The following is a 57,671-nucleotide window of genomic DNA, read 5'->3' on the forward strand; positions in this document are numbered from 1 at the left end:
CGCGTCTTCGCCACGCCCCCACCGCAAGCGCCTTGAGCTTGGCCAACGCACATCGTGCCCTTCTTCCTGCAGGAACAAACCATAGCGCTACCGTCTGCTGACGGGTTGTGGGAAAGGGTAAGCTGCGGCATGGAGCACCGGCACAAACGCTTGCTCATTGCGTTGGAACATCTCGGTCGAGAACGCAGCTTCCCAAGTTTCGGCGTTTGCAGCGGCAACGACCGGACTGGCGTGTAGAGCGTCCGGGCACGGTAGCGGTGCCGGTAGCCCCGCCGATCCTCGCTCCGTTTGTTCCGTTGCGCTCCCCAATGCTTCGTTCACCTGCGCCGCCAAGATCTGGTTCAGCGCCGCTTCCACCAGCTTCGCCAGGCTGTCCTCACCCGCCAGGAATCTGTTAGCAACAAGGCTGTTGGCAACAAGGCTGGCAACAAATCCCTTCCTGCGCTAACATCATCTGCAGCCATCGCCTCACTCCTTCGGTCGGTCAGCACTTTGGCAACGTCATCTCACCGAACCGAAGCGGTGGCTGAATACACCGCCGAATTACAGCAGTCTACGGACTCAATCCACGATCGTCACTTTGGACTACGCCACCCTCTCTGCCTTGCGCGACCGCCACCCCGCCTGGCGGCTGTTGGCCTCGCCGCACGCGCCGCTGGTGGCGAGCTTCCTGCATCGAGTGTTCGTGGCGCCGAACGTGCGCGTGATGAGCGAGGCCGATCTCGCCGAGGCGCTGGAGGATGAGCTGTTTGCCCTGCGCGAGCAGTTGGGAGCGGAAGCCTACCCGAAGGCTGCGCTGGAGTACCTGAACGACTGGGCCGCGCCCGACAAAGGCTGGCTGCGCAAGTTCTACAAGCCGGGTACGGACGAGGCGCAGTTCGACCTGACGCCGGCCACCGAGAAGGCCATCGCCTGGCTGCGGTCGCTCACCGAGCGCCCGTTTGTCGGCACCGAATCGCGCCTGCTGACGCTGTTCGCGCTGCTCGAGCAGATCAGCGCCGGCACCGAGGCCGACCCGATCAAGCGCGTGGCCGACCTGCGCAAGAAGCGCGATGAGCTGGACGCCGAGATCGCTCGTGTGCTGAACGGCGACCTGCCCCTGCTCGACGACACGGCGGTCAAGGACCGCTTCCAGCAGTTCCAGCAACTGGCGCGCGAGCTGCTGGCCGACTTCCGCGAGGTGGAGCACAACTTCCGCCTGCTCGACCGCAAGGTGCGTGAGAAGATCGCACTTTGGGAGGGCGCCAAAGGTGCGCTGCTCGACGAGATCATGGGCGAGCGCGATGCCATCGGTGATTCCGATCAGGGCCGCAGCTTCCGCGCTTTCTGGGACTTTCTCATGTCCAGCCGACGACAGGAGCAGCTCTCCGCGCGGCTGGACCAGGTGCTGGCGCTGCCTGCTGTTGCAGCGCTCAAGCCCGAGCCGCGCACCCGCCGCGTGCACCACGACTGGCTGGAGGCAGGCGAGCACACGCAGCGCATGGTGGCGCAACTGTCGCAACAGTTGCGCCGTTTCCTCGACGACCGCGCTTTTCTCGAGAACCGTCGCATCCTGGACCTCCTGCGCGCCATCGAGAGCAAGGCGCTCGGCATTCGCGCGGCGACTCCCGCCGGAAGCGTGATGCACCTCGAGGCGATGGGGTCGGACATCGAATTGCCGCTGGAACGTCCCTTGTTCACGCCGAGCGTCAAGCCGCGCCTGGCCGATCTGGCGCTGGCCGCTGGCGAGGACGATATCGACACCGCGCGCTTGTTCGACCAGATCGTCGTGGACAAGGCGCGCCTGCGCTCAACCGTCCAGCGCGCACTGCGCCGCCAGCCGCAGATCACGCTGCGCGAACTGCTGGACGGCGAGCCGCTGCGCCAGGGGCTGGCCGAACTGGTGGCCTACCTCGAGCTGGCTCACGCCGGCGACGGCAGCGACGCCCTGGACACCTTGCGCGCCCTGGTCGACGAAGCCGTGGAAGAAGCGATCCGTTGGCAGGCCAGTAGCGCTGCGGGCGAAGCCGTGACGCGCGAGGCACGCTTGCCGCGCGTCATCTTCACGCGCTGACGGCGGCAAGTGATCGGGGAGAATTGAGCATGGACGACGCGCTGCACGAGGGCGGTTCGCTGGAGACGCCGCCCAGCGCGCTGCCGGCGGTACCCGAGTTGTCGCAACTGATGGTGCAGCTGCTCAAAGGGGTGCTCTACCGCGACGACGACGAGCGCCTGTGGGCCAGCCTGCTGCGCCTGCAGGCGCGGGTGCGGGAACAGGCGGCCGTGCTGTTGCTCGATCTGGTGCTGGACGAGGCCGAGGGCTACGCCTTCCTGAAGAGTCGTCCGGACCCGGACGAGTCGGAGGGGGCGCTGCGCCTGCCCAGGCTGGTCGCACGCCGGCCGCTTTCTTACCCGGTGAGCCTGATGTTGGCGCTGCTGCGCAAGCGCATGGCCGAGTTCGACGCGAGCGGCGACGACACGCGGCTGGTGCTGGCGCGTGACGATATCGTCGAGTTGTTGCGGGTTTTTCTGCCCGAAGGCACGAACGAGGCGCGGCTGATCGATCAGGTCGACGCGACGATCGGCAAGGTCGTCGATCTCGGCTTCCTGCGCCGACTCAAACCGGCCGCCGGCAGTGCACACGACCGCGGCCACTACGAGCTGCGGCGCATCCTGAAGGCTTTTGTCGACGCGCAGTGGCTGGCCGAGTTCGATGCGCGGCTGGAGGTCTATCGCACGGCGCTCTCTGCAAGCCCCGCCGAATCGGCTGGCAAGCCGGCGGTCAGCCAGGGAGTGCCTGATGTTTGAAGCACCGACGCTCGACCTGGACTTCGTCGCCGACGACAGCCGCGTGGGCTTTCGCCTGCAGCGGCTGCAGGTGCTGAACTGGGGCACCTTCGACAAACGCGTCTGGCGCTTCGAGCTCGACGGTCGCAACGGCCTGCTGACGGGCGACATCGGTTCGGGCAAGTCCACGCTGGTCGATGCGATCACCACCCTGCTGGTGCCGGCGCAGCGCGTCGCCTACAACAAGGCGGCCGGGGCGGATTCCCGCGAGCGCTCCTTGCGTTCCTACGTCCTCGGCCACTACAAGAGCGAACGCAACGAGGTGACGGGCAGCGCCCGGCCTGTCGCGTTGCGCGATGCGTCGAGCTACTCGGTCATCCTCGGCGTCTTTCGCAACGAGGGCTATGACCAGGCCGTGACGCTGGCGCAAGTCTTCTGGCTGAAGGACCCTCAGGGCCAACCCGTACGCCTGTTCGTCGCAGCCGAGCGCGCCCTCGCCATCGCGGATGACTTCAGCGGTTTTGGCAGCGACCTGACGGCCCTGCGCAAGAAGCTGCGCGGCGCAGGTTGCGAGCTCTTCGACAGCTTCCCGCCTTACGGGGCCTGGTTCCGCCGCCGCTTCGGCATCGAGCACGAGCAGGCCCTGGATCTCTTCCACCAGACTGTTTCGATGAAGTCAGTGGGCAACCTCACCGACTTCGTGCGCAGCCACATGCTCGAGCCCTTCGACGTGGGCAGCCGCATCGAGGCGCTGATCCGCCACTTCGATGATCTGGACCGCGCGCACCAGGCGGTGCTCAGGGCAAAGCGGCAGGTGGACCTGCTGACCCCGCTGGTCGCCGACGGCACGCGCCATCAGGCGCTGGTGATCGAGATCCAGAACTGGCGCGAGGCGCGCGATCAGCTTCGGGCGTACTTCGCCCGCCTCAAGGGTGAGCTGCTGGACCGCCGCCTGGCCCTGCTGGCGGACGATGCGGCCCGGCTCGACGCGCAGATCGCGCGCCTGGACGCGCAGCGCGAGTCCGAGCGCGTGGACCTCGCCCGCCTGGAGCGCGCCCTGCGCGACAACGGAGGTGATCGCCTGGAAGAGCTGGCGGCAGAGATTCGCCGCCTGGAGCAGGAGAAGGGACAACGCGAGAAGCGGTCAGACCGCTTTCAGGAACTGCTGGCCCGCATCGACGAAGCGGCGCCGGCCGATGAAGAGTCCTTCCTTGCCCAGCAGCAGAGCATCGCCAAGCGTACCGAAGGCTTGCGCGAGCGCATTGCCGATTTGGACAACCGCGAACGCGAAGAGGATTTTGCTTTCCGCAAAGGCCGTGAGGAGCACAGCGCCTTGTCCGACGAGATCGATAGTCTGCAGCGGCGCAAGAGCAACATCGACGTAGCCCAGGTTCGCATCCGCGAGGCGTTGTGTGCTGCCCTGCCGATCAGCGAGGACGAACTGCCCTTCGCCGGCGAGCTGATCGAGGTGCGTGACGGCGAGCGCGACTGGCTAGGCGCCGCCGAGCGGCTGCTGCGTGGCTTTGGTCTGGCACTGCTGGTCCCCGACGTGCACTACCAGGCGGTTGCGGACTGGGTGGACCGCCAGCATCTGGGCGCCCGGCTCGTGTACTTTCACGTGCGCCAGCGCAAGACAGTACCGGGCGCCAGCCTGCATCCGCAGTCGCTGGTGCGCAAGCTGCTCATCAAGCCGGACTCGCCGCACTCCGAGTGGTTGGAGCACGAGCTTCGCCAGCGCTTCGACGTGGCCTGCTGCGAGAGCGGCGAGCAGTTCCGGCGCGAGGCCCGCGCGATCACGCGCGCGGGCCAGATCAAGGACCCGAGCGGGCGCCATGAGAAGGACGACCGTAGTCGGATCGACGACCGCAGCCGCTACGTGCTCGGCTGGAGCAACGCCGACAAGCTGCGTGCCTTGCGCGATCGGCGGCAGCACCTGGAAGAAAAGCTGGCCGCCTTGGGGCAACGGATAGCCTCGCTTCAGCAGGCGCGCAATGAACTGCAAGGACAGTTGGAAACGCTCGCCCGGCTGGAAGAGTTCACGCGCTTTGCCGACATCGACTGGATGAGCCTGGCTCGCCAGATTGCCGCCCTCGGCGAGGAGCGTGCACGGCTGGAGGCGGCATCGGACACGCTGCAGGAGTTGGCGCGTCAGCTCAAGGCGGCGCAGGACCGGTTCGGCGAGCTGGAGCTCAGGCGCTCCGACGCGCTGGGCAAGCGGGGCGAGGTCAAGAGCAAACGTGAAACGGCGCAGGCGATGCGGGATCAGGCCGGCAGCGTGTGGGACGACGCGCCACTCAGCGAGGCTCAGATCGAGCGTCTGGATGGCTGGCGCGCGCAAGCGCTGGGCGAGCATCCGCTGTCGGTCGAGTCGTGCGACAACCGCGAGCAGGACGTGCGCAAATGGCTGCAGGAGCGCATCGACGCGGAGGACAAACGCTTGGCCCGACTGACCGAACGCATCGTCAACGCGATGCGCGGCTTCAAGGAGGAGTTCAAGGCCGAGACGGTCGAAGTGGACGTGAGCCTGGCGGCGCTGCCAGAGTATGCGCGGATGCTCATCGGCCTCAAGGGCGACGACCTGCCACGATTCGAGGCGCGCTTCAAAGAGCTGCTCAACGTCAACACGATCAACGAGATCGCCAACTTCAACGCGCAGCTGGCTCGTGAGCGGGCGATGATCAAGGAGCGCGTCGACTTCATCAACCAGTCGCTGCAAGCTATCGACTACAACCCCGGCCGGCACATCAAGCTGCTCGCGCTGCCCAGCCCGGATGCCGAGATCCGGGACTTTCAGCAGGATCTGCGCGCGTGCACCGAGGGCAGCACGGGCTCGCCCGACGAACAGTATTCGGAGGCCAAGTTCCTGCAGGTCAAGGCGATCATCGACCGCTTCCGCGGCCGTGAAGGGCTGTCGGACGGCGATCGCCGGTGGACCGCCAAGGTGACCGACGTGCGCAGCTGGTTCCTGTTCTCGGCCAGTGAGCGCTGGCGCGCCGACGGTGCCGAGTACGAGCACTACTCGGACTCGGGTGGCAAGTCGGGCGGTCAGAAGGAGAAGCTGGCCTACACCGTGCTCGCTGCCAGCCTGGCCTACCAGTTCGGGCTGGAGTGGGGCGCCGTGCGTTCGCGCTCGTTCCGCTTCGTCGTCATCGACGAAGCTTTCGGCCGCGGATCGGACGAGTCGGCGCAGTACGGGCTGCGCCTGTTCCAGCAGCTCAACCTGCAACTGTTGATCGTCACGCCCCTGCAGAAAATCCACATCATCGAGCCTTTCGTGGCCAGCGTCGGCTTCGTGCACAACGAGGGCGGGCGCGAGTCCCGGCTGCGCTGCCTGTCGATCGAGGAGTACCGGGCGCAGAAGGCGGAAGGAATGGCCGAAGCAAGGGCTGCCGGAGACGACGCGGCAAGATGAGCTGGACGACGCTGGCCGACCTGCGCGCGCAGGTCCAACGCTTGTGGGATCGTGGCGACTTGCTGCGGGCGGTGGTCAGCGACGCTATTTCGTGGCCGCTGCGCCTGAATCTGAAGACCCCGAGCGCTGCCGACCTGTCCGATCGCTTCGCGGCCGTGCGTGACTGGGTGCGCGCCGTCGCCGATGTCCCGCTGGTTCGCCTCGAGTGGCGCGAGCGGAACCACCGCGTCCAGGGGATGCAGCGGCTGCCGGCAGCGGTCTGGCTCGACACCCGGCAAGATGCTTTGGCCCTGATCGGCAAGGTTCGCCAAGCACAAGGATTCGATGCCCTGTGGCGGCAGACGGCAGCCACGCAGCCAGCGCTGCTTCCATGGTTATCCCGGCGGCCGATTCTGGCGCTGGAACTGGCTGGCCGCTGGCAGCATCTCTTGGCAGTCGTCGCATGGTTGCACGCACATCCTCGCCCGGGCGTGTACTTACGCCAGGTCGACGTCCCCGGTGTGGACAGCAAGTTCATCGAGGCCCACCGGGGCGTGTTGACCGAGTTGCTCGACCTCGTCTTACCGCCAGAGGCCGTCGAGAGCGCAGCGAGTGGCGTCGCGCAGTTCACGCGCCGATTCGGCTTCCTGGACAAGCCTGTCCGGATTCGCTTTCGCCTGCTCGACCCGACTTTACCCAGCCTGCCTGGCTGCCATGCCTGGCCACGTGTGCTGCCCGACATCACGCTGGACGCGACCAGTTTCGCGGCGCTCGCCTTGCCCGTCGAGCGAGTCTTCGTCACCGAGAACGAGACGAACTTCCTCGCCTTCCCGGAACTGGCGGAAGCCATCGTCGTCTTCGGCGCTGGCTATGGTTGGGAGGCGCTATCGCGCGCCGGGTGGCTGCATCGATGCCAGTTGCATTACTGGGGCGACATCGACACCCACGGATTCGCCATCCTCGACCAATTGCGTGGCCACTTCCCGACCGCCGCGTCGTTCCTGATGGACCGCGAGACGCTGCTTGCCCATCGTTCGCACTGGGGCGAGGAACCCGAGCCTGCACGCCACGCCTTGTCGCGTCTGGCGAAGGACGAGGCTACGGTCTATGACGACCTCAGATTCGATCGCCTTCAGCCCAGACTGCGACTGGAGCAGGAGCGCGTGGGCTTCGGCTGGCTGCGCGATCGACTGGCGGGTGTCCCCTCGGCTCGCTGTACCGGGTGAGCCTCTAGCTTCTGCTCCTGCCCTCACCACAACCCCATTTGTCAGAGCGCTTGCCGCCGCCGTACCTCGAATCCAGGGCCACTCGGGGGACAAGAAAAAGCTCGAGATTCAGAAACAACGAACGAAGCTTGGAAGACTGCTGGCGCTGGCGCCACAGCGCCCGAGAGACACATAGTCGATCCAACGCATCAGCGCCAGTTCTTCCGGAGCGACTTCACGTGGCTTGTCGGACGCGCTCCTACGCGCCAGACGAAGGACTTGGTGCTGCCTTCGGCGCCGTTCGCTCCGACACGCCGGCCACTCATCCCACGCTTCGCGATTCCGGGGCCCGCTCTCGGACGTGTTGTTCGATGAAACGTTTGACCACTTGCGCGTCGACGTCGACGACTTCGACCCTTTGCGGGAGGCTTTCCAAGCCCTGCAGAGCCGGCGGGCGGGGCGGCTCGCAACCCAGCGCCTCGCGGATGGTTTCTTCGAACTTGGCCGGCAAGGCGGTCTCGAGCACGATCATTGTCGTTTCCGCTGTGCGCAACTCGCGGGCGACCTTCAGGCCATCGGCCGTATGCGGATCGATCATCAGGCCATGGTCTTCGTAGGTCTGCCGGATCGTTGCCAGACGGTCGGCGTGCGTGCTCCGACCGGAGACAAAACCAAATTCGGGCAGACGCTCGAACCAGGGTGAGGACGACAGGTCGAAGGCGCCCCCAGCATCGACTTCCGCCCACAACCGACGAACCGTCGCCGGATCGCGGCCAACGAGATCGAAGACGAAGCGCTCGAAGTTGGACGCCTTCGAGATGTCCATCGACGGGCTTGACGTCCGGTAGGTTTCGCCGGTCGGTCGCGGGCGATAGACACCGGTGCGAAAGAACTCATCGAGAACATCGTTTTCATTGGTCGCCACGACCAGGCGGCGAATCGGCAATCCCATCATGCGGGCAATGTGGCCGGCACAAACGTTACCAAAGTTCCCCGACGGAACGGCGAAGTCAACCACCGGCACCGCGTCCGTCGCCGACTCGGCGGTGGCAGCCAGATAAGCTTTGAAGTAGTAGACCACCTGCGCAGCAACGCGCGCCCAATTGATCGAATTAACGGCGCCAATCTTGTACCGTGCTTTGAAGGGCAGATCGTTCGCAACCGCCTTGACGATATCCTGCGCGTCGTCGAATACGCCACGCACGGCGATGTTGAAGATGTTGGCGTCCTGCAGCGAGTACATCTGCGCGCGCTGAAAGGCGCTCATCCGCTCGTGCGGCGAGAGCATGAAGACGTGCACGCGCTGCTTGCCGCGCATCGCGTACTCGGCCGACGAGCCGGTGTCCCCGGAAGTAGCCGCCAGAATGTTGATCTCTTCGCCACGTTTGGCGAGAACGTACTCGAACAGGTGGCCGAGCAACTGCATGGCCATGTCCTTGAAAGCCAGGGTCGGACCATTCGACAGTTCGAGCACGGCCAGCCCTCCCGCTTGGCGCGCGGCGTCCGGCGGCACAAGCCAGCTGAGCGGGGCGATCTCGTGCGCGCGCTCGGCAACTCGACCGTTGCCATACACCTGTGCCGTATAGGCTCGCCGGGTGAGCAGCGTGAGGTCGACGGGCGGAATATCGTCGACAAACTTGGCCAGAATGGCGCCGGCAAGATCAGCGTAATTCAGCGCCCGCCACTGGCCCAACTCGGCGCGGCTGACCAGCGGATACGTTTCGGGGACATAGAGACCACCGTCGGGCGCCAAGCCGGCAAGCAGAATGTCGCTGAAGGTCGGGCCCGGCGAGGCCGGGCTGGACCAAGGATGACCACGAGTCGAGAGATAGTGCATGGCGGGGATGATCGTCGGTGTAGCCGCGCTGTTCCGGCAGATGGGCAGTCCGGACAGTCTACCATGGCCGCGGACGCGGATTGCACGGCAGCCGGTAAGCGCGAACTCAGCCGGCGATGATGCAGTTCTTGCCGGCGTCCTTGGCCGCGTAGGTCGCCTTGTCGGCGCGTCGCAAGGTCTTCTCCAGGACCTCGTCGAATCCGCGCACGACGACGCCGGCACTGAAGGTCAGCGCTGGGTGCTGATTGGCCATCCAGCCATCAGCGAGTTGCCGCTGAACCCGAGCGATCACCGCGGTCGCCTCGGCCAGTGCGGTGTCGGGGAGCAGGACGACAAACTCCTCGCCACCAAGACGTGCGACGATGTCCGACGGACGTAACGCCGCGCGCAAGGTGCTGACCAGATGAACCAGCGCCAGATCGCCGGCGTGGTGTCCCAAGGTGTCGTTCAAGCGCTTGAAATCGTCGAGATCGATCAAGGCCAGCGCCAGATCACGCCCATTGCGCTGCGCGCGTGCCGCTTCGCGGCGGTAGGCCGTATCGAAGCCGCGCCGATTGAGCGCACCGGTCAAAGCATCGGTATGAGCTGCCGCTCGCGCCTCTTGCAGCGCATTTTCGAGCTTGCGGATGCGTGCTTCGGCGGCCAGCAAATCGAGTACGACCGTTTCCGTCTTGGCCAAGCCGACACGCGCGGCATGCAGCAGATGCCGCTGACCGCGACGACCCACCGTATCGCTTCCAGGCGGACAAAGAGAGCTCGCAGCGGCAGCGTGACGCCAGTGAAGTCGGCGCGAAAGGCGCCTTGATGAATCAACCTGGGGAACCTCAGTGTGCTTGAACACTTTTCCTGCTCCGTTGGACGATCGGCTGTTGTCTGTCATGCATCCTCAAACGGTGATTTGTCGCTGTTCTTGAGACTTTTTTTGCGAAAAGCGGGTAGCCAACTGTTTACACTGGCAAAGAAGTGTGAACTTCGGATCTCGTCAGAGTCCGTCTGGAAGAACTCAAGGCAGTCGCCGGGGACAGGATGCTGCGCCGCAGGTGGCCGCGGGAGCTGCTCCAGCAGACCATGGATCGACACGCCCGCCGCTAAGTGCGCACAATTGCACGTCCACTGGGCAATTGTTGTCCGACAGCGCCTGATAGTCTGCCGAGCTAATATAAAATGTAATCGGATGTTGGCTACGACGCTTCTGCCTGCGTCGAGCGGGGGGTTGTCGATGGGAACGGCTGTCGGAACGGGAAAAATGCGGGTCACCGGGGTCCGACCGCTCGTGCGCCGGCGCTGACCCGTGCTGATGAACGGTGGTTTCTGATGTTGATGCTAAGACAAGTCCTCCAGGCAATCCTGGTCGCGCTGACGATCGCTCAATGCTCGACGGCTCTTGCCATCGAGCGGCGTGTGGCGCTCGTGATCGGCAACGCCAAATACAAGGAAGCTCCACTTTACAACCCGGTCAATGACGCGCGCGACATGGCCGCCGCTCTGCAACGGACAGGCTTCGAGGTGATCATCGCGCTCGACGCAACGCAGAAGGAAATGAACCGGGCGATCGCCAGGTTCGGCGAGCGGCTGACGCTGGATAGCGTGGCCCTGTTCTACTACGCCGGACACGGCATGCAGGTGCGCGGCAAGAACTACCTGATTCCAATCGACGCCGAGATCAAGACCGAGTCTTCCGTGCGCGTCGAGTCGGTCGACGTTGACGGCGTACTCGACCAACTGAGCACCAGCGAACTGAACGTCGTCATCCTCGACGCTTGTCGGAACAATCCCTTCGAACGGCGGGCAAACCGCAGCGTTGGCGCGGCCGGTCTGGCGCAAATGGAGGCACCGAAGGGCAGCCTGATCGCCTATGCGACCGCGCCGGGCCGCACTGCAGCCGACGGCGAAGGCCGCAACGGACTCTATACGCAGGAACTTCTGAAGCAGTTGCAAGTGCCCGGCCTGACCATCGAGCAGGTATTCAAGAACGTCCGGCGCGAAGTTGCAAAGGCAACGCGCGACGGCCAGATCCCCTGGGAATCGTCGTCGATGACGGGTGACTTCTACTTCATGCCGGTCGCCCGTCCGTCCGCGGCAAGTGTCCAGCCGATTGCCGTCCGCCCGCTGCCTGTGGCGACGGCTTCACCGGCGCAGGTACAGGACCTCAAGCAGGCGCCCGCCCCGACACGACAGAATGGCGGCGCGAGCAGCGGCGAGGCGGCTCCCGCGGCAAGCGCCCAGAAGCCAGCCGCGCTGACCGCGGAAAGCCCGCCGGCGACCGCACCTGCAGCGCCGGTCCCGCCCAGGGTGGAGACGCTGGCCGCGGTGACGCCGACCCCTGTCCCGCCCGAGGCGGCGCCGATCACCGCTGTCAGCAAGAGCGACCCGGTGCTTGAGGCCAAGGAGAGGGTCATCAAAACCGAGGCCTTCACCGCCACCGGTCGCCTGTCGCTCGATCGCTCGTCGGGCGCAATGAGCGGGGAAGGAACCATCGAGTGGGTCAATGGCGATCGCTACGAGGGAACGATGGCGTCCGGCCGGAAACACGGCAAGGGCATCTTCACCTGGAGCAACGGACAGCGGTATGAGGGAGAGTGGGCCGACGACATGATCAACGGCAAGGGCATCATGTACTACACGAACGGCGACCGCTATGAAGGGACCTTCAAGGACGGCGAACCGCACGGAACGGGAAGCTATACCGTGCGTAACGGCGATGTCTATACGGGCGCCTGGGTTAGCGGCAACCGCCACGGCTTTGGTCGCCTGACGTGGTCAACCGGCGACTATTGGGAAGGCGAGTTCCGTGACGGAAAACAAACCGACAACGGCCGCATGCATTCGACCCTGTCGGTCATCGACAAGAGCGCCGAGCCGGCCGCCGCGACGAGCGACAAGAGCGGCGCCCGGAAGAAGGGCAAGTAGGCGCCGCTGCTTCACATCAACCGGTGACACGACCGGTCAGGACAGGCAGTCGGCGAGGATCGCCGCCGCTGCGTCGGCACCGCCAGCCTGTGGAATCGGTGGCGCGGTCTGGCGAAACAAGTCATCGAGTGCACCGGCGATGCTTGACGCGCTCAGTTCGGATTCGTCGATTGCCCGGCAGCGAGCGTTCTTTTCCAGCCAGGCGATCAAGGGTTCCTGTTCGGGCCAATTGTCGCGCCGGAGGTAAAGCACGGGCGTGCCGTTGCACGCGGCCTCGGTGAACGTACCGTAGCCGGGTTTGGTCAGCACGGCATCGACCGAACAGATGAGGTCGGTGAACGCCAGACCGAGGCCTTCCAGAGCATGGGCGACAGGGCACGCGCTGTGCCAGGTCTGCGGCACCAGCCAGCGCAGCTTGCCGGCGAGCGGCCAGTCGGCAATCGACAAGCGCTTGTCGAACCCGCCAAAAGCCACCAACAGCAGGCGTTCATCGCGCGCGCAGCCGAGCTTCTCGCGCAGTTCGCGGCGGTGTGAGCGACCGATGGCAGCCACTGGACCTATGTTGCGCAGCCGGCGAAGATCGGCCATCGGCATTGCCGGTGTAAGGCGCAGGAAGAACTCCGTGCTGTTGTATGCAGCCAGCATCTCGTGGTGAATCGGCGCGGCCCAGGGTTCGCTGGCGAAGAAATGCGCGAACAGCTCAGCCCAGTTGAGCGAGCACATGGCGATCGACGGAATCCGCGCGCGTTGCGCGCCGGCCAGCGGCAGATAGGCAACATCGCTGAGCACCAGATCAGGCCCTAGCGCAGCCAGGAAAGCCGTTTCACGAGCCAGAAGCTGCTCCCAATCGGCATGCTGACGCTGATAGGCAAGCGCCGTCGCAGCGAGATCGACGCGCGTAGCATCGCGCATGACGTAGCCAAAATCGCTCGCCCCGGGCAGATGGGTAAAGGTGGTGACGATGCGCGCGCGCAGTTGACTGCTCGACAGGCCGCTGCGCAGCGAAATGCGCAGCTTCGGCAAGCGCGCGCCAAGCGCGTTCAGGACGGGCGCCACCTGCGCCAAGTGGCCCAGGCCATGCGCCGAAACATCAACCAGCAGATGCGTGGCGATCGTCGGCTTCATCGAGGTCATCGCAGGGATTTCAGGAACATACGGTCGCCGTTCCGGCAGAAGGGCGAAGCTTGCCTGCCCGGCAGGCGCTGAAGTGGCACAGGCGAAGCCCCGAACAGCCTGGCCGGCAGGGTAAAATGCGACACGCTCCCCATCTTACCTGCATTTTCCTGACTGTTTCGCCCATGCCCGAAGAGATCCTGATCAATTTTACGCCTCAGGAAACCCGCGTCGCCGTCATGCACCAAGGTGTCACGCAGGAACTGCACATTGAACGAAGTGCCAGCCGTGGCTTCGTCGGTAATGTCTACCTGGGACGGATCGCCCGGATTCTGCCAGGGATGCAGTCGGCCTTTATCGACATCGGCCTTGACCGGACTGCTTTCCTGCATGTCGCCGACATTCGCGAACCGCGCTCCGGCGACGAGCCGCTGCGCCCGATCGAACGCCTGCTCGCCGAGGGGCAGAGCATCGTCGTGCAGGTGATCAAGGATCCGATGGGCAGCAAGGGCGCGCGCCTATCGACACAGGTATCGATCGCCGGACGTATGCTGGTCTACCTGCCACAGGACAGACACATCGGAATTTCGCAGCGCATCGAAAAGGAATCCGAACGCGAAGCGCTGCGCCAGCGGCTTGGCCGCCTCGTTCCGGATGAAGAAACGGGGGGTTTCATCGTACGGACAATGGCCGAGAACGCGAGCGAGAACGAGCTGACCAAAGACATCGAGTTCTTGCGCAAGATTTGGCGCGATATCCAGTTGCAATCGGCGACCGCCGCACCGCCGGCGCTGCTGTACCAGGAACTGTCGCTGGCGCAGCGGGTCTTGCGCGACTTCGTCAATCCGGAGACGACGCGCATCGTCATCGACTCGCGCGAGAACTTCCAGCGGCTGAGATCGTTCGCCAGCGAGTACACGCCGACGGTAGCGCCCTTGCTACAGCATTACACTGGCGAACGGCCGCTCTTCGATCTGCACGGGGTCGAGGACGAAATCCAGAAAGCGCTGGCCCGACGCGTCGACCTCAAATCCGGCGGCTATCTGATCATCGATCAGACCGAAGCGATGACGACTATCGACGTCAACACCGGAGGATTCGTTGGCGTACGCAATTTCGACGACACGATCTTCAAGACGAATCTCGAAGCGGCGCAGACGATCGCGCGCCAGCTTCGCCTGCGTAATCTCGGCGGCATCATCATTATCGACTTCATCGACATGGAGAGTGAAGAGCATCGTACGGCGGTGCTTGCCGAGTTCAACCGGGCGCTCGCGCGCGACCACACTCGGCTGACGGTCAACGGCTTCACCGCGCTCGGCCTTGTCGAAATGACACGCAAACGCACGCGCGAATCGCTGGCGCACGTGCTGTGTGAGGAGTGCCCTACCTGCGGTGGGCGCGGCGAAGTGCGCACAGCACGTACCGTGTGCTACGAAATCCTGCGCGAACTGCTACGCGAAGCGCGTCAGTTCAATGCGCGCGAGTATCGCGTGCTGGGCAGCCAAGCCGTCATCGACCGCTTCCTTGACGAAGAATCGCAAGGCTTGGCGATGCTGTCCGATTTCATCGGCAAACCGATCTCGCTACAGGCCGAACCGAGCTACTCACAGGAACAGTACGACATCGTGCTGATGTAACGATGCGGCAACGGGGCTTGCCAGGCAGCCGCCAGGTGATCGGGCAGCCGGCCAGCGGCGCACCTGCCGGCGGTCACGCGACTGGTGTTCAATTTTCTTGCTGCGGCGACCCTGAGGGCGGAACCCGCCCTTGCTCAACCCACCCTGGAACGTGAATGAACCTGCTCAGAAGCCTTGCCACAGTCAGCAGCATGACGCTGTTGTCGCGCATCCTCGGTTTCGTGCGCGATTTTGTGATTGCCCGTAGCTTCGGCGCGGGAATACTGACGGACGCCTTCTTCGTCGCCTTCAAGCTACCCAATCTGCTGCGCCGGCTGTTCGCCGAGGGGGCTTTCTCGCAGGCTTTCGTTCCCGTCCTGGGCGAGTACAAGAACCGCTACGGTGCAAACGAAACCCGACAACTGGTCGACCGTGTGGTCAGCCTGCTGTTTCTCGTTGTCCTCGGCGTCACCGTGCTCGGCATGCTGGCCGCACCGATACTCGTCTATGTCTCGGCCCCCGGCTTTGCAGCCGACAGCGCCAAGTTCGCCTTGACCGTTGAACTGACGCGCATCACGTTTCCCTACATCCTCTTCATGTCGCTGGTTGCCGTCGCCGGCGGCATCCTCAATACCTGGAGCCGCTTCGCCGTTCCCGCCTTCACGCCGGTTCTGCTCAATCTGTCGCTGATCCTGATGGCGCTCTTCGCAACGCCGTACTTCGACCCGCCGATCGTCGCGCTCGCCTGGGCGGTCTTTCTCGGCGGCGCATTGCAGCTCATCTTCCAGATCCCCAGCCTCGTTCGCCTGGGCATGCTGCCACGCTTTTCGTTGAGTTTGCAGGATGCCGGCGTGCGGCGCATTTTCCGCTTGATGGCGCCGGCCGTGCTGGGAGTTTCGGTGGCCCAGGTCAGCCTGCTGCTGAACAGTATCTTTGCCTCCTTCCTGAATACCGGCAGTGTTTCCTGGCTCTATTACGCCGATCGCCTGATGGAATTTCCGGCCGGCCTGCTCGGCGCCGCATTGGGCACCATCCTCCTGCCCTCGCTGAGCAAGTCACACGCCACCGGCCGGCATGAGGAGTACTCGCAGCTCCTCGACTGGGGTCTGCGACTGACCTTCCTGCTCGCTGCGCCCGCGGCGCTGGCGCTCGCCATTCTTGCCGTCCCGCTGGTGACGACGCTTTTTCATCACGGTGCCTTCACGCCGAATGACGTGATGCGCACGCGCGAGGCGCTCGTCGCTTACAGCATCGGCCTGCTCGGAATGATTCTGGTCAAGGTTCTGGCGCCCGGTTTCTACGCGCGCCAGAACGTGCGCACACCCGTGCGTATCGCCTTGCTCTGCCTACTGGTCACTCAGCTTTTGAATCTGCTGCTGATCCCGTGGCTGCAGCATGCCGGCCTGGCGCTCGCCATCGGCCTCGCTGCGTGTTTGAATGCCGCACTCCTCTATCGGGGTCTGCGCCGGCAAGGCATCTACTCGCCGCTGTCCGGCTGGCTAGGCTTCTACGGCAAGCTGGCCGTCGGCCTGCTGGCGATGGCTGCGGCGCTCTGGTTTTCTGCTGGCGCCAACGACGCCTGGTTGAGCTGGGGTCTGGCGGCCCGTCTGTTGCGTCTTTCCCTCGTCGTGGGCTTCGGCGCGACGGTCTATTTCGCTACACTATGGGTCGCAGGTTTCCGCCTGAGCGATTTCAGACGCCGGGCGGCCGAGTGAAATCAGCATGACCAACCAGGAGGAACGACAATGAAACTGATCAGCAACAGCCTCACCGATGGCCAGCCGGTTCCCGGCGAGTTCGCTTTCTGCATCCCCGATCCCGAGCACCACGTCTGCCTTGGCCGCAACCTCAACCCTCATCTGGCTTGGCGCGAAGCGCCGGCGGGGACACGCTCCTTCGCGATCATCTGCCACGACCCGGATGTGCCGAGCAAGGGCGACGATGTCAATCAGGAAGGACGAACGGTCCCCGCTTCGCTGCCGCGCATCGACTTCTTCCATTGGATTCTGTTTGACCTACCGCCGACGCTTGGTGAGATCGCCGCGGGGAGCTTCTCGAGCGAAGTGACGCCACGGGGCAAGGCCGGCCCGCATTGTCTGTTCGACGCCCGTCAGGGAATCAACGACTATACCGCCTGGTTCGCGGGCGACAACGACATGCGCGGCGATTACTTCGGCTACGACGGCCCGTGCCCCCCGTGGAACGATGAAATCGTCCACCGCTATGTGTTTACCGTCTTTGCGCTTGACGTCGAGCAGCTCGACTGCGCAGCAAAGGCAAACGGACACCAGGTACGCGCGGCGATGCAAGGGCACATTCTCGCCGAAGCAAGCCTGGTTGCCACCTACACGCTCAATCCATCGCTCGCCGCCTAGCGCGGAAGAACACAGGACGCTGGTCGCGGTCAGCCCCTTAGAAACGGCTGCCGCGAGAGCTGGCGCGCCGCGTCGCTTGCCGACCAGAAAACGCTGAAGGCCGCGGCAAGCGGCCTTCAGTTCTCGGCTCGGGGCTGCTCGCGAGAGCAGCCCCGGTGCTACAGATGCGAGCAGTCTCGCCTCGCAGAAATCCTACTGGATGCTCACCTCGACGCGGCGTGCTTCGGCAGAATCGCCGGTCCCGGTGGTCACCTGTGGCTTCTTCAGCTCGATCCGGTCCTCAGCGATGCCAACGTTTTTCAGTCCTTCACGCACCGCCTTCGCCCGGTTCTTGGCGACTTCCTCGTTCACTGCCTGGCTGCCACTGGGATCGTGGAAACCGGAAATGGCGATCTTGGCGCCTGGGTTGGCCTTGGCATGCGTAACGACCGCCGCCAGCGTCGTCGCCGCATCAGCCGGCAAGTCGGCCGAACCCACGGCGAAATAGATCTTTGCGGCCGCCGGCGCGCTGGCAGCGGCCGCTGCCGGTGCTGCGTCGGCCGGTTTGCCCGACGTCGCCGGAACCATCAGTGGCACGATCATCAGGGCAACGATATTGATGATCTTGATCAGGGGGTTGACGGCCGGTCCTGCGGTGTCCTTGTAGGGATCGCCGACGGTATCGCCGGTAACCGCCGACTTGTGCGCATCCGAACCCTTGCCACCGAAATGGCCGTCCTCGATATACTTCTTGGCGTTGTCCCAGGCGCCACCACCCGTCGTCATCGAAATGGCGACGAACAGACCGGTGATGATCGTTCCCATCAACAAGCCACCCAGCGCCTTCGGGCCGAGCAGCAGGCCGACGAGAACGGGTACGAGCACCGGCAGCAAGGACGGAACGATCATTTCACGAATCGCCGCAACGGTCAGCATACCGACCGCGCGCGAATAGTCGGGCTTCGCCTTGCCTTCCATGATGCCCTTGATTTCCTTGAACTGGCGCCGGACCTCGATGACCACCGAGCCAGCCGCCCGGCCAACAGCCTCCATCGCCATGGCGGCGAACAGGTAAGGAATCAGACCGCCCAGGAAGAGGCCGATGATCACCATGTGATCGGACAGATCAAAACGCAGACCGCCACCGAAGTTCACTTCCAGGGCATGCGTGTAGTCCGCGAAAAGGACCAGCGCGGCCAGACCAGCGGAACCGATGGCATAACCTTTGGTGACCGCCTTGGTCGTATTGCCGACCGCATCGAGCGGGTCGGTCACGTCACGCACCGACTTCGGCAATCCCGACATTTCGGCGATGCCGCCGGCGTTGTCGGTAATCGGCCCGTAGGCGTCGAGGGCAACGATGATACCGGTCATCGACAGCATCGAAGTCGCCGCGATGGCAATGCCGAAGAGGCCGGCCAGCGCATAGGTCAGGTAGATCGACGCACAGACGGCGAGCACCGGCAGCGCGCAGGCTTTCATCGAAACCGCCAGACCGGCGATGATGTTCGTCCCGTGACCCGTGGTCGAGGCCTCGGCGACGCGCTTGACCGGGGAGAAGTCGGTCCCGGTGTAGTACTCGGTAATCCAGACGAGAAGCCCGGTCAGAACCAGACCGATCGCGGCTGACCAGAAGATGTTCATCGACGAGATCAGGCTGCCATCGGCCAAGGTCACGCCATTGCCGAGCAGCATCGTCGTGATCGGGTAGAAGGCGATCAGCGCCAGAATTCCGGCCACCGCCAGGCCGCGGTAGAGGGCGTTCATGATCTTGCCGCCGTCGCTCGCCTTGACGAAGAAGCAGCCGATGATCGAGGCCAGAATCGACACGCCACCAAGAACGAGCGGATAGACGACGAGGTTGTCGTTCGCTCCAGCAACGCCTTTCAGCATCATCGCGCCGAGCACCATCGTCGCGACGACGGTCACCGCATACGTCTCGAAGAGGTCGGCCGCCATGCCTGCACAGTCGCCGACGTTGTCGCCGACGTTGTCGGCAATCACCGCCGGGTTACGCGGATCGTCTTCCGGAATCCCCGCCTCGACCTTGCCAACCAGGTCGGCACCCACGTCGGCCCCCTTGGTGAAGATACCGCCGCCCAACCGGGCGAAGATCGAGATCAGCGAACCGCCGAAGGCCAGACCGACGAGCGGTTCGACGCTATGCTGCAGATCGCCACCAGCGCCCTTGAGCACGGCGTAATAGCCGGCGACGCCAAGCAGACCAAGTCCGACGACGAGCATGCCGGTAATCGCACCGCCTTTGAAAGCCACACCGAGCGCCGCGGAAATTCCGCTACGCGCCGCTTCTGCGGTGCGCACGTTGGCGCGCACCGAAACGTTCATCCCGATGAAGCCTGTCGCGCCCGACAACACGGCACCGATCAGGAAGCCAAAGGCCATCAGCTTGCCCAGGGCAAACCAGATGACCACGAAGAGCACAGCGCCGACCAGCGCAATCGTCGTATACTGCTTGGCGAGGTAGGCTGAAGCACCTTCCTGGATCGCCTTGGCGATTTCCTGCATGCGCGGGTTGCCGGCGGGCAACGAGAGAATCCATTTCGTCATGGCGGCGCCGTACAGGACCGCTATGACCGCGCAAACCAGCGCGAACATCAGAAACGACGACATAAGCAACCTCCCTCTGAAAAGTTACCCGAACCGAGCGGAAGCTCCCCACCGGTCGGTTTAACATCACACCCAAACTGCACAACCTGCCGCCTTCTGCCAGCAAACGCCGGCAACCTCCAGGGCGGCAACCGCCTATTGCAGGGCAGCGAAAGCCGCCACCCTGATCTCCTCCACACTGCCCACACCGGGAATTCGGCGGCATTTCGGCGCTCGGGGATCGCCGCTCGCCGCCCAGTTACGGTAGTACTCGAGCAGAGGCTTCGTCTGCGAGTGGTAGATTTCCAGCCGCTTCCTGACGGTCTCCTCCCGATCGTCATCGCGCTGAACAAGAGCTTCGCCGGTAATGTCGTCCTTGCCGTCGACCTGCGGTGGATTGAAGCGAATGTGATAGGTCCGCCCGGAAGCAAGATGCACCCGTCGGCCACTCATCCGGTCGATAATCTCCTGATCGGCGACATCGATCTCGAGGACATAGTCGAGTGCAACGCCGGCAAGCTTCATCGCTTCCGCCTGCGGCAAAGTCCGTGGGAAACCATCAAACAGGTAGCCGGCCTGACAGTCGTCGCGCTGCAGGCGATCGCTCACCAGTCGGATGATGATATCGTCGGAAACCAGCCCCCCCGCGTCCATCACTTTCTTTGCTTCAACCCCAAGCGGGGTGCCCTCCTTCACCGCCGCCCGCAGCATGTCGCCGGTGGAAATCTGCGGAATGCCAAATCTCTCGCGAATGAATTGTGCCTGGGTACCTTTTCCAGCCCCTGGCGCGCCCAGCAGAATAAGTCTCATGATTCGCCTTCGGAACAATCAGATCAAACAATTTATCATATTGTTCATGCAATTACGTTTGCACTCTTGGGCTCCGGCAGCACGTTGTCGTGCTCGACAGGCGGAAACTTACCCGCAAAAGCGCCGTCGGTCAAACCTTTTTGAAGCGATCCTGCATCAAACGTGCATCCTCCGGCGTGTCGACGCCGGCCGTTGGCAGGTGCTCGGCGAGGTGCACAGTGATCCGGAAGCCGTGCCAAAGGGCACGCAGTTGTTCGAGCGCTTCAAGGTTTTCGAGCGGTGATGGCGCCAGGTGGCAGTAGCTGCGCAGGAAGCGGGCGCGATACGCGTACAGCCCGACATGGCGGAGAGCGTGCATCCCGGGCGGAAATGTTGAGCGCCCCGCAGCGCTGGTAAAGTGGTCGCGAGCGTAGGGAATCGGTGCGCGCGAGAAGTACAGCGCATCACCGTTGGCGGCACAGACGACCTTGACCACGTTCGGGTTGAAGAAATCGCCCGCATCGCTCAGTGCGTGGGCAACCGTTGCCATGTCGGCGCCGGTCGCTGCGAGACGCGCGGCGGTCTGGTCGATCAGTTGCGGGTCGATCAGCGGTTCGTCACCCTGCACATTGACGACCATCGTCTCATCGTCCCAAGCGAAGCGTTCGACGACTTCGGCCAGACGATCGGTACCCGTGGCGTGCCCGGCAGCCGTCAGGATGGCGCGCATGCCGTACCGCTCGGCGGCCTCCCGCACTTCCGGGTGATCGGTCGCAATGATGACTTCGTCCGCCATCGACAGCAGCGCGCGCTCGGCGACCCGCACAACCATCGGCTTGCCGCCAAGGTCGAGCAATGGCTTGGCGGGCAGCCGCGTTGACCCGTAGCGCGCCGGGATGACAATTTTGAACGGCGCGGCCGCGGCTGGACTCATTCCGTCTCGCCCGACACCGGGCGCGCCTCATCCGGCAGCATGATCGGAATTCCGTCGCGGATCGGAAAAGCCACCTTGCAAGGCTTGCATACCAGTTCCGACTGCGCCTTGAGGTACTCGAGATTCGCCTTGCACACCGGGCAGACGAGGATATCAAGCAGACGAGCGTCCATGGAGTCTCTCCAGTATTGTCTCGAACAGGTCGGCGTGCTGTGAAACGCCGCTGATGACTGCCTCAACCGGCAGCACCCAGGCTTCTCCGGAGACGTATGCGGCGCATTTTACCGCATCTTTCTCGGTCATCAGCAGGACACCATCACGCGCGAAAAGGAGATCGGCAGCACTGTAGGGATGATGGTCAGCAAAGGCGCGAGCGTCCACCTGCAGGCCGAGCGCCGCCAGATGCTGGAAAAAGCGCTGCGGATTGCCGATACCGGCGAGTGCGTAGATCCTGCGCCCCGACCAGTCGGCGGCCGTGCAGCTGCGCGGCTCACCGCTCACGGCAAAGAAACGCTCGCCGACCAGCTTCATCGCGAAATTCGGCAGCGCCTGCGCCGCCTGCGGCAGGACCTCTGGCGGGCCGCCGTTCCAGACGACGGCGGTGGCCTGGCGCAGGCGCCGCAGCGGCTCACGCAGGGGCCCGGCCGGCAGTAGCCGGCGATTGCCCTGACCGCGCTCGTCGAATACGACCAGTTCGATCGAGCGCTGCAGGCGATAGTGCTGCAAGCCGTCGTCGGCGACGATCACGTCGCAGTCGGCGTGCGCAGCGAGCAGCGCCTGGCTGGCGGCCACGCGATCGCGGCCGATGAAGACCGGTACGCCACTGCGCCGAGCGAGCAACAGGGGCTCGTCGCCGACGAGCGCGCTCGGCGAGTCCGGCGCTACCGCCTGGACCTGCGCGCTGTTCCCGCCGTAACCGCGGCTGACGATCCCCGGGCGCCAGCCGCTGGCAAGCAGGCGCTGGACGAGCCAGAGGACGAGCGGCGTCTTGCCGCTACCGCCGACGGTCAGGTTGCCGACGACGATGACCGGCACCGGCAAACGGCAGGCACGCAGCCAGCCGCAACGGTAGGCGCTCCGCCGCAAGCCGGCGAGGCCGCCATAAAGCCAGGCAACGGGGAGCAGCAGATAAAGCGGCGCCCGCAAACGAGGTTCATACCACCAGCGCGCAAGACGCTGCGCGAGGTCGCCGAAAAGCATCAGGGCGGGGCTTGCGTGGCGAACGAAATCCGCACCAGGCCGGCGCTCTGCGCCGCCTGCATGATGTCTACGACGCTTTGATGCGTCGCCTTGGCGTCGGCATTGATGACGACGACCGGCTCGCGTGCTTCGCCAGCGGCGCGCCGCAAGGCTTCGCTGATTGTCGGCGGAGTTGCCACCGGCAGCGGCACCTTGTTGACCAGAACCTGCCCAGCCGCGGTAACTACCACGTTGATCTCGTTCGGTTGCTCGTTCTGTTTGCTGGCCTCGGCCGTCGGCAGATTGATTTCGAGGCCGGAGAACTTGGCATAGGTGGTGGTCAACATGAGGAAGATGATGATCACCAGAAGGACATCGATCAGCGGAATCAGATTGATCTCGGGCTCGTCGCCGCTGCGCCCACGTTGGAAGTTCATCGGCGGCCTCAGGACGAGCGTTCGCCGTGCAGAACCTCGACCAGGCGTACCGCCTGCTGCTGCATCTCGATGATAAAACCGTCGATCAGCGCGCGGAAATGGCGCCAGAAGATCATGCTCGGAATGGCGATCAGCAAACCAAAACCAGTGTTGTACAGAGCGACCGAGATTCCATGCGCCAACTGGATGGGGTTGCTCCCGCTCGGCGCCTGCGAGCCGAAGATCTCGATCATGCCGACGACCGTGCCGAACAGGCCCATCAATGGGCTGATCGAAGCGATCGTACCGAGTGTCGTCAGGTAACGCTGCAAATCGTGCGCAACGACACTGCCCACCTCCTCGATGGCGTCGCGCATGATGTCGCGCGAACTGCCGACATTGCGCAAACCCGCGGCGAGCACGCGGCCGAGCGGCGAATGCGCGTCGAGTTCGTCGGCCATCGCCATGCTCGCGCCGTTTTTCTTATATTCCGCGACCACCCTCTGCAGCAGGCCGACGGGAACCACCTTGGCGCGCCGCAAGGCCAGCGAGCGCTCAATGATCAAGGCAACGGCAATCACCGACGCCAACAGCAAAGGCCAGATCGGCCAGCCAGCAGCCTGTACGATGGCAAACACGGTTTTCCCCAGAGGATGTCAGCAAACGCAGCACTTTAGCCTGCGTCAGCGCCGGCAGCAAGTCCCGCGCGGTCGGCCAGACGGCCAGGCTATCCCGGGAAGTTGTGGACAAACGCTCGCTCAGGCTGTTGGTGAATCACCTAAGTAGCGATTCCACAAGCTTGTTCTGCGCTCTGCTCAAAGATCGGGCAAGGGCCGGCAGCGAAGCCTGCCGGATCGACAATGAAGCTCGCGCCAGCCGGTGTACAATGGGCCGATGTCCGACACCCCGCCAGACGCTGCCAGTCTCGCCCAGCCGATCACGGCCATCCCGATTTCGCTGCTCAATCGTCTGGCTCGCGAGCGACTCGAGGCAGCCTTCCCGCTCTGCTGGGTCGCTGGTGAAGTGTCGAATCTCAGCTACGCCGCGTCCGGACACGTCTACTTCTCGCTCAAGGACAGTTCGGCCCAGGCCCGCTGCGTCATGTTCCGCAGCCGGGCGCAGCTCCTTGGCTGGCGAATCGAGAACGGTCAGCACATCGAGGCGCGTGTCCTGGTCACGCTCTACGAAGCACGCGGCGATTTCCAGCTCAGCGTTGAGACGGCCCGCCAGGCGGGCGCCGGCAGCCTTTTCGAGCGCTTCTTGCGCCTCAGGGACAAGCTTGAGCGCGAGGGTTTGTTTTCGCCCGCAGCCAAGCGGCCGCTGCCCGCCTTCCCGCGCCGCGTCGGCATCGTTACCTCGCCGCAAGCAGCGGCTCTGCGCGATGTGTTGAGCACGCTCGAACGACGCGCGCCGCAGGTCGGTATCGTCCTCTACCCCAGCCCGGTACAGGGTGAAGGTGCCGCCACGCTGATCGCTCGCGCAATCGAGTCCGCGGGTCAGCGCGGCGAGTGCGATGTGCTGATCGTTTGCCGCGGCGGCGGCAGCATGGAAGACCTCTGGGCGTTCAACGACGAGGCGGTGGCGCGCGCCATCCGTTCCTGCCCGCTGCCAGTGGTCAGTGGAATCGGCCATGAAACCGACTTTACGATTGCCGATTTCGCTGCCGACCGACGCGCACCGACGCCAACCGCGGCGGCCGAACTGGCCGTTCCCGAAACACGCGCGCTACTCACCCGCCTGACGACCCTGCGGGCAAGCCTGCAGCGCGCGCTGGCCCGTCGGATCGAGGGGCTTGGTCAGCAGCTCGACTGGCTTGCCCGGCGCCTGCAGCACCCGCAAGAAATCATCGCACGTCGACGCCAGATCCTCCAGCAGCAGGACAAGGACTTGCGCCTCGGCATTCGACAGGCGCTGGCGCAAGCCGCGGGCGAGCTGGCCGACTGCAGCCGCCGCCTGTCGATCAACCGTCCCGATCCCGCCGGCCGGCGCGTTCTGCTGGAGAGACTTGCCGAACGCCTTGCGGCCGCCCGGCAAAACACTCTGCTCGACAAGCAAAACCAGCTTGCTCGCCTGGCCGCAGGACTCGCCCACCTGAACCCGACGGCGGTCCTCGCGCGCGGCTATGCCATGGTCGCCGACGAGCAGGGGCGCCTGGTGCGCGACAGCAAGACCTTGGAACCTAAGCAGCGCGTCGCTGTCTTCCTCGGGCAAGGACGCTTCGCAGCCCGCGTGCTGGCGCTACAGCACGACGACGGCCAAGCGCCTGATGGACGGACCATTGCCAGCAGTTGCCACCCCGACTAGAATCCCGCCGCCTGGCGAGAGCCGCGGCGGGTTAACATACGCCGGCCTGGTCGCCTATGCCCTGCGCCAAACGCTGTCCGGCTGCCCGATGGCCTACCTGTCTTGTGTTCTTGCACCAGCCGCTTTGCCGAATAACGAATGACCCTCACGGAGAACGTCAAATGGAACATCTGTTGCCGCAACTTCCCTTTGCCATCGATGCGCTCGCCCCGCACATGTCGCAGGAGACGCTTGAATTCCACCATGGCAAGCACCATCAGGCCTATGTCACCAATCTCAACAACCTGATCAAGGGGACCGAATACGAAGCGCTCGAGCTGGAAGCGATTGTCACCAAGGCGCCGGCCGGCGGCATCTACAACAACGCCGCGCAGATCTGGAACCACACGTTCTTCTGGAACTGCCTGAGCCCGACCGGCGGTGGCGCTCCGAGCGGTGCGCTGGCGGCGGCGATCGACGCCAAATGGGGCAGTTTCGCCGAGTTCGCCAAGGCGTTCCAGGCCTCGGCTGTCGGCAACTTCGGTTCAGCCTGGACTTGGCTGGTGAGAAAACCCGACGGATCGGTCGACATCGTCAATATGGGTGCGGCCGGAACACCCTTGACCACTAGCGACAAGGCGCTGCTCTGCATCGACGTCTGGGAACACGCCTACTACATTGATTACCGCAACCTGCGGCCGAAATTCGTCGAGACCTTCCTGGCCAAGCTGGCCAACTGGCGCTTTGCCGAAATGAACTACGGCGGCTAAACGGACAGGCGTCGCCTGACAGACTGCACGAACGGTCTGTCAGCGCGCACCGGCCCGCGCTGCGCCAAGGGCCGTCCGGCGCTCGGCTGCTCGCTTTCCCGCCGCACGTCGATCAGCATCCGCTGCGCGCTCAGGTTCGGAACTGAGCGACCGTCCCGCGCAAGCCGGCAGCCAGATCACTCAGCGTCAGTGCAGCGCCGGCCGTTCCCTTCGCCGCCACGTTGTTCTCCTCCGACGCCTGGGCCACCTGCTCGACGCGCTGAGCGATCTGCTGACTGGCGATCGATTGTTCCTCGATGGCGCTGTCGATCTCGTTCACGACGGCAAGCACCTGGTCGACACTGCCGCGAATGCTGCGAATTGCCGCGCCCGCCGCACCAGCCAACTCGACGCCGCGATCGACCTGGTGCACAGCGGTCTCCATCGAAGTGAGCGAGTTGCGCGTCTCGTCCTGGATCTGCACGACCATCGCGTTGATCTCGCTGGTCGCTTTACCCGTGCGCTCGGCAAGCTTGCGCACTTCGTCGGCGACGACGGCGAAGCCGCGGCCCGACTCGCCAGCGCGGGCCGCCTCGATCGCCGCGTTGAGGGCCAGCAGGTTGGTCTGATCGGCTACTTCCTTGATCACCTGAACAACCGTCGAGATCTTCGCCGAGCTTTCGTCGAGAACGCTGATCGCCCTGGAGGTCCGCCGCACGGTATCGGCAATCCGGTTGATTTCGCTCGTCGCTTCTTCGATGACCCCGCCACCGCTGTCGGACAACCTGGCCGCCTCGCTGGCTGTCTTCAAGGCGTCACGTGCGCTTTCTGCAACCTGAGTGATACTGACCGACATCTGCTCGACGACCGCGGCCATCGAGGTCGCCGACTCGCTCGTCGTTCCTGACGCCGCCGCCGCCTGCTGGGCCGAACTGGCCAGCGTTTGCGCCGCGCGCTCGGTACGCTCGACGGTCGCTGTGATGTCCTGCAACAGCGTGCGCAGCTGGGTCTGCATGTGCTGCTGATGCGCCATCAGGCTCTGCGTATCGTTCGCTCGCAACTGCAGGTCCTGCCGCAGATCGCCGCTGGCAATCCGCTGGACGAACTGGCGCACGTCCTCCGGCTCGCCACCGAGTTGCCGGGCGATTCGCCGGGTGACGACAATCGCAATGCCGACGGCGAGGACGATCGCCAGCAGCAAGAGCGCAGACATCAGGTTTTCAGCGAGCGCGTGCGCGGTGGCGGCTTCCTTCTCCTCCCGCGCCTTGCTTTCCTGCTGCAGTCCGATGAAGCGCTCGCTTGCGGCGGAGAGTTCGCGCTGTATGCTGCGCGCCTCGCCCTGAATCAGGTTCTGCATGGCCAGCAGTTCGTCTTCCTTGGCGAGCTTGACGACCTGCTCGTTGCTCTGTGTGTAGCGCGCGTTGAGCGCCCGCATCGTGCCGGCGAGCTCGCGTGTTTCGGCACGTCGCTGCGACTTCTCGAGTTCCTCGGCCAAACGCTTGTTCGCCTTGCCAGTGGCGGCAACGCGCTCGAGTTCCTTGCCACGCTCGTCGGCGCCAACCACCAGGGCATTCAACTGGTAGCGCCGCATGGCGTTGACGCCCTCGGCGATTTCACGCGCCAACGACTCGTTGCGCGCGGCGCGCACGATGTCGTTGACCTGTCCCTCGATGATCTGGAATTGGACAATTGCAAAGGTAACGAGCGTGGTCATGACGACGATAATGGCGCCAAAACCACTCCATAGAAGCATCCTGATTTTCACCTGCTGCCCCCGGCAATCAATATGTCCATCTTTCCCCTAGTCTACTGTGCCGCGCCACCCGTGGGTTATCAATTCAATGATTTTATGTATGATGCGAGGAGTGCAGCGACCCCGGCGCGCTCACCGCTGCGCCGGAAAGCGCCGGCCATGCCGCGCCCAGCGCCGCCCGCCTTGCCCGATCGTCAGCCGCAACAGCGACTCACCGGTGGCGCAGGCGGTACTCCTGGACGAGCGTGTAGAGGGCTGGAATGACGACCAGCGTAAGGAGCGTCGAAGAAAGCATGCCGCCGACCATCGGCGCAGCGATCCGGCGCATCACTTCCGACCCGGTGCCGCTACCCCACATGATCGGCAGCAGGCCGGCCATGATCGCAACCACCGTCATCATCTTCGGCCGCACGCGTTCGACCGCGCCTTCCATCACCGCGGCCGCGAGATCCGCCGGCAGCGGCTGGCGGCCGACGGCAGCGGCTGCCTGCTGCGCTGCCGCCCAGGCGTGCTGGAGATAGATGAGCATGACGACACCGGTTTCGGCGGCAACGCCGGCCAGAGCAATGAAGCCGACGGCAACCGCGACGCTCAGGTTGTAATCCAGCAGCCAGATCAGCCAGACGCCGCCAACCAGGGCAAAGGGAATCGAGAGCATGACGATGAAGGTTTCGCTCAGCCGACCAAAGTTGAAATAGAGCAGGAAGAAGATGCTCAGCAGCGTCACCGGAACGACAATCTTCATCTTGTCGATTGCCCGCTCGAGATACTCGAACTGGCCGCTCCACGTCAGGTAGTAGCCGGGTGGAAAGCTGACCTGTTCGGCGACTACGCGCTTCGCCTCGGCAACGTAGCCGCCGATGTCGCGGCCGCGCAGGTCGACGTAGATGTACGCGGCGAGCAGCGCGTTTTCCGTGCGTATCGCCGGTGCACCCTTGATGATCGCAACGCGCGCCAGTTGCCCGAGCGGAATCATCGCGCCGTCCATGGTGGGAACGAGCACCTCGCGCGCCATGCTTTCGGCATCACCGCGCAGTTCGCGCGGATAGCGCATGGTGACGGCAAAACGCTCGCGGCCTTCGACGGTGGTGGTCAGCATTTCGCCGCCCAGCGCGCTGCCGACTACCGTCAGCAGGTCGCCGACGGCCAGGCCGTAGCGCGCGAGTTGATCGCGCTGCGGATCGATATCGAGGTAATAGCCGCCGGTGATCCGCTCGGCGAAGGCACTGGTCGTACCGGGAACGCGTTTGACGGCGACCTCGATCGCTTTCGCCAGCCGTTCCAGCTCGTTCAGGTCGTTGCCGAAGACCTTGATGCCGATCGGCGTCCGGATGCCGGTCGACAACATGTCGATGCGCGCCTTGATCGGCATCGTCCACGAGTTGGCGACACCGGGAAACTGCAGCGCCTGATCGAGCTCGGCGACCAGCTTGTCGATCGTCATTCCCGCACGCCATTCGCTCTCGGGTTTGAGGTTGATGATCGTCTCGAACATCTCGGTCGGCGCCGGATCGGTTGCCGTGTTGGCGCGCCCAGCCTTGCCATAGACCGAAGCCACCTCGGGAAAGCGCTTGATGATCTTGTTCTGCGTCTGCAGGAGTTCGGCCGCTTTGGTGATCGACATGCCGGGCAACGAAGTCGGCATGTAGAAAAGCGTCCCTTCGTTGAGCGTCGGCATGAACTCGGAACCCAGACGAGCGGCCGGCCAGAAGCTGAGCACCAGCGCAACGCCGGCGAGAACGACGGTGAACGCCTTGCGCCGCAGAACCCAGGCAATCACCGGCCGATAGACGAAGATCAACCAGCGGTTCACCGGATTGTGCGCCTCGGGCAGAATCTGCCCGCGAATGAAGAGCAACATCAGGACCGGTACCAGGGTCAGCGAAAGCCACGCCGCGCCAGCCATGGCGAAGGTCTTGGTCCACGCCAGCGGAGCGAACAGGCGGCCCTCCTGCGCTTCGAGCGTGAAGACGGGAAGGAAGGAAATCGTGATGATCAGCAGCGAGAAGAAAAGCGCCGGACCGACTTCCTTGCCAGCGGCAATGATCGCCTCGCTCCGCTGCTGCGTGTCGGCCGTCGGCGGCAGTCGCTCGAGGTGCTTGTGCGCGTTCTCGATCATGACGATGGCCGCGTCGATCATGGCACCAATGGCGATGGCCAGGCCGCCCAGGCTCATCAGATTTGAGTTCATGCCGAGCAGGCGCATGGCGATGAAGGCAATGAGCAAGCCAACCGGCAGCATCAGGATGGCGACCAGCGCACTGCGGACGTGCAGCAGGAAAGCGATGCAGACGAGCGCGACGATCGCCGATTCCTCGAGCAAGGTCGTCTGCAGCGTGCGGATGGCGCGCTCGATCAACTGCGAGCGGTCATAGACCGTGTCGACGCTGACCCCGGCCGGCAAACCCGACGCCGCCTCGCCTATCCTTGCCTTGACGTTCTCGATCACGGCCAGCGCGTTCTCGCCGTAGCGCGCCATGACGATTCCCGAAACGACTTCGCCTTCACCGTTCAGTTCGCTGACGCCACGCCTTTCGTCGGGAGCGAGTTCGACGCGCGCAATGTCGCGGATGAGCACCGGCGTTCCGCCCGCGGCCTTGACCGCGAGTTGCTCGATATCCTCACGGCCACGCAGATAGCCTCTGCCACGCACCATGTACTCGGTCTCCGCCATCTCGACAACGCGACCGCCGACATCGCGGTTTGAATCGCGGATCACCTGCGCCACCTTCATCAAGGGAATGCCGTAGGCGCGCAGCTTGTCGGGATCGACCGTCACCTGGTAGGTTTGTACGAAGCCGCCGAGTGAAGCCACCTCGGCCACGCCGGCCGCCTTGCTGAGCGGATAGCGCAGGTACCAGTCCTGGATCGTGCGCAGTTCGGCCAGCGTCTTGTCCCTGGCCAGCAAGGCATATTGATAGACCCAGCCAACCCCGCTGCTATCCGGCCCGATCTGCGGCACGACGCCTTTCGGCATGCGTCCGGCTGCCGCGTTGAGCGCTTCGAGGACGCGCGAACGCGCCCAGTAAATGTCCGTTCCGTCGGCGAAAATGACGTAAACGAAGGACGCGCCGAAAAACGAGAAGCCGCGCACGACGCGCGATCTGGGCACGGCGAGCAGCGCCGTCGTCAACGGGTAGGTGACCTGATCCTCGACCACCTGCGGCGCCTGGCCGGGATACTCCGTGTAGACGATGACCTGCACGTCGGAGAGATCGGGCAGCGCGTCGATCGGCGTCCGAAGCACGGCGAAGATCCCCGCCAGGACGACGCAGGCGGTCGCCAGCAGCACCAGCAGACGGTGGCGCGCCGACCAGTCGATGATCGTACTGAGCATGTCAGTGCCCCGCGTGGTCGCTGTGCCCGCCGCCGGCCGCGTGCCCACTGTGTCCGGCGTGCCCGCCGGGAACGGTCGGGGTGGCCGGCGGTGCAGCGTGCTGGGAATGGTCGGCAGGCGGCGCGCTGCCAGATGGCGGCGGCGCGCTGCCTTCAGCGGCTCGTCCAAAGCCACTGATTGCCGCCTGCAGGTTGCTTTCCGCGTCGATCAGGAAATTCGCTGCGACGACGACCGCCTCGCCCGCCTTCAGCCCTTCGATCACCTCGACATGCTCACCGGCGCGTGTCCCCAGGCGCACGACGCGCGGCGAGAAACGCCCCTCGCCGCTCTGCACGAGGACGATGCGGCGCACGCCGCTGTCGATCACGGCCGAGACCGGCACGGTCAGCACACGCCCCGAACTGCTCGCCGAGAGTTCGAGCGTGGCATACATCGCCGGCCGGAGCAGACCGCCCGTGTTCGCCAACTCGACGCGTACCGGCACGCTGCGTGTCTCCGCCTTGAGCATCGGGTAAATGTAGGCGACCCGCCCGGTAAACACCTTGTCGGGAAAGGCGTTGATACGCACCGTCGCCGGTTGGCCGACGCGTAGGTGCGCGATGTCCTGCTCGAAAACGTCGGCGATGGCCCAGACGGAGGACAGGTCGGCCACCTGATAGAGCATCTCGCCGGCGGTAAAGCGCATGCCGGCAACGGCCTTCTTGTCGACGACCACCCCCGCCGCCGGCGAGCGCAGCGTCAGCAGGCGCTGCGCCTCGCCGCCCGCGCGCAGGCGGCTGATCTGCTCGGCCGAGATCTCCCAGTTGCGCAAGCGCGCCAGACTGGCCTCGGCCAGTTGCTGCATGCTGCGTTGCGCCTCCGCTCCCGCCTCGGCGAGCGCCTGCTTGCCGTGCACGGCGAGCAGATATTCCTTCTGTGCCGAAACGAGTTCGGGGCTGTACACCTCGGCCAGCGGCTGACCGCGCACCACCGGCTGACCACCAGCGGCAACGTGGAGTTTTTCGATCCAGCCGTCGAAGCGGGTCGAAACAGCGTACAACCGCCGCTCATCGACCTCGATGCGGCCAGCCGCGCGCACGCTGCGCGGCAACTCGCGCAAGGCGGCAAGCTCGGTTCGCACGCCCAGCTTCTGCACTTTGTCGCTGCTGATCGAAACGCCGGCTTCGCCTGCCGGCGACGTTTCGTCGCCGGCGTAAACCGCGATGTAGTCCATCCCCATCGAATCCTTCCTGGGCACCGGCGAGGTGTCGGGCAAGCCCATCGGATTGCGGTAGTAGAGCAGCTTGCGCGCCGGCTTGCTGCTCGCCGCCGCTGCGGGAGTTTCCTTGTCGCCGCTCGCTTCGCCACTGCGGCTGCCCCACTGGTAGCCGCCGGCAAGCGCGGCGAGCGCGATCAACAAACCGCCGACGACCAACTGTCTGTTCATAGATCCTCCCCGAGCAAGCGTTCGATTTCGGCCAGGCGAATCTGCGCCTCGGTTTGCGCGCGCAGGCGATCCAGTCTGGCCTGCCGGATCTGTCGCTGGGTTTCGAGCAAGGTTGCAAAATCGAGCCGGCCCGTCTCGTAGCCGGCGAGCGCCGCCTTGAAAGCGATTTCGGCTTGCGGCAGCAAGGCACTGGCGATCAGTTGTTCGAGACGGCGCGCTGCTTCCAGTGCCGCGACGTTCTCGGCCAGATCGGCGGCGACCTGGTTGGCCACCGCCTCCTTGCGCGCGCGCGCGGCAGCAGCCAAGGCCAGCGCTTCGCTTTCCTGCGCCCGGCGACTTTCCCGCGCAAGCGGAATGTTCACTTCGAACATCAGTTCCCATTCGGCAACGCGACTGCCCACCTGGATCGGCGAAACGCCGATCGTCACATCCGGATAGCGATTCTTGCGCACCAGCTCGCCACTCGTCTCGGCCGCCAGGAGCTGCGCCTCCTGCGCGGCAAGCTGCGGATTGGCGGCGAGCAGACGCGCGCTCAACGCGCCGTCGGCGAGCTGCTCGGCCGACGGCAGCGGACGCAGAACACGGGCCTCGGCCAAGGGTGCTGTCGGCGGTCGGCGCAGCAGCCCGTTCAGGCGCGCCGCCGTCTGCCGGGATTCGCTCTCCAGGCGCAGGCGTTCGCCGCGCAAGTTGCTCTTCTCGACCTGCGCCCGGATGACGTCCTGCTGCGCTGCGAGTCCGCCGGCGTAGCGCGCCTGCGCGAGCCGTTCGAGCGTCTCGGCCAGGCGCAGCAGTTCGCCGTTGAGCTGCAGGCTGTGCCCGGCCAGATAGTATTGGGCAAAACCCGTCTTCACTTTCGCCGCCAGTTCGCTCCATGCACTGGCCCGACGCGCCTCGGCCTGCGCTGCGTCGGCCTCGGCGACCTGCCTTTTCAGGTCGCGCTTGCCCCACCAGGGAAACGTCTGGGCGAGGGTATATCTGGTGCTCCCGACGCGCCCCGGCAACAGATTAAAGCTGCCATTGTCGGCCCGGTTGGTGACATCACGCAGTTCGAGCCGGCCGATCGGGTCGGGCAGCGCAGCAGCCGAGTGCACGCGCGCCTGGGCCGCCTCGAGCTCGAAGCCGCTGGCCGCCAGATCAGCATTCTGCCGACGCGCGAGCACCAGCAGTTCGTCGACCCGCGAACCGGGAAGTCCTGCCGAGCGAATGTCGGGTGCTTGCGCCGAAGCAAGCGCCGTAGCGAGCAGCAGGCAAAGTGCGCTCAGCCTGCGCGAGAAAATATCCATGTTCATTTCGTCACCGAGTTGTGGCAGACCAGCCGACCGTTGGCCGACCGGGCGACTCGCAGCGAGTGCCGGCGGCAATCAGGCCGGGAGAAAGGCGAGAAGAGCCTTCGCTGTCAGAAGCGAATGGCGACAGGCGGTGGGTTGGGCTCTTCCGGCAGGTGTGAAGCGGGTTGCGCTTCACCGCGGACAACCAGGACCGACTGCCGCGGCCCACCGGTCGGAACTCGCGCCGACGCGGGCAGCACGCCGGCGCCCGCCAGGTGACAGATCGCGCAATGCTCGCACGCCGCTTCGCCGGCCGCGGTCGACGCGTCGTCGAGCTGCGCGTCGCTGGCAGCAGCCACAGCATCGGCCATGCAGTGCGCGCCAACCTGCGCGCCCGACGACGGCGCAGCCATCTGCCACGGCATGGCCAGCCCGGCCAGCGTTTGCAGCGGCAGCAAGAGGGCAAGCAGAAAGGCGATGAACTTGCGCAAGGGGGGCAAACGGAGAAGAAAGGAAAGGCAGGCGACGGAGTCTATGCCGCACACGGCGCGCCCGTCAAGGGCAAATTCTCTGCCAACCGGTTGAATCGGTTGCCACAACGGTCGCGCGGACAGGCGAGCGATGCAGCGCGAACGCGAGCCCGCTCTGGGTGTCTTGCTCATTAGCTCGCTGGCCAATGGTCGACAAGCTGCATCGTCGAACTCTGCCTTTTACCACTGGCAGCGCGCCCGCGCCCGGCCATCGCTCTGGGTGGCGCCGTCGAGCGCGACTTTCCCAGGCGCCGCCGCCGCCGACGGTTTCAGCCGGCGCGCTCCTCGCTTACAATCTGCAGGTGGTAGCACTCGCGCGCGGCGCGCCGGTTCTGCCGACACGACGCGCGTCGTAGCGTGGCGACGGCTGCGTCGCGTACGGCCGTCAGGTCAGGGCGAAGGCTTGCCTTCGCTCTGACGCGGCGAACCCAGGAACTCGTCATGCTGCAGAAGATCTCGCTCATCGTTCAACCAGGCGACAGCTTTTTCCCGATCGTGCGCGCCGTCGACCGGGCGGTGCGTACGATCAATCTGACCGTCTACCGGATGGATGACCCGATCATCCAACTCGCCCTGGTCGACGCTCGCCGGCGCGGCGTACGCATTCGCGTGCTGATCGCGAGCAGTGCGCGCGGCTGGGAAGAGACGAATCGCAAGCTTCTCAAGGACGCCAAGGAAGCCGGAATCGCCACCCGTGAACCCGCCGGCGACAGCAAGCGAGCGCGTTATCACTACAAGGTGATGACGGTGGATGCCGAGCAGGCGTTCGTCTTCACCTTCAATCCGACACGCGAGAACCTGCACTACACGCGCGACTTCGGCGTCGAAACACACGATCCGGCGATCGCCAGCGAGATCGACCGCCTCTTTGCGGCCGACTGGAACGACCGCAGCTTCACGCCGGACGAGGCGCTCCCCCTGCTGATCAGCCCGTTCAACAGCCGGCAAAGAATCCAGCAGTTGCTGGGCAGCGCACGCACCTCGATTCAGATTGCCGATGCCAAACTGACCGACCCGGCGATCGTGCGCCTGCTCGTCGACAAGGCGAAAGCTGGCGTTCAGGTTCGCGTTCTCGGCGACGAGGAGCACGGCAACATCTTGCCCGGGGAAATCGAATTCCGCGCGGTGCCACGCTACAAGCTGCACGCCAAGTGCGTGATCATCGACGGTGCAACGGCCGTCATCGGCAGCATGAACCTGCGCACCGAGAGTCTGGACCGGCGCCGCGAGCTATCGATCACGGTCGATGACCGCGAGGTCCTGCGTCGGTTGAGCGCGGTTTTTGCCAGCGACTGGGAGCACAAGACGCCGTCTTTCGACAGCACCGATACGCAACTGATCAGGCTGCCGAAGGATCTGCCAGTCTCGCCGGGGAGGGCCGCAAAAAGCGGGTTCGTGCTCGTCTCGCGGACCAACGCCCTCGCCCGCCATGAATTGCGCGAGGGCGTGACCAGCCTTGGCCGGGCGCCAGAAAACGATGTGGTGATCAGCGACGCGCCGGTGAGCCGACACCACGCGCTGATCACGCTCGACAAGGGGAGTTGCCGAATCACCGATCTCTACAGCGGCAACGGCACTTTCCTGAACGGCGAGCGGGTCCACGGAACCACCTGGCTGTGTGCCGGCGATGTGATCCGGATTGCCGAGAGCGAAGAGTTCCGCCTGCTCGAACTCCTCTAGCCCTTGCCGCTTCGCTTTGGTCACCGGCCGACCCCCGCCGGAATCGCCCGATCGGTCACGAGTACAGCATCTGCAGGCGCGGCTGTGCGACCCCATGTCACATTCCGGACGAGCGTCCAGCAACCTACCATCGGCGACTGATCAGCGCGGCAGCCATCCCGGCGGCCGCCGACTCACCCGAGGAGAGAAGATGTTGGATTTTCACCGGCCGCGCCGTGTGGCGCTGGCCGTTGCCCTTGCCTGTTCGGGAACGGCGAGTGCCGAAGCAGCCGAGCGAGGCGAGTCGGACGCCCCGATACTCGGCGAAATCGTCGTCAGCGACTCGAAGATCCAGTCTGTGCCGGCAGCGCTTTCGCTCACGCCCGCTCGCCTGCGCCAGATGCGCGCGGCGACGAGCGACACGGCCAGCCTGTTGCGCGACATCCCCGGCGTCGAACTGCAAGCGGGGGGTGGCGTTTCCAGTCTGCCGGTGATTCATGGTCTGGCCGATGATCGCCACCGCATCAAGCTCGACGGAATGGACTTGATCTCCACCTGCCCCAACCACATGAATCCGCCGCTGTCCTACATCGACCCGAGCCAGGTCGGCAGCCTGACCGTGCACAGCGCGCTGCCGCCGGTCAGCGCCGGTGGCGACAGTATCGGCAGCACGATCATCGTCAAGTCGCGGCCGCCACGCTTTGCCGCCGCGCGCGACGTTCTGCTCAACACCGGCGAGTTCGGCGCCTACTATCGCTCGAACGGCGGTGCCTTCGGCGGCAATCTTGCCGCGACGCTGGCCAGCGACCAACTGAGTGTCGGCTACCAAGCGGCCTACGCCGAGTCCGACAACTACCGCGCGGGACAAGCGTTCAAGACGACGCGCGAAACGGGGCGCGCCGGCCACCGGCTGGCGCTCGACGAAGTCGGATCGAGCGCGTACCGGACCGCCAGCCAGGCGCTCGGCCTGGCCCTGCGCCACGAGAACCACCTGATCGACCTCAAGTTCGGCTGGCAGAACGTTCCCGAGCAGCTTTACCCGAACCAGCGCATGGACATGACCGACAACCGTCAGCAGCGGGCAAACCTGCAGTACCAAGGGCAGTTTGCCTGGGGAAGCCTGGAAGCACGGGCCTACCGCGAAAGCGTCCGGCACAAGATGGATTTCGGCACCGACAAGAGGTTCTGGTATGGCACAGCCACTGGCGGCCCGACCGCTGCCTTCGCCACGCCGTGTTCGCCGATTGGCGTCAACTGTGCAGCCGGCATGCCGATGGAAAGCGAGAGCAGCAACCTCGGCGCCTCAGTGCACGCCGCGATCGATCTGAGCCCGCAGGATCTGCTGCGCGTCGGCGTCGATCAGCAACGCTACCGTCTCGATGACGGGTGGCCACCGTCCGGGGCTGGCATGTGGCCGGGGACGTTCTGGAACATCAACAACGGCCAGCGCGATCGCCTGGGCGCCTTCGCCGAATGGGAAGGACGCTTGAATGCGCGCTGGACGACGCTTCTCGGCGTACGCTACGAACGCGTTCGCATGGACGCGGACATGGTGCAAGGCTACAGCACGGCCAGCGGCGCGACGGGCAATCAGTATGCCGACGCCAACGCCTTCAACGCGCGCAAGCATGCGCGGACCGACCACAACTGGGAGATGACGGCGCTTGCCCGGCATGTGCCGAATCGCGCTGTCGACCTCGAGTTCGGCTTCGCACACAAGGTGCGCTCACCCAATCTTTACGAGCGCTATACGTGGTCGACCTGGTCGATGGCGGCGGTGATGAACAACTTCGCTGGCGACGGCAACGGCTACCTCGGGAATCTCGATCTGAAACCCGAAAAGGCCTGGACGCTGAGCGCTACGCTCGACTGGCACGCCGACGATCGAAGCTGGGCGTTGACAGCGACGCCGTATTACACCCGGGTGAGCGATTACATCGACGCGCTGCGCTGCACCAGCGGCGCATCATGCACACCGGCCAATGCGACAAGCAGCAACAGTTTCGTCGTCCTGCAGTATGCCAACCAGGCGGCGCGCCTGGTCGGCGTCGACCTCTCCGGACACGCTCCGCTCGCCGCAACAGCACTTGGCAGCTTCGCCGTCAAGGGCAAGCTCGGCTATACCAACGGCAGGAACCGCGACACCGGCGATTCCCTGTACAACATCATGCCGCTCAACGCCCGACTCAGTCTGACGCATACCCTGGGCGGCTGGGACAATGCCGTTGAGCTTGTGATGGTAAAACGAAAGGACAAGGTGGCGGACGCGCGCAATGAAATCCAGACGCCGGGCTACAGCCTGATGAATCTGCGCGCCAGCCACACCTGGAAGGACGTGCGCGTCGATTTCGGCATCGACAACGTGTTCGACAAATTCCATGTCCAGCCGCTTGGCGGTGCATACCTTGGTCAGGGGACCACCATGAGCATCAACGCCGTCCCCTGGGGGATCGGGCTTCCCGGTATGGGGCGCTCGCTGTACGCCGGATTCAGCGTCAAGCTGTGATACCGTCGCGCGCCGCGCGCGGGCTGGTCGAGCGGGGCAGGAAAGCGGTATGTGTATGTTCGCCGAATGGACGCGTCGCCTGCCTCTGACCAGGTCGTCAATCTCCGCTGGCGGAAGCTCGACCATACCCTCTCAGGCAAATCGGTCAATGTGAAAGAAAACTCCAGGCTGAACGGGTCGGGACAGCGCTGAAAGGTGCCCGGCACAGGGCCGGGCCAAGAGATAAAGGTCTAAGCAACGATTGCCTGCAGCCGATTGCGCGTCGGCCAGGCCGTATGGCTCAGGCGATCTGGCGCACGCCGCCGGCAACCGGCGCTGCCTTGCGCGCACCAAGCAGCTTGCAGGCAAACAGCGCGAGGAACAGCGTGCCGAACGCGAAGACGATGTCACCCGGCACGCGTGCCCAGACGAAGCCCTCCATCAGCGTGCCATGCACGAACTCGGGCGAACGGGCGAACCAGACGCCGTGCGTGATGCTGGCCCATGCTTGGCCGATGCCGGCGGGCACCAGCGACATGAAGACCATCATCGCCAGACCGATGTTCAGCGACCAGAACGTTCCGGCGAGCAGCCGATCGGACCATGCGGCACGCGGGAAGAGACCACGCAGGCAGAAGAGCATGAGGCCGATGCCGAGCATGCCGTACACCCCGAACAGCGCCGCGTGACCGTGCGCTGCGGTCATATTCATGCCCTGCATGTAGTACAGCGCGATCGGCGTGTTGATCGAGAAACCGAGCAGGCCTGCTCCGACCACGTTCCAGAAGCCGACCGCGATGAAGCAAAGAATCGGCCACTTGTAGGCAGCCACCCATTCGGCCGCCTGCGAACGCTGGTAGTTGCGCCACGCCTCGACGCCGATCATCGCCAGCGGCACCACTTCCAGCGCGGAGAACATTGCCCCGATAGCGATCACCGAGGTCGGTGTGCCGGTGAAGTAGAGATGGTGCAGCGTGCCGAGGATGCCGCCAAACAGGAAGACGATGGTCTCGGCAACGATGGCGGTGTTGGCGGCGGCAGCGCGAACCAGGCCAAGACGGGTGAACAGGAGTGCGATGACGGCGGTGGCGAACACTTCGAAAAAGCCTTCGACCCAGAGGTGCACCAGCCACCAGCGCCAGTACTCGATCATCGAGTAGTGCGTTTGGCGGCCCCAAGCCAGCGAGGTCGCGTAGAAGCCGCCGATGCACAGCGCGGAGAGGAAGACCATGGCGATCAGACCGCGCGATTCCGAAGGTGTCTTCAGCGCCGGCCACAAGCCACGAGCGAGCAGCGCCACCCAGATGAGCAGGCCGACGAAGAGCAGGATCTGCCAGACGCGGCCCATGCTGGTGAACTCGAGGCCCTGGTTGCCGATCCAGAAAGCGAATTCGTTGCCCGGGTTGTGCAGGCTGCCGACCCAGCCGGTGGCGGTGGATCCGGCGACGATGAAGAGCAGCGCGTAGAACAGCAGGTTCACGCCAAGCTTCTGATACTTCGGCTCATGGCCGGAGATCGCCGGCGCAATGTAGAGGCCGGTGGCAAGCCAGGCGGTGGCGATCCAGAGCACGGCAAACTGCGTGTGGATGGTGCGGCTGACCGTGAAGGGCAGAATCTCGCCGATCGGGATGCCGAACAGCGCGGTGCCTTCGACCGCGTAGTGCGCGGTGAGCACACCCATGCCGACCTGCGCCAGGATCAGCGCAATCACCACGAAGAAGTACTTCCGCGTCGCCAGCATCGACGGCGTCGGCTTCAGGCTGAACAGCGGGTCGGTCATCGGCGGCAGCGGGTCGCTTTGCTCATGACGCGAATGGAAGAAGATCATGCCAGCGATGGCGCCGATCATCAGGATGACGCTGGCGACCGACCAGATGCCGGTGCCGGCGGTCGGCGTGTTGCCGACCAGCGGCTCGTGCGGCCAGTTGCTGGTGTAGGAAAGCCCGCTCTCGCCCGGGCGATCGGTGGTCGCCGACCAGGCGCTCCAGAAGAAGAAGGCGGACAGCGCCTCGCGGTCTTCGGCGAGCTTGAGCACCCCCGGCAACATCGCGTACTGCTCGCGCAGAGCGGCCAGCGAAGCTTCGTCACCGAAGAGGTCGACGTAGTGCTGCGCGACCTGCTGCACGGCCTCGGCGCGTTCGGCGGACAGCGTGACGACGTTCGTAGCCGCGTCGTGCGTGTTGCGGCGCATCTCGCTCTTCAGCTCGGCGTCGAGTGCCGCCTGCTGGCCGGCCTGCAGGTGGGCGTAGCCGGTGCCGTGCTGTTGCTGCGCACGGATCTCGCGCAGCGCGATCGCCTCGCGATGCAGCCAATCGGCCGACCAGTCCGGCGCCAGGTAGGAGCCGTGGCCCCAGACCGAGCCGAACTGCTGGCCCCCGGCGGCAAGCCAGGCCTCCTGGCCGCGCTGGACGCTGCCTTCGGCGAAGAGGACTTCGCCCTTCGAGTTGACGACGGCCTTGGGAATCGGCGGGGCACTGACGTAGATCTCGTTCCCGACCCAGCCAAGCGCGGCGAAGGAGAGGACAAAGATCACCGCCAGCCAGGTCCAGAGCTTGCGTGTGGTGTGCATGGCGTTTCCTTTCGTGGTTGATGAACAGCATAAGAAGAGTTTTCTATGCATCTTTTAGGAGGGATATTATTCGAAGCCCTTAAAAGCTGCAACTTCTATGCATCTTTTGCGGCAAGCTGCCGCAATGGGGTCATCCGGAATGCCGGTGGATCAGGCGACAGGGAAGAAGGTGAGGATGCTGCGCTCGCTCCTGCCGACGAGATCGGCCAGCGTCATCTCGTCGAGCACCTTGAGGAAGGCGGCCAGCGCCCTGGAAAGGCCGACTTTCAGCTTGCAGCCGGGATCGAGAATGCACTGACAGCCCTCGGCAGCGAAACACTCGACGAGATCCATGCACGGTTCCATCTGGCGCACCACCTCGCCAACGACGATCTGACGCGGCGGACGGGCAAGGCGCAGGCCACCGCCCTTGCCGCGCAAGCCCTCGACGAAGCCGGCCCGGATCAGCGCGTTGACCACTTTCATCAGATGGTTTCGTGAGACAGCGAAGCGATCGGAGATCTCCTGGATGGTAACCAGTCGGTCCGTGTTGCTGCCGAGATAGATCAGGGCGCGCAGGGCGAAATCGGTGTGCTGGGTGATATACATGAAAGTCCGCGCGTGTGCTGTGCCGGCCTATCGTACCGAGACGCCGCGGCCATTACCAGCAGAGGATGTGTCGAAGATGTTCGCAGCATGATGCCGACCAACCCCACGCCACCGCTGTCCACGCCAGCGGCAGTGGCGCAGGACGCCGAGCCCGGCGCGCAGCATTGCCCAGGCAGCGGCTCCTGGTGCATCATTGCGCGTCCCCTTCCGCGTCGTCGCTTGCCTCAATCGCGAGAGTTACCGATGCTGCAACGTTTCGCTCCGCTTCTCTTCCTTCTCGGCATTCTGGTCATGGGTTTTGGCGGACTGATGCTGGTCCCGCTGACGCTGTCGTGGGTGATCGACGATGGAGCGCACAGCGCTTACGACGAAGCCGTCCTGATCACCGTGCTCACCGGTGCCTTGCTCGCGCAACTGGGCCGCCGTCACCGCCGCGAACTGCGCGTGCGCGACAGTTTTCTCCTCGTCGTCCTGGTATGGTCGCTCTTGCCCGCCTTCGCCGCCTTGCCTCTTTATTTTCAGATCAAGGATCTATCCTGGACCGATGCCTATTTCGAGGCGGTGTCGGGGCTCACTGCCACCGGCGCCACGGTACTTTCCGGACTTGATCACCTGCCACTATCGATCAACTTCTGGCGTACCTTCCTGCACTGGATCGGCGGCCTCGGCGTCGTCGTCCTCGCCGTCGCCATCCTGCCGCTGCTCGGCTTTGGTGGACGAAGCATGCTCAAGGCGGAGACTCCGGGTCCGATGAAGGATTCGAAGATCACCCCGCGGCTTGCGGAAACCGCCAAAGGGCTGTGGGTGGTGTACGTGCTGCTCACGCTGGCGTGCACCTTGGCTTTGCAGCAAGTCGGCATGGAGACCTGGGATGCGCTCCTGCACGCTTTCTCGATCATGGGGCTCGGCGGTTTTTCCACCAAGGACGCCAGTCTCGGACACTTCAACAGTCTCGAAATCGAGCTGGTCGTGGTCTTCTTCGCCCTGCTCGCCGGAATCAACTTCAGCACGCATTTCCTCGTCCTGTCGCAGCGCTCGCTACGCGCCTACCGCTTCGACGTCGAAGCGCACTATTTCCTCGGTTTCCTGGCGATCAGCAGCGTTGCGCTGGCGGTCTACCTGTGGCCCGAGGCCATCTACGACGATTTCCTGAGCACCTTGCGCTACGTCGCCTTTCACTCGGTCTCGCTGGCGACTTCCTTGGGCTTTGCGACCACCGACTACGCGCAATGGCCGATTTTCGCGCAGTTGTGGCTGCTTTTTCTTGGCAGCTTCGTTGCCTGCTCCGGGTCGGCGGGCGGCGGCATCAAGATGATGCGCGCGGTCATCCTCTACAAGCAGGTGTCGCGCGAACTGATGCGCGCCATGCATCCGCGCGGCCTGCAGACCGTCCGCTTTGGCACCGCGGTCGTCCCCGACCATGTGCTGCACGCCATCCTCGGTTTTCTCTTCATCTACGTGGTCAGCATCGTTTCGCTCACATTTCTCCTGATCGCCACCAAGCTCGACGTGATTACCGCTTTTTCGGCGGTGGTTGCCTGCCTGAACAACACCGGCCCGGGACTCAACCTGGTCGGCCCGGCAACCACCTACGCCGTCCTCAGCGACTTCCAGACCTGGGTATGCTCGTGGGCCATGCTGCTTGGCCGCCTGGAGATCTTCACCCTGCTGGTCGTTCTCATGCCCGCCTTCTGGCGGCGCTGAACGCCCCGCTGGCAGAGGTGTCGCGAAGCGCGGCGCAGTTGCGTGATGCTCAGCGCCCCTCTTGTGGCGCTGAGCAAGGTCGAGCAGTGCGAGGCTGAACATGAGCATGCAGGCGATCGCCCGCGGCTGACCCGGCATGCTGGTCGAGCGGGCCGGGAAAGCGGTATATTCTCCGAATGGACACATCGCCCGCCCCTTCTCGCCCACCTGCCATCGTCCTCCTCTCCGGCGGACTTGATTCGGCGACGACGCTCGCGCTCGCACGTGCGCAGGGCTTTGCCTGCTATTGTCTGTCGGTCGACTACGGTCAGCGCCATCGCGCCGAACTGCAGGCGGCAGCGGCGCTGGCGACGGCGCTGGGCGCAGTCGAGCAGCGTGTCTTGCGCCTGCCGCTGAGCGAATTTGGCGCCTCGGCGCTGACCGACGAAACCATCGCCGTGCCCGTCGATCAGGCAACGGCCGGAATTCCGATCACCTACGTGCCGGCGCGCAATACGCTGCTGCTCGCACTGGCGCTTGCCTGGGCCGAGGTGCTCGGCAGCCGTGACGTCTTCGTCGGCGTCAATGCGGTCGATTATTCGGGCTATCCCGATTGCCGGCCGGCGTACATCGCCGCCTTTGAACAGATGGCCAATCTCGCTACGCGAGCTGCCGTCGAAGGCGCCAGGCTGCGCATTCACGCGCCGCTGATCGACTTGAGCAAAGCAGAGATCATCCAGCGCGGAATGGCGCTTGGCGTAGACTTCGCGCTCACCGTCTCGTGCTATCAGGCCGACGCGGCGGGTGGTGCCTGTGGCAGGTGCGACTCTTGCCGACTGCGCCGTGCGGGTTTTGCCGCCGCCGGCGTACCCGACCCGACACGCTATGCGGACTGAGCCGCGACGCGAAAGACTACGCGGTCGAGCCGGGGGAAGCGCGATGAGGCGGCGCTGCTCCGGTGCACCAGGTTCTTGCGCGCCTCGCGCTTGATCCCGGCGACTGTGATCGACACTATCGCCCTGCCCGAGCGCATTCTCTGGCTCGCCTTTGGCCTCGGTAGCGTGTTTGGCGCCGTCGCCCAGCACAGCCGCTTCTGCCCGATGGGAGCGATCGCCGACATCGTCAACATGCGCGACTGGCGGCGCATGCGCATGTGGCTGCTCGCCATCGCCGTTGCCGTTCTTGGTAGCGCGGCGCTGCACTCGAGCGGCCGGATTGATCTCGCCAGATCGATCTACCGCAGCGCCGGTTTCCCCTGGCTGGCGCACGTCATCGGGGGCGCCACGTTCGGTTTCGGCATGGTTCTCGCATCGGGCTGTGCGGCACGCACACTGGTCCGCATCGGCGGCGGCAGCCTCAAGGCGATGGTCGTCTTGCTGATCGTCGGCCTGTTCGCCGAAATGACGATGCGCGGCGCGCTGGCCGGCTTGCGCCTCGATCTCAGCGAGCGCGGGTCGGCAGCGTTTGCCGCCGGCCACGACCTGCCGGCTCTGCTCATCGCTCTGGGCCTGCCCGCGGACCTCGCGCTGACCGGCTGCGCCTTGGCGATCGGCAGCGCGTTGCTCGCTTTCGTCTTCCTGCCGCGCCAGCGCCTGGCGCCGGGCAGCGCGCTGGCCGGACTGTGCATCGGTCTGAGCGTCGTTGGCGGCTGGTACGTCAGCGGTGCGCTGGGCTACCTCGCCGAAGATCCGGAAACCTTGCAGGAGGCTTTTGTCGCGACCAACAGCGGGCGCATGGAATCGCTCAGTTTCGTTGCTCCCCAGGCGTACCTGCTCGAACTGCTGATGCTTTGGTCGGACAGCAACCGTCACCTGAGCTTCGCCGTCGCCAGCCTGCTCGGCGTGCTCGCCGGCAGCTTGCTGAGCGCCGTCGGCAGCGGCAGCTTCCGCTGGGAAGGCTTCCGCGATCTTGAAGACACGGCCAACCACATCGTTGGCGCTGCTTTAATGGGCTTTGGCGGCGTGCTTGGCCTGGGGTGCACGATAGGCCAGGGGATCAGCGGCGTGTCGACGCTGGCACTGGGTTCGTTCGTCACGCTGGCAGCGATCGTCGGCGGTGCTCTGCTCGCGCTGTATTACCAGGATCGGCGGGCGCAGTCGGCGGCGTGAATTCGGTCTGACAGCGAGAACTGGCAGCGAGAACTGGCAGCCTCAAGCACCAGCGCGAGTTGACCCGCCGGGCACACCGCTGCGACGCGCGATCAGCACCTTGTCAACCCGGTTCTTGTCCATGTCGACGACCTCGAAGCGCAGGCCAGCGTGCTCGAAGTGGTCCGAGGCCAGCGGAATCCGGCCGAGCACGTACATGACGAAGCCACCCAAGGTGTGGAAGCTGTTTTCCGCTTCGCCCGGCAAGTCGCCATGGACGGACAGGACGCTCTTCAGGCGTTCGATCGTCGTGCTGCCATCAACCAGCCACGAGCCGTCCTCACGCATGACGACGTCCTGTTCCTCGGGCAAGTCCGAGGTCGGCAGGTCGCCGACGATCGCACTCAGCACATCGGAAAGCGTCACCAGTCCGAGCAGGTCGCCATACTCGTCAACCAACAGGACACACTGCTGGCGGGCGCGCCGGAAGGTCTCCAGCAGGTGCGTCGTCGTCACGCTGGCCGGCATGTAAAACGTTGGTTTAATGAAAGGCTCGATGTCCAGCGGTGCGCCGAGCAAAGCCGGTCCGAGCAGATCGCTGGTGCGCAGCAGGCCGACGATCTGCTCGAGGCCACCGCGGCAGACGACGATGCGCCGGTATGGGCTGTCGACCAGACGTTGGCGGAGCACCTCGTCACCGTCGTCCAGGTCGACCAGGTAGATGTCCTTGCGGTGGGTCATGATCGAACTGACCTGCTGATCGTCCAGCCGCAGTACGTTCGAAACGATTGCCCGCTCGCTGGCGTGAAAGACGCCAGCATCGGCGCCCTGTCCCATCAGCACGTCGATCTCCTCGTCGGTCACCGGTGGCTGCGCCACCCTTCGTGCGCCGAGCAGCCCGAGCAGCAGGCTGGACGACGACGAGAGAAGCCAGACGACCGGCCGGGCGAATCGGGCGAGCAATTCCATCGGCCGGGCAACGAACGCAGCGATCCGCTCAGGAGCGAGCAGGCCCAGGTGCTTGGGCACGAGTTCGCCGATGACGACCGAGAAGTAGGTGACGGTGACGACCACCAGGGTCATCGACAAGCCTTCTGCGTAAGGCGCAAGCCCAGGCGACCTGGCGAGGAAGTCCGCCAGGGGAAGCGCCAACGTGGCCTCGCCGATGGCGCCGCTGAGGATGCCGACGCTGGTAATTCCAACCTGTATCGTCGACAGGAAGGTCGAAGGTTCGTGGTGCAACGCGAGCGCCGAGCGGGCGCCGGCGTGGCCATCGTCGGCCAGTTTCTGCAAGCGCGGTGCGCGCGCCGAAACGACCGCAATTTCAGACATGGCGAGCACGCCGTTGAGGACGATCAGCAAGCCGAGCAAGACTAGCTCCATTGGACGTGCTCCGCGCGGCTGGCGCCATCATCCGGTGCTCGGGAGTGTCGAGTGGCCTTCCGGCGGTCACCGACACGCGCGCGGCCAGCTTGTGGAGACGGGAACACGCCTGCTTGGGGCTGGCTGGAAGGGGCTTGAAGTCGCATACGGGTGTCCGGACTGACGAGTTGAGCGAGGATGAAGCAGCGCCATTATAGGAAGCGGCCAGCAAAAATGCGCGCCTTGCTGTTCTCAATCAATCAACAGCATGGGGCGAAATGGTGAACGAAGTTCTTCGCTTTTTTCCGGGTGCCGGCGACGCCTTTGCGCCGAGGAAATCGGCCCGGTTTTCCGGGCTATTCCGAAACGGCTTGACGAAATCCAGCAGAATCAATACACTGCAATCCGTCCTGCAGTTTGCAGACCAAACGCAGCCAATCGGCTGCCTTCTTGCCGCTCTGTTGGCGGGCTTTCTGACCGCTCAGAGTACTGGCCTCAGGGAAAGTGTTCCCCACGCGTTCGAGGCTTTGCACCCGCCTGTAACCGCCCATCGTCAAGCCGGTTTTTTGGCCTGGCGACCAAAGTGAAGGAGAGAGCATGTCCGTAGCGATTTCGCTCAGAAGTACCACGGCGCGCCGTTCTGACGCCACCTTGAGTTTCATTCAGCACAGCTTGCTCGTCGTTGGACTGATGAGCCTGCTGGGCACCGTCAAGCCAATGCTTGACGACCGCACACAGGCCGTCCCTGACGACGGACTGTTCATGGAAGCACCGGTCGTTACCGATGGTCCGGCGAACGAGGTCGCACGTGCGCCTGGACCGCCGGTCGAGGCGCTGTCACCGCGGCTGCAGCGCGCGCTCGACTTTGTCTCGCGGCGCTACCGAGTCGCTCCCGAAGCGCTGATTCCGGTCTTTGAAGCGGCCCAGAAGGTTGGTCGCGAGCGGCGCATCGATCCGCTGTTGATCATTGCCATCATCGGGATCGAATCGCGTTTCAATCCGTTCGCCGAGAGCGCCGTGGGCGCCAAGGGCCTGATGCAGGTCATCCCGGGCTACCACCTGGACAAAATCCCGAAGGGCGCCGGCGAACAGCCGTTCCTCGATCCGGTGACCAACATTCAAGTCGGCGTGCACGTGCTGGAGGAAGCGATCCGCTGGCGCGGCAGCCTGATTGCCGGTTTGCAGCACTACGGCGGTGCGGCGGAAGACCCGGAAACCGAGTACGCGAACAAGGTTCTTGCGGAGAAGCAGCGGCTCGAACAGGCAGTCAGACGAGGACCCGGCGGACGCGCCTGAACCTCGCCGAATGCGCGCTAGCCGCCGGTCACGTCGGCGCCGGCCATCCGGCGGATTGCCTGGCGCGCGTCGGCCGAGAGGACGAGTTCGGAATGGGCGAGTGGCGTCAGCAGTCGCTCGTCGAAGTGCAGCATGCCGCCTTCGTCCTCACGCAGGAACTCGGCTTCGACAAGATTCCTGATGAACGCCGAGAACGTCGCCTTCTCCGGGAAGTCGGCCGCGTTGAACTGATCGAGCAACGACAGGCGGCGCGCCAGCAGATGGCATTGATCTTCCAGCGCCTGGCGCGACAACTTGCCCGGACCGTGTCGTTCGAGCAGAGCCAGCGTGAGGAAATGGCGTTCGAGTAGCGGGCGGATCGTCTCGCCAAGCAGGCGCAGCTCAGCCGACTCCTGGCTGATCGGGTCGGCCGCCGCAAGCCGACCGGAGACCTGCGAACGGCGCAGCAGACCCCGCGCCAGGAGGACACCCACAATGGCCTCGCTCGCCGCCGGCAGTTCGTCGTCGGTCCAGCGCAGGAAGAGTTCTGCCCGCATCAGCGTGCAGATGCCAGCGACCGCCTGGATGACCCGCTGCGTGTCGAGACGCCGGTTGTGACTCAACAGACACGCGATCACCGCCGGCAGCGCAAACAGGTGGAGAACGTTGTTGCGGAAATACGCGAGCAAAGGCGCCTGCCCTTCACGGACGCGAATCAGCGGGCCGAAAGGATCGCTCAGCCGTTCAACCAACGTCAGGCGCTCGGCGTAGTCGACGATCTGCGCGCCATTGAGCGGGCAGGAGATTGTCGTTGGCGCGTAGGGCGCTGCGCTGACCAGCCCGCGATAGTGCTCGAGCAGACGCAACAAGCCGTGTTCGTCGGCCGTATGCCGGGGCGTCGCAAGCAGGGCAAGAGCGATCAGGTTCACCGGATTGAGCACGGCAGCGTCATTGATCCGCCTGGCCAGTTCGGCGGCTGCGCTGCGTGTGATGCTGCGTGCCCATGCCGCCTGTTCATCGACCGCCTGCGTGCGCCAATCGGCGCGCCGCGCATCGAGAAAGTCGGCCAGCGCCAGGGGCTGCCCAAAGTTCACATGGACTTTCCCGAAAACGCGTTTCAATTCGCGGACGCTGCGCAAGAGGCCGAGCAGCGATTCGCGCTGCTTGGGCTGGCCGGCCAGCTCGCCGACGTAGGCCTTGCCCTCGATGATCTTCTCGTAGCCGACATAGACGGGAACGAAGACAAGCGGTCGCGCATGCTGCCGAATGAAGCTCAGCACGGTCATCCCGAGAATGCCCGCCTTGGGGGTCAGCATTCGCCCGCTGCGGCTTCGTCCCCCCTCGATGAAATACTCGATCGAGAAGCCGCGCGCCAGCATCAGGTGCAGATACTCATGAAAGACTGCCGCGTACAAGGCTTCGCCCTTCAGGCTGCGGCGAAGAAAGAACGCGCCGCCCCGGCGCAGCAGAGAACCGACGATCGGCAGGTTGAGATTGGCTCCCGCGGCAATGTGCGGAGGCGTCAGTCCCTGGCGGTGAATGATGTACGAAAGCAGCAGGTAATCGATGTGGCTGCGATGGCACGGAACATAAACGATCTCGTGGCCGGGAGCGATGCGCGTCACCGTGGCGAAGTTGTGCAACTCGATTCCGTCGTACAGGCGCGTCCACAACCAGGTGAGAAACAACTCGAGCGCACGCACGACACCATACGAGTAATCCGAAGCAATCTCGAGCGCAAAACCGCGCGCGCGACTCTGCGCCTCGGCAAGCGGGATGCCGTGCAAGGCAGCTTCGTCGGCCATCGCCGCGCGTACGCGCTCGCCAGCGAGGACCGCGTTGACCTGCGTATGACGGTGCGAGAGGTCGGGACCGATCGCCATCTGGCGCTGTCGGCGGAAATGCACGCGCAAGACGCGTGACAGCTTGCGCAGCGCAGCTTCCTGATCGAGTCCTTCGGCCAGAAAGCCGCGCAGCGAAATGGGTGCGTTGAAGCGCACGAGAACGTTGCGCCCATGCAGCAGGATGGCCAGCAGTTGGCGCCACGGACCAGGCCGCCGCCAGGTCTCCGAAAACAGCGCTTTGAGAATCGACTCCTGCTTGTCCGGGCTGCGCCCCCAAAGGATGACCACTGGAACCAGCTGTACGTCGAACTGCGCGTCGTCGAGCGCGTGCGCAATCAGCCGGATGAGCAAGGGAGAATGGCTGCTGGCGCCTCTGCCGGCATGCCGCCGACGGTCGCGGTTGAGAAAAAAGAAGGACCGCGGCAGACGCTCCCGGCCGGCGATGATCGGCGCTTCGGCGAGCGGCAGGGCGGCCCGCCTGGTCTCCTCTCCGAGCACCAGCAGGCTGGACAGGTGACGGTCCTGCAGGACGTAGCAGACCGGCTTCGCCGGGTCCAGAGCAAGCTCTTCCAGCCTGGCCGGAAAGACCGCAGTGCGTACCCAGACGTAGAGCACGCGGCGGGCGAAACGAAGCAACCAGCCGGACAGCTTGCCAGCGTCCGCCACGCGTATGCTTCTCCCGCCTTGCTGCCGGATGTCGCTATTCTTCCTCGACCACCTTGTGCTGCGCCGCGAGCTGCTGCTGCGTTGCCGGCGGAACCTGCGCGTAGTGTGAGAAAGCGATGCTGTACGAGCCTTGTCCGCCGGTCAGCGACTTCAGACGCGACTGGTAGCCCTCGAGTTCAGCCAGCGGCACTTGGCCGGTGATTGCCATGACCCCGGGGCCACGCGGCTGCGTGCCGGTCAGGTGTCCGCGTTTGCTCGACAGGTCTCCGGTCACATCACCGGTCAAGGCGTCCGGAGCCAGGATCTCGATGTCGACGATCGGTTCGAGGATGATCGGCTTGGCCGCCCGTATGGCTTCGGCGGTCGCTTTCTTGGCCGCGGTAAAGAAGGCGATGTCCTTGCCGTCGACCGGGTGTGACTTGCCGTCGTACACGGTGACGCGCAGATCCTCGACTGGGAAGCCGGCGACCACCCCGTCAGCCAGCGCCTGCCGCACGCCCTTTTCGACTGCCGCCATGAAGACGCCAGGAATGACCCCGCCCTTGACGATGTCGACGAATTCAAAACCGGCGCCGCGTTCGAGCGCTTCGACGCGCAGCATGACCTCGCCGAACTGCCCGGCGCCGCCACTCTGTTTCTTATGCCGGCAGTGCCCTTCGGCAGCTCCGGTGATCGCTTCGCGATAGGCAATCTGCGGCGGCTTGGTATCGAGCTCCAGCTTGTACTGCTGCGCCAGACGACCCAACTTGGCGCGCAGGTGCATTTCACCAATGCCACGGATCACCGTTTCGTTGGTTGCCGCATGCCGTTCGATCCTGAAGCACGGGTCTTCGACTTCGAGCTTGCGCAGGATTTCGACCAGCCGCTGCTCGTCGGACTTCTTGCGCGCCTGCACGGCAAGACCCTGCATCGGCTGCGGAAAATCGAGCGGCTGCAGATGGATATGATCCTCCTCGTGCGAATCGTGCAGCACACAGTCGAACTCGATTTCCTCGACCTTGGCAATCGCGCCGAGGTCACCCGGAACCAGTGCCTCGACCTCGATATACTCCTTGCCCTGCACGCGATAGGCGTGCCCAACCTTGAACGGCCGCTTGCCGTCGCCGACGAAGAGCTGCGAATCCTTGCGAATCGTTCCCTGATGCACCCGGAAGATTCCCACCTTGCCGATGAAGGGGTCGCTGACGACCTTGAAAACGTGCGCCAGGACGTGCTTGTTCGCGTCTGGTTCGGACTGGAAAGCGACTGCCGCTCCGCCCGGCTCGCCGCGATAGAAGGGCGGCGGGTTCCCTTCGCTCGGGTTGGGCGCCAGCCTGGCGATGACATCGAGCAACTGCGGAATGCCGGCGCCGGTCTTTGCCGAGACAAAAAGAATCGGCACCAGGTGTCCGGCGCGCAAGGCACGCTCGAAAGGCAGGTGCAGGTCTTCGGGACTCGGATCGACGCCGTCCTCGAGATACTTGGCCAGCAGGTCCTCGTCCTCCTCGACGATCTGATCGATCAGTGCGCGGTGCGCCGCGGCAACTGACTCGAAATCGCTCTCGCCATCATCGTGGCCAAGCAGTTCGACGACCTCGCTGGCGTGCTTGGCGGGCAAGTCAAGGAGCATGCATTCGCGCCCGAAGCGTTCCCGAATCGTCGCCACCAGTGCGGGAAGATTGACGTTCTCGGCGTCGATCTTGTTGATCACGATCATTCGACAGACGCCGCGCGCCGCCGCCAGCCGCATCATGCGCTCACTCGACAGTTCAATCCCGTTTTGTGCATTGATCACGACCAGTGCCGTGTCCACCGCCGCCAGCGCACCGATTGCCTGCCCGGCAAAATCGGGAAAGCCGGGAGTGTCGATCAGGTGAACCTGCACGCCTTGCCAGTTGAAGCCTACCAGCGCGGAGTTCAGCGAGTGGCCGAACTCCTTTTCCTGCGCATCGAAATCGCAGACGGTATTGCCCTTTTCGATCGTCCCGCGGCTGTTGATGGCGCCGGCAGCGGCGAGCAGGCTCTCGGCAAGCGTCGTCTTGCCCGCTGCGCCGTGCCCGACGAGCGCGACAGTGCGTAGGTTACTGGTGGCGGTCTGGCCCATTCATCATCTCCCATTCGTGTCGAAAGCACGCCGCAGCCGCAGGATTCGCCCTCTGGCATGGACGGTCGCGCGTGCGCCGAGCATTTTACCCCGCCGACGAAAGGAGTGCTTATCGCCGTCGTGCGGCCCGATCAGGCCTCGCCGTGGCGGCTGCGCGCCACGCGCTGACGCACGCTTGCTGCACTGACGACAGATTCTTGCGGAAAATGCGCCGGCCAACGCGCGCTTCATGCACATTTCTGGCGATTCTGTTTGGCGAAAATGCATCCAGTCGGCTAAAGTGGCGACCTCTCAAACGCCTCGAACATCGCACCAGGAGGAAAAATGGAAAAACCTGCGCACCAGGCCGATCTGCGCGACGCCGCACTCGAATACCACCGTCATCCGACGCCGGGCAAGATCTCGGTTCAGCCGACGAAAGGTTTGAGCAATCAGATAGACCTTGCGCTCGCCTATTCCCCGGGTGTCGCCTATGCCTGCCACGCCATTGCCGACGATCCGGCTGCGGCCAGCCTCTACAGTTCACGAGCCAATCTGGTCGGCGTGATCACCAACGGTACGGCCGTCCTCGGCCTCGGCAACATCGGTCCGCTGGCCGCGAAGCCGGTGATGGAAGGCAAGGGCTGTCTGTTCAAGAAGTTTGCCGGGATCGACGTGTTCGATATCGAACTGGCGGAAAGCGACCCCGACCGCCTGATCGACATGATTGCGGCGATGGAGCCGACACTCGGCGGGATCAACCTGGAAGACATCAAGGCGCCAGAATGCTTCTACATCGAGGCAAGACTGAAGGAGCGGATGTCGATCCCGGTCTTCCATGACGATCAGCACGGCACAGCGATCATCTCGGCTGCAGCGATCCTGAATGCACTCGAGATCGTTGGCAAGAAGATGGATGAAGTCAAGGTCGTCTGCTCGGGCGCCGGGGCAGCCGCCATCTCCTGCCTCAATCTGTGGTGCGCCCTCGGCGTTCGACGCGAGAACATCACCGTCTGTGACTCGAAAGGCGTCGTCTACCTCGGGCGCGAGCTAGACATGGAGCCGACCAAGGCAGCCTATGCGCGCGACACCGACGCCCGCACGCTGGCCGATGCGCTCGCCGGCGCAGACGTCTTTCTCGGGCTGTCGACGGCCGGGATTCTTGATCCACAGATCCTGCTGACGATGGCCAGTCAGCCGATCGTCTTCGCACTGGCCAATCCAACGCCCGAAATCATGCCCGAACAGGCGCGCGAGGTGCGCCCTGACGTCATCATGGCTACCGGTCGTTCGGACTACGCCAACCAGGTCAACAATGTGCTCTGTTTCCCGTTCATCTTCCGCGGTGCGCTCGACGTCGGCGCGACGAGCATCAATGAGCAGATGAAAATGGCCTGCGTCCTGGCGCTGGCTGCAATGGCGAAGGAAGAAGTCAGCGACGAAGTGGCCATGGCCTATCCCGGGCAGGAGCTGTCGTTCGGGCCCGAATACCTGATCCCGAAGCCCTTCGATCCGCGCCTGATCACGACGATTGCGCCGGCCGTGGCGCAGGCAGCGATGGCCTCGGGCGTGGCCACGCGACCGATCACCAACCTGGCCGCCTACCGCGATAAGCTGCGCGATTTCGTCTACCGCACCGGAGTCGGCATGCGCGCCGTCTTTTCGGCCGCCAAGCGCGGCCGCAAGACGCGCATCGTTTACCCTGACGGCGAAGACGAGCGGACGCTGCGCGCCGCGCAGACGATTCTCGACGAGGGCTTGACCCGCCCGATCCTGATCGGCCGGCCGGATGTCATTGCAGCGCGGCTGCAACGGATCGGCTCGAAGCTGCGTGTCGGTTCGCACCTCGAAGTGGTCGATCCAAACAGCGATGCGCGCTACAAGGAATGCTGGACCGCGTATCACCAGTTGCGCAAGCGACAAGGGGTGACGATCGACATCGCAAAGATGCGCCTGCGCAATGACAATACGATCATCGGCGCCGTGCTGCTCCGCCTGGGCTACGCAGACGGCATGATCTGTGGTCTGAATGGGCGCTTTGCCCATCACTTGCGGCAAGTCGACGAAATCATCGGCAAAGCGCCCGGGCGCAGCATCATGGCGGCGATGACGCACGTCCTCCTGCCCGGTCGCGCGCTCTTCCTCTGCGACACGCACGTCAATGAAGAACCGGATGCCGCGCAGTTGGCCGAAATTGCCATCATGGCGGCCGCTGCGGTGCGCCGTTTCAAGATCAGGCCGAAGCTGGCGATGCTCTCGCATTCGAACTTTGGCTCGTCGCAAAGCGCGACAGCCCGCCGCGTCGCCGAGGCGGTCGCGATCATTCGCGCACAAGCACCGGATCTCGAAGTCGACGGCGAAATGCACGGCGAAAGCGCGCTCAGCGAAACCATTCGCCAACAGTCCGATCCCGAGTCGCCGCTCACTGGCGAGGCGAACGTCCTGGTGATGCCCAATCTGGATGCGGCCAACATCTCGTACAACCTGCTCAAGATGACCGGCGGCGACGGCATGTCGGTCGGCCCGATCCTGCTCGGCGCCGCCCGCCCGGTGCATGTCCTGGCGCCGACCTCCAGCGTTCGTCGAGTGGTTGATATGACCGCATTGGTCGTCGTGGACGCTGCGCTCAAGTAAGCCGCTGCGGCTGGCGAGCTTCACTAGGAGGCGCCAGACGGCTGCCAGCGTTGTTCCGCCAACGACGCTGCTTTACAAACCCGCGCAAGCCATGCATCATCGGCCCGGCAAGTTCAGCGCAGCCGGGAACCGATCGTTTTCAGCGTCTTGCGCGGTCCCCTTTTTCGAGAAATGGCAGCCAACCCACAATCAGTGCCGCTCAGCGGCCTCGCTCGCGCGCTCGTTCAGGCGGAACGGCTCAAGGAAGCCGAGGCCGAGGCCATGCTTGCGCAGGCAGCCGCGACAAGAACATCGCTGATCGAACAGATCGTCCTCGCCAAGAAGGCCACCTTCCTCGAGGTCGCCCGCTTTGCCGCCGACAAGTTCGGCTATCCGCTACTCGATCTGGCCGCCTTCGACGACGCCCTGATCCAGCGCAACGCCATCGACCGCAAGCTGATCGCTTCGCACCGCGTCGTACCGCTGCACAAGCGCGGCAACCGTCTGGCAATCGCGATCGCCGATCCGACCAACCTGCGCGCGCTCGATGAGGTTCGCTTTCAGACCGGACTGGCGGTCGATCCGGTCGTCGTCGAAGACAACAAGCTGTCGCCGCTCGTCGCCAAGCTCTCGGAGTCGGTCGAGGAAACGCTCAAGAGCCTGAGCAACGACGACATCAATCTCGAGTTCACCGACGAACAGAGCCAGGACAAGACCGACGAAGCCTCCAGCATGGAGGTTGACGACGCGCCAGTGGTTCGCTTCATCCAGAAGATGCTACTCGATGCGATTAACGAGGGTGCGTCGGACATCCACTTCGAACCTTACGAGAAGAGCTACCGGATCCGTTTCCGCAGCGACGGAATCCTGCGTGAGGTCGCCTCGCCACCGCTCGTCATCAAGGACAAGATTGCCTCGCGCATCAAGGTCATCTCGCGCCTGAACATCGCCGAGAAGCGGGTTCCACAGGATGGCCGGATGCGCCTGGTGCTTTCTAAGAGCAGGTCGATCGACTTTCGCGTCAGTACCTTGCCGACGATGTACGGCGAGAAGATCGTCCTGCGGATTCTCGACCCGGGCAGCGCGACCCTGGGCATCGACGCGCTGGGCTACGAACCCGCCCAGAAGGCGACGTTGCTCGACGCCATCCACCGGCCCTACGGAATGATCCTGGTGACCGGACCCACCGGATCGGGAAAGACCGTCTCGCTCTATACCTGCCTGAACATACTCAACCAACCGGGAGTGAACATTGCCACGGCGGAAGACCCAGCCGAAATTCCGCTGCCGGGAATCAACCAGGTGAACGTCGACGACCGGGCTGGCCTGACCTTTCCGATCGCGCTCAAGGCGTTTCTTCGCCAGGACCCGGACATCATCATGGTCGGCGAGATTCGCGACATCGAAACGGCCGAAATAGCGATCAAGGCGGCACAGACCGGCCACCTGGTTCTGTCAACGCTGCACACGAACGATGCACCAGCGACCCTCACCCGCCTGATGAACATGGGGATACCGACGTTCAACCTCGCCTCGAGCATCCTCCTGATCACGGCACAAAGGCTGGTTCGTCGTCTGTGCACCTGCCGCAAGCCGATCGAAGCCCCGGTACAGACGCTGCTCAATGCCGGTTTTACCGAGGCTGATCTCGACGGAAGCTGGGTTCTCTATGGCCCGGGCGAGTGCGAGCGCTGCAAGGGTAGCGGCTACAAGGGACGTGTCGGGCTCTACGAGGTGATGCCGGTGACTGAGGCCATCCAGCGGATTATCATGGCCAACGGAACCGAACTGGACATCGCCATCCAGGCGAGGAAGGAAGGCGTCAACGACCTGCGTCGCTCCGGACTGCTCAAGGTCATGCAGGGGCTCACCTCGCTCGACGAGGTTCTCGGCAGCACCAACGCTTGAAGAAGAGGGAACAATGGCGACCGCAGCAAAACCCACCAGCAAGAACCCGCCCGAGGTCAAGCAGTTTGTTTTTCTTTGGGAAGGGAAGAACAAGGCCGGCAAGATCGTGCGCGGCGAACAACGGGCCACCAGCGAAACCGTCGTGCAGGCGACGCTAAGACGTCAGGGCATCCTGGTCAACAAGATCTCGAAGCAGCGCTTCCGCGGTGGAAACAAAATCTCCGAGAAGGACATCACGCTGTTTACGCGACAGTTGGCGACGATGATGAAGGCCGGTGTCCCTTTGCTGCAGACCTTCGAAATCGTCGGCCGCGGCCACGAGAACCCAGCGGTCGGCAAGTTGTTGCTCGACATCAAGGCGGATGTTGAGACGGGTAGTTCGCTCTCCCAGGCGTTCCGCAAGT

General features: G+C 64.4%; 39 protein-coding genes (1 of these 39 running past the window's edge). 19 read left to right on the forward strand and 20 right to left on the reverse strand.

Annotation, left to right across the window (positions count from 1 at the left end; all coding sequences use genetic code 11):
* The first annotated feature begins 580 nt into the window (after nt 1-580).
* The 4 genes from Q1L59_RS07905 to Q1L59_RS07920 are packed head-to-tail and all read left to right on the forward strand — an operon-like array spanning nt 581 to nt 7,383.
* A complete protein-coding gene (locus tag Q1L59_RS07905; protein ID WP_300330498.1) occupies nt 581-2,053 on the forward strand; it encodes a DUF3375 domain-containing protein in 1,473 nt (490 codons plus the stop codon).
* A gap of 29 nt (nt 2,054-2,082) precedes the next feature.
* A complete protein-coding gene (locus Q1L59_RS07910; RefSeq protein WP_300330500.1) occupies nt 2,083-2,787 on the forward strand; it encodes a DUF4194 domain-containing protein in 705 nt (234 codons plus the stop codon).
* Nucleotides 2,780-6,178, forward strand: coding sequence for an ATP-binding protein (locus tag Q1L59_RS07915; protein WP_300330501.1), 3,399 nt, complete (start codon nt 2,780-2,782; stop codon nt 6,176-6,178). The genes Q1L59_RS07910 and Q1L59_RS07915 overlap by 8 nt, the downstream gene beginning before the upstream one ends.
* The gene (locus Q1L59_RS07920) at nt 6,175-7,383 is read left to right on the forward strand and encodes a DUF3322 domain-containing protein (protein WP_300330503.1); all 1,209 of its coding nucleotides are present in this window, start codon (nt 6,175-6,177) and stop codon (nt 7,381-7,383) included. Before Q1L59_RS07915 ends, Q1L59_RS07920 begins: the two co-directional genes overlap by 4 nt.
* A gap of 301 nt (nt 7,384-7,684) precedes the next feature.
* On the opposite strand, the gene thrC is transcribed toward Q1L59_RS07920, so the two are convergent.
* Together thrC and Q1L59_RS07930 are read right to left on the reverse strand one after the other, a co-directional pair.
* Nucleotides 7,685-9,199 carry a threonine synthase gene (gene thrC / locus Q1L59_RS07925; RefSeq protein WP_300330505.1) on the reverse strand — a complete coding sequence of 505 codons (1,515 nt, stop codon included), beginning with the start codon at nt 9,197-9,199 and terminating at the stop codon, nt 7,685-7,687.
* Between the two features lie 106 nt (nt 9,200-9,305).
* A complete protein-coding gene (locus tag Q1L59_RS07930; protein ID WP_300330507.1) occupies nt 9,306-9,926 on the reverse strand; it encodes a GGDEF domain-containing protein in 621 nt (206 codons plus the stop codon).
* A gap of 587 nt (nt 9,927-10,513) precedes the next feature.
* On the opposite strand from Q1L59_RS07930, the gene Q1L59_RS07935 reads away from it, so the two are divergent.
* Nucleotides 10,514-12,109 carry a caspase family protein gene (locus Q1L59_RS07935; protein ID WP_300330509.1) on the forward strand — a complete coding sequence of 532 codons (1,596 nt, stop codon included), beginning with the start codon at nt 10,514-10,516 and terminating at the stop codon, nt 12,107-12,109.
* 36 nt (nt 12,110-12,145) lie between these two features.
* Here Q1L59_RS07935 and Q1L59_RS07940 read toward each other — a convergent pair whose 3' ends face one another.
* A complete protein-coding gene (locus tag Q1L59_RS07940) occupies nt 12,146-13,243 on the reverse strand; it encodes a hypothetical protein (protein ID WP_300330511.1) in 1,098 nt (365 codons plus the stop codon).
* Nucleotides 13,244-13,407: 164 nt separating this feature from the next.
* Here Q1L59_RS07940 and rng point away from each other — a divergent pair, with 164 nt between their 5' ends.
* From rng to Q1L59_RS07955, 3 genes are all read left to right on the forward strand, one after another.
* Nucleotides 13,408-14,862 (forward strand): ribonuclease G, encoded by a 1,455-nt coding sequence (gene rng / locus Q1L59_RS07945; protein WP_300330512.1) that lies wholly within the window; start codon nt 13,408-13,410, stop codon nt 14,860-14,862.
* A gap of 155 nt (nt 14,863-15,017) precedes the next feature.
* Nucleotides 15,018-16,556 carry a murein biosynthesis integral membrane protein MurJ gene (gene murJ, locus Q1L59_RS07950; protein ID WP_300330514.1) on the forward strand — a complete coding sequence of 513 codons (1,539 nt, stop codon included), beginning with the start codon at nt 15,018-15,020 and terminating at the stop codon, nt 16,554-16,556.
* 30 nt (nt 16,557-16,586) lie between these two features.
* Entirely contained in the window at nt 16,587-17,216 is a 630-nt protein-coding gene (locus Q1L59_RS07955; protein ID WP_300330515.1) for a YbhB/YbcL family Raf kinase inhibitor-like protein, read from the forward strand.
* A 192-nt stretch (nt 17,217-17,408) separates the two neighbouring features.
* Here the strand turns inward: Q1L59_RS07955 and Q1L59_RS07960 are convergent, their stop codons facing one another.
* The 7 genes from Q1L59_RS07960 to Q1L59_RS07990 form a co-directional block, all read right to left on the reverse strand.
* Nucleotides 17,409-19,826 (reverse strand): sodium-translocating pyrophosphatase, encoded by a 2,418-nt coding sequence (locus Q1L59_RS07960; RefSeq protein WP_300330517.1) that lies wholly within the window; start codon nt 19,824-19,826, stop codon nt 17,409-17,411.
* 132 nt (nt 19,827-19,958) lie between these two features.
* On the reverse strand, nt 19,959-20,612 hold the full coding sequence (adk, locus tag Q1L59_RS07965) for an adenylate kinase (protein WP_300330519.1): 654 nt from the start codon (nt 20,610-20,612) through the stop codon (nt 19,959-19,961).
* A 130-nt stretch (nt 20,613-20,742) separates the two neighbouring features.
* Nucleotides 20,743-21,525, reverse strand: coding sequence for a 3-deoxy-manno-octulosonate cytidylyltransferase (gene kdsB, locus Q1L59_RS07970; protein WP_300330521.1), 783 nt, complete (start codon nt 21,523-21,525; stop codon nt 20,743-20,745).
* Nucleotides 21,522-21,698, reverse strand: coding sequence for a Trm112 family protein (locus Q1L59_RS07975; protein ID WP_300330523.1), 177 nt, complete (start codon nt 21,696-21,698; stop codon nt 21,522-21,524). Before Q1L59_RS07975 ends, kdsB begins: the two co-directional genes overlap by 4 nt.
* On the reverse strand, nt 21,679-22,725 hold the full coding sequence (lpxK, locus tag Q1L59_RS07980) for a tetraacyldisaccharide 4'-kinase (protein WP_300330525.1): 1,047 nt from the start codon (nt 22,723-22,725) through the stop codon (nt 21,679-21,681). The genes Q1L59_RS07975 and lpxK overlap by 20 nt, the downstream gene beginning before the upstream one ends.
* A complete protein-coding gene (locus Q1L59_RS07985; protein WP_300330527.1) occupies nt 22,725-23,141 on the reverse strand; it encodes a biopolymer transporter ExbD in 417 nt (138 codons plus the stop codon). The genes lpxK and Q1L59_RS07985 overlap by 1 nt, the downstream gene beginning before the upstream one ends.
* Nucleotides 23,142-23,149: 8 nt before the next feature.
* A complete protein-coding gene (locus tag Q1L59_RS07990; RefSeq protein ID WP_300330529.1) occupies nt 23,150-23,758 on the reverse strand; it encodes a MotA/TolQ/ExbB proton channel family protein in 609 nt (202 codons plus the stop codon).
* Between the two features lie 256 nt (nt 23,759-24,014).
* On the opposite strand from Q1L59_RS07990, the gene xseA reads away from it, so the two are divergent.
* Entirely contained in the window at nt 24,015-25,424 is a 1,410-nt protein-coding gene (gene xseA / locus Q1L59_RS07995) for an exodeoxyribonuclease VII large subunit (RefSeq protein ID WP_300330532.1), read from the forward strand.
* 161 nt (nt 25,425-25,585) lie between these two features.
* Complete coding sequence (locus Q1L59_RS08000; protein ID WP_300330535.1) at nt 25,586-26,173, forward strand: Fe-Mn family superoxide dismutase; 588 nt, start codon at nt 25,586-25,588, stop codon at nt 26,171-26,173.
* 130 nt (nt 26,174-26,303) lie between these two features.
* Here Q1L59_RS08000 and Q1L59_RS08005 read toward each other — a convergent pair whose 3' ends face one another.
* The 5 genes from Q1L59_RS08005 to Q1L59_RS08025 all read right to left on the reverse strand — a co-directional run bounded on the left by Q1L59_RS08005 (nt 26,304) and on the right by Q1L59_RS08025 (nt 34,598).
* Nucleotides 26,304-27,905 carry a methyl-accepting chemotaxis protein gene (locus Q1L59_RS08005; protein WP_300330538.1) on the reverse strand — a complete coding sequence of 534 codons (1,602 nt, stop codon included), beginning with the start codon at nt 27,903-27,905 and terminating at the stop codon, nt 26,304-26,306.
* 211 nt (nt 27,906-28,116) lie between these two features.
* Nucleotides 28,117-31,242, reverse strand: coding sequence for a CusA/CzcA family heavy metal efflux RND transporter (locus tag Q1L59_RS08010; RefSeq protein WP_300330541.1), 3,126 nt, complete (start codon nt 31,240-31,242; stop codon nt 28,117-28,119).
* Nucleotide 31,243: 1 nt separating this feature from the next.
* A complete protein-coding gene (locus Q1L59_RS08015; protein ID WP_300330545.1) occupies nt 31,244-32,668 on the reverse strand; it encodes an efflux RND transporter periplasmic adaptor subunit in 1,425 nt (474 codons plus the stop codon).
* The gene (locus tag Q1L59_RS08020; RefSeq protein ID WP_300330548.1) at nt 32,665-33,951 is read right to left on the reverse strand and encodes a TolC family protein; all 1,287 of its coding nucleotides are present in this window, start codon (nt 33,949-33,951) and stop codon (nt 32,665-32,667) included. The genes Q1L59_RS08015 and Q1L59_RS08020 overlap by 4 nt, the downstream gene beginning before the upstream one ends.
* A 113-nt stretch (nt 33,952-34,064) precedes the next feature.
* The gene (locus Q1L59_RS08025; protein WP_300330550.1) at nt 34,065-34,598 is read right to left on the reverse strand and encodes a hypothetical protein; all 534 of its coding nucleotides are present in this window, start codon (nt 34,596-34,598) and stop codon (nt 34,065-34,067) included.
* A 309-nt stretch (nt 34,599-34,907) separates the two neighbouring features.
* Between Q1L59_RS08025 and Q1L59_RS08030 the strand changes: the two genes are divergently transcribed.
* Entirely contained in the window at nt 34,908-36,146 is a 1,239-nt protein-coding gene (locus Q1L59_RS08030; protein WP_300330553.1) for a phospholipase D-like domain-containing protein, read from the forward strand.
* Nucleotides 36,147-36,336: 190 nt separating this feature from the next.
* On the forward strand, nt 36,337-38,631 hold the full coding sequence (locus tag Q1L59_RS08035) for a TonB-dependent receptor (RefSeq protein WP_300330556.1): 2,295 nt from the start codon (nt 36,337-36,339) through the stop codon (nt 38,629-38,631).
* Between the two features lie 280 nt (nt 38,632-38,911).
* Here the strand turns inward: Q1L59_RS08035 and Q1L59_RS08040 are convergent, their stop codons facing one another.
* Entirely contained in the window at nt 38,912-41,179 is a 2,268-nt protein-coding gene (locus Q1L59_RS08040) for a nitric-oxide reductase large subunit (RefSeq protein ID WP_300330559.1), read from the reverse strand.
* Between the two features lie 150 nt (nt 41,180-41,329).
* Nucleotides 41,330-41,767, reverse strand: a complete 438-nt coding sequence (locus Q1L59_RS08045; RefSeq protein ID WP_300330562.1) for an Rrf2 family transcriptional regulator — start codon at nt 41,765-41,767, stop codon at nt 41,330-41,332.
* A 243-nt stretch (nt 41,768-42,010) separates the two neighbouring features.
* Here Q1L59_RS08045 and Q1L59_RS08050 point away from each other — a divergent pair, with 243 nt between their 5' ends.
* From Q1L59_RS08050 to Q1L59_RS08060, 3 genes are all read left to right on the forward strand, one after another.
* Nucleotides 42,011-43,471 (forward strand): potassium transporter TrkG, encoded by a 1,461-nt coding sequence (locus tag Q1L59_RS08050; protein WP_300330565.1) that lies wholly within the window; start codon nt 42,011-42,013, stop codon nt 43,469-43,471.
* A 176-nt stretch (nt 43,472-43,647) separates the two neighbouring features.
* Complete coding sequence (queC, locus tag Q1L59_RS08055; protein ID WP_300330567.1) at nt 43,648-44,346, forward strand: 7-cyano-7-deazaguanine synthase QueC; 699 nt, start codon at nt 43,648-43,650, stop codon at nt 44,344-44,346.
* A gap of 105 nt (nt 44,347-44,451) precedes the next feature.
* Complete coding sequence (locus tag Q1L59_RS08060) at nt 44,452-45,558, forward strand: YeeE/YedE family protein (protein WP_366145638.1); 1,107 nt, start codon at nt 44,452-44,454, stop codon at nt 45,556-45,558.
* A gap of 42 nt (nt 45,559-45,600) precedes the next feature.
* Here the strand turns inward: Q1L59_RS08060 and Q1L59_RS08065 are convergent, their stop codons facing one another.
* Nucleotides 45,601-46,920: a hemolysin family protein gene (locus tag Q1L59_RS08065; protein WP_300330570.1), complete on the reverse strand. Its 1,320-nt coding sequence runs from the start codon at nt 46,918-46,920 to the stop codon at nt 45,601-45,603.
* Between the two features lie 576 nt (nt 46,921-47,496).
* On the opposite strand from Q1L59_RS08065, the gene Q1L59_RS08070 reads away from it, so the two are divergent.
* The gene (locus tag Q1L59_RS08070; protein ID WP_300330610.1) at nt 47,497-48,195 is read left to right on the forward strand and encodes a transglycosylase SLT domain-containing protein; all 699 of its coding nucleotides are present in this window, start codon (nt 47,497-47,499) and stop codon (nt 48,193-48,195) included.
* A gap of 17 nt (nt 48,196-48,212) precedes the next feature.
* Here the strand turns inward: Q1L59_RS08070 and plsB are convergent, their stop codons facing one another.
* Both plsB and fusA read right to left on the reverse strand, forming a co-directional pair.
* A complete protein-coding gene (plsB, locus tag Q1L59_RS08075; protein ID WP_300330613.1) occupies nt 48,213-50,684 on the reverse strand; it encodes a glycerol-3-phosphate 1-O-acyltransferase PlsB in 2,472 nt (823 codons plus the stop codon).
* Between the two features lie 34 nt (nt 50,685-50,718).
* The gene (gene fusA / locus Q1L59_RS08080; RefSeq protein WP_300330616.1) at nt 50,719-52,767 is read right to left on the reverse strand and encodes an elongation factor G; all 2,049 of its coding nucleotides are present in this window, start codon (nt 52,765-52,767) and stop codon (nt 50,719-50,721) included.
* 324 nt (nt 52,768-53,091) lie between these two features.
* On the opposite strand from fusA, the gene Q1L59_RS08085 reads away from it, so the two are divergent.
* The 3 genes from Q1L59_RS08085 to Q1L59_RS08095 form a co-directional block, all read left to right on the forward strand.
* Nucleotides 53,092-55,380 carry an NADP-dependent malic enzyme gene (locus tag Q1L59_RS08085; protein ID WP_300330619.1) on the forward strand — a complete coding sequence of 763 codons (2,289 nt, stop codon included), beginning with the start codon at nt 53,092-53,094 and terminating at the stop codon, nt 55,378-55,380.
* Nucleotides 55,381-55,551: 171 nt separating this feature from the next.
* On the forward strand, nt 55,552-57,267 hold the full coding sequence (pilB, locus tag Q1L59_RS08090; RefSeq protein ID WP_300330622.1) for a type IV-A pilus assembly ATPase PilB: 1,716 nt from the start codon (nt 55,552-55,554) through the stop codon (nt 57,265-57,267).
* A 13-nt stretch (nt 57,268-57,280) separates the two neighbouring features.
* Nucleotides 57,281-57,671: the beginning of a type II secretion system F family protein gene (locus Q1L59_RS08095; protein WP_300330624.1), read on the forward strand. Its footprint extends 851 nt past the window's final position; only the first 391 of its 1,242 coding nucleotides appear in the window; its start codon is at nt 57,281-57,283; its stop codon lies beyond the right edge, outside the window.

This window comes from Accumulibacter sp., assembly GCF_029255125.1.
Classification (GTDB): Bacteria; Pseudomonadota; Gammaproteobacteria; order Burkholderiales; family Rhodocyclaceae; genus Accumulibacter.

Excerpts from the sequence above, each read along its gene's own strand:
- fusA (WP_300330616.1), bottom strand. The coding sequence starts at position 52,767 with ATGGGCCAGACCGCCACCAGTAACCTACGCACTGTCGCGCTCGTCGGG.
- Q1L59_RS07960 (WP_300330517.1), bottom strand. The coding sequence starts at position 19,826 with ATGTCGTCGTTTCTGATGTTCGCGCTGGTTTGCGCGGTCATAGCGGTC.
- xseA (WP_300330532.1), top strand. The coding sequence starts at position 24,015 with ATGTCCGACACCCCGCCAGACGCTGCCAGTCTCGCCCAGCCGATCACG.
- Q1L59_RS07935 (WP_300330509.1), top strand. The coding sequence starts at position 10,514 with ATGTTGATGCTAAGACAAGTCCTCCAGGCAATCCTGGTCGCGCTGACG.
- Q1L59_RS08030 (WP_300330553.1), top strand. The coding sequence starts at position 34,908 with ATGCTGCAGAAGATCTCGCTCATCGTTCAACCAGGCGACAGCTTTTTC.
- queC (WP_300330567.1), top strand. The coding sequence starts at position 43,648 with ATGGACACATCGCCCGCCCCTTCTCGCCCACCTGCCATCGTCCTCCTC.
- kdsB (WP_300330521.1), bottom strand. The coding sequence starts at position 21,525 with ATGAGTCCAGCCGCGGCCGCGCCGTTCAAAATTGTCATCCCGGCGCGC.
- Q1L59_RS08065 (WP_300330570.1), bottom strand. The coding sequence starts at position 46,920 with ATGGAGCTAGTCTTGCTCGGCTTGCTGATCGTCCTCAACGGCGTGCTC.
- Q1L59_RS08005 (WP_300330538.1), bottom strand. The coding sequence starts at position 27,905 with ATGCTTCTATGGAGTGGTTTTGGCGCCATTATCGTCGTCATGACCACG.
- Q1L59_RS07915 (WP_300330501.1), top strand. The coding sequence starts at position 2,780 with ATGTTTGAAGCACCGACGCTCGACCTGGACTTCGTCGCCGACGACAGC.
- pilB (WP_300330622.1), top strand. The coding sequence starts at position 55,552 with ATGGCAGCCAACCCACAATCAGTGCCGCTCAGCGGCCTCGCTCGCGCG.
- adk (WP_300330519.1), bottom strand. The coding sequence starts at position 20,612 with ATGAGACTTATTCTGCTGGGCGCGCCAGGGGCTGGAAAAGGTACCCAG.
- lpxK (WP_300330525.1), bottom strand. The coding sequence starts at position 22,725 with ATGCTTTTCGGCGACCTCGCGCAGCGTCTTGCGCGCTGGTGGTATGAA.
- Q1L59_RS07910 (WP_300330500.1), top strand. The coding sequence starts at position 2,083 with ATGGACGACGCGCTGCACGAGGGCGGTTCGCTGGAGACGCCGCCCAGC.
- Q1L59_RS07940 (WP_300330511.1), bottom strand. The coding sequence starts at position 13,243 with ATGACCTCGATGAAGCCGACGATCGCCACGCATCTGCTGGTTGATGTT.
- Q1L59_RS08020 (WP_300330548.1), bottom strand. The coding sequence starts at position 33,951 with ATGGATATTTTCTCGCGCAGGCTGAGCGCACTTTGCCTGCTGCTCGCT.
- Q1L59_RS08070 (WP_300330610.1), top strand. The coding sequence starts at position 47,497 with ATGTCCGTAGCGATTTCGCTCAGAAGTACCACGGCGCGCCGTTCTGAC.
- Q1L59_RS07975 (WP_300330523.1), bottom strand. The coding sequence starts at position 21,698 with ATGGACGCTCGTCTGCTTGATATCCTCGTCTGCCCGGTGTGCAAGGCG.
- Q1L59_RS07955 (WP_300330515.1), top strand. The coding sequence starts at position 16,587 with ATGAAACTGATCAGCAACAGCCTCACCGATGGCCAGCCGGTTCCCGGC.
- Q1L59_RS08010 (WP_300330541.1), bottom strand. The coding sequence starts at position 31,242 with ATGCTCAGTACGATCATCGACTGGTCGGCGCGCCACCGTCTGCTGGTG.
- Q1L59_RS08050 (WP_300330565.1), top strand. The coding sequence starts at position 42,011 with ATGCTGCAACGTTTCGCTCCGCTTCTCTTCCTTCTCGGCATTCTGGTC.
- Q1L59_RS08000 (WP_300330535.1), top strand. The coding sequence starts at position 25,586 with ATGGAACATCTGTTGCCGCAACTTCCCTTTGCCATCGATGCGCTCGCC.
- Q1L59_RS08025 (WP_300330550.1), bottom strand. The coding sequence starts at position 34,598 with ATGAGCAAGACACCCAGAGCGGGCTCGCGTTCGCGCTGCATCGCTCGC.
- murJ (WP_300330514.1), top strand. The coding sequence starts at position 15,018 with ATGAACCTGCTCAGAAGCCTTGCCACAGTCAGCAGCATGACGCTGTTG.
- Q1L59_RS07985 (WP_300330527.1), bottom strand. The coding sequence starts at position 23,141 with ATGAACTTCCAACGTGGGCGCAGCGGCGACGAGCCCGAGATCAATCTG.
- rng (WP_300330512.1), top strand. The coding sequence starts at position 13,408 with ATGCCCGAAGAGATCCTGATCAATTTTACGCCTCAGGAAACCCGCGTC.
- Q1L59_RS08085 (WP_300330619.1), top strand. The coding sequence starts at position 53,092 with ATGGAAAAACCTGCGCACCAGGCCGATCTGCGCGACGCCGCACTCGAA.
- Q1L59_RS08015 (WP_300330545.1), bottom strand. The coding sequence starts at position 32,668 with ATGAACAGACAGTTGGTCGTCGGCGGTTTGTTGATCGCGCTCGCCGCG.
- Q1L59_RS08045 (WP_300330562.1), bottom strand. The coding sequence starts at position 41,767 with ATGTATATCACCCAGCACACCGATTTCGCCCTGCGCGCCCTGATCTAT.
- thrC (WP_300330505.1), bottom strand. The coding sequence starts at position 9,199 with ATGCACTATCTCTCGACTCGTGGTCATCCTTGGTCCAGCCCGGCCTCG.
- Q1L59_RS07920 (WP_300330503.1), top strand. The coding sequence starts at position 6,175 with ATGAGCTGGACGACGCTGGCCGACCTGCGCGCGCAGGTCCAACGCTTG.
- Q1L59_RS08035 (WP_300330556.1), top strand. The coding sequence starts at position 36,337 with ATGTTGGATTTTCACCGGCCGCGCCGTGTGGCGCTGGCCGTTGCCCTT.
- Q1L59_RS08040 (WP_300330559.1), bottom strand. The coding sequence starts at position 41,179 with ATGCACACCACACGCAAGCTCTGGACCTGGCTGGCGGTGATCTTTGTC.